Origin of the sequence: Aurantibacter sp., from assembly GCF_039941195.1 — a bacterium.
Taxonomy (GTDB): Bacteria; Bacteroidota; Bacteroidia; order Flavobacteriales; family Flavobacteriaceae; genus Aurantibacter_A.
Window position 1 is genome coordinate 1 of sequence record NZ_JBDVFA010000017.1, and the last position, 57671, is coordinate 57671.

A 57671-nucleotide genomic window follows, 5' to 3' on the forward strand; every position below is an offset into this window, starting at 1 on the left:
TTTCAAGCCGTAAATAAATTAAAATGGTCGATTCGAAAGAAATTTGACTTAAAAAAAATTAAAATCGGTCATGCAGGAACTTTGGATCCACTTGCTACCGGATTACTTTTAATATGCACTGGAAAATTCACAAAAAAATTAAATGAATTACAAGGTCAAGAAAAAGAATACACAGGTACAATTACCTTAGGTGCCTCTACCCCATCTTACGACCTGGAAACAGAAGTAGACAAAACTTTTTCGATTGAACACCTTACCAATGAATTGATTGAGGAGGCCGTTCAAAAATTTATTGGTGAAATAGAGCAAACACCACCGATTTTTTCTGCATTAAAAAAAGATGGAAAACGACTTTATGAGTATGCCAGAGAAGGAATAGCAATAGAAATTAAGAAGCGAAAAGTCACTGTTTCAGAATATGAGATTACAGAAATAAAGCTTCCGCATGTTAAATTTAGAATTGTTTGCAGCAAAGGCACTTATATTCGGTCTTTGGCACATGATTTGGGGGTAGTACTAAAGTGTGGTGGTCATTTATCTGAATTGCGAAGAACCAAAATAGGGGTCTATCACGTAAATAATGCTCAAGATCCAATCAATTTTGAGAAAGAATTACTCGGAGAAGATGCCGTATAACGAAAATATCAGGGAATTTTTCCGTTCATCGAATAATTTAAATAATTTTCTTAAAACGAGGTTATAGCTCTTATGAACCTGAACCGCAAACAATTATCATTACTAATAACTGTCTTTTCGATGGGTATAATAATATTGGGGCTATACAATCTAAACTTAGGCAAGGCGGATGCGGAAGAAGACGAGTACATCGTAGAAATGATGTTAGCCGAGGAAGATATTGAAGAATTACTGGAAGAAAAGAAGGCGCTTGAAGATTTAGCTAATGCAGATCCGATAAAAAGCCATTTAGCTTATAACGAAACTGCCAAACCTAGTTACGGTGATCCAGAACCTCTAAAAACATTAGAAGAGTTGATGGCCGAAAAAGAGGCTTCAACCGATGATCCTTTAGATGGGCCAAATATGGATTCTGAATATGCAGAACGCGTAAAAGAACTTGTTAGAAAAAGAGAAGAAAAGAAACAATTGCTAGGTGAAAAAGAGGCTGAGAAGAAAGAATTCACTAATAACTTAGCAAAAAGAAAAACTTCTGTTTCTTACTCCTTGGTAAATAGAAATAACTACAGATTACCTCCACCAATTTATACTTGTATTGAAGGTGGAAAAGTAGTAGTTAATATTACAGTTGATGCTTTAGGAAATGTTTCTCATGCAGATTTCAATGCGAAAAGCTCAGGAACATCCAATGGTTGTTTAGTTGATAATGCAATTACGTACGCATTAAAAGCCAAATTTAATACTGCCGAGAGAGCAACACAAAAAGGAACAATTACCTATATTTTTCAGGAAAAAGCACGATAGCTAGATTATTTTCAATAAATCGTTAAGTATACTTTGACCTTTATCTTTATTGTACCAAACTTGCAATTCCTCTTTAAATTCAGGTAGAATTCCACCATTTACTAATTTGTGATCTTCTACTAGTTTGGTTGCAGCTTTTGATCTTGGTCCCCATTCTCCATTAACTTCTTGAGTACTTTCATCAATACTAATTAATTTAGGGATAGACATTCCACCATTAGTTAAAAATCGATTCATTAAATCGACATTCTTATCGCGTAGAATAATTTTAAGCGTTATGTTCGAGTTCAACTCAGCTATCTTATTTATAACTGGTAAAGCAGGTGAGGCATCGCCACACCAACTTTCGGTTAAAACCAACCAAGTTGTTTTAGTATTTGTTTGCTTTATTTCAGCAATAGCTTCTTCATTAAACTTCAAGGTTTTATCCCATCGTTTCATACGTCTATTATTCAATTGCGTATAATTAGCCAAAGCCTCCGATTGTTCTGGTCCTGTAGACTTACCATCCTCAGCCAACTGCGCCACTAATGCTCTATAATCTTGATATGAAACTGCCTTTTGGAGGCCCTCTTTAATAAGTACTTCAGTACTTTTCTTGTCGATTTGGGTTTCAGCCATTTTATTAAATTTTAAGCAAAATTAAAATTCAGTTAATCATAAAAATATGATTTAAGTCATTATTGGTCGCTTGGACTACTCGAAGCTTACAATTTGGCAAAACGACGTTATTTTTACAATAAAATCCTTCAAAATTATATTTTCGATTTGGCTATCTTTATCAAAAATAGCTAACATGGATAAACATCGATGTGGTTGGTGTCTTGGCGATGATTTATATGAAGATTATCACGATAAAGAATGGGGTACACCTGTTAAAGACGACGATACACTTTTTGAATTTTTAATTCTAGAAACTTTTCAAGCTGGCTTAAGCTGGATAACCATTCTACGAAAAAGAGAAAATTTCAGGAAAGCATTTGACCAGTTTGATTATAAGAAAATAGCCCAGTATGATCAATCTAAAAAGGATTCACTTCTACAAGATGCTGGAATCATCAGAAACAAATTAAAAGTAAACGCGACAGTTACTAATGCCCAGTTATTTATAAAAATACAGGAAGAGTTTGGTAGTTTCAACACTTATATATGGTCGTTTGTAAATAATACTCCAATTAAAAATAAAGTTACCAACTACAAAGATGCACCGGGTAATACTCCCCTCTCCGATGCCATTAGTAAAGACCTTAAGAAAAGAGGTTTTAAATTTGTCGGCAGTACGGTAGTCTATGCTTTTATGCAGGCTATAGGAATGATAAATGATCACGAAACAAAATGTTTTAGATATGACGAAGTTTAAAAACATCTTTTTTTTAATTTTTGCAATTGCAATATGCACTAATAGTTTAGCACAAGACAGAATTGAAAGACAGCATCGTATAACAAAATCACAATTCCCTCTTGAAGCTATTGAAACCTTAACTAATAATAGTACAGGTATAAAGCGATTGAAGTATTATCAAGAAATTGATACAATTCAAAAAACATACACGGCCAAGTTTAAAAAATCACGTCTTTATTATGAAATGGATTTTGATAATAATGGTGTATTTGAGGCTCTATCCTTTTCAATAAAACAAGTAGACATACCGGAAGATAGTTTTCAAAAAATATCCAATTACTTGGAACAGAATTTCGAAAACATTAAGGTTCGAAAAATGCTGCAATTATATTCCAGTAATTCTGAGCAAAATATTGAAAAAACAATTAAAAATGCCTTTCAAAATTTAATGGTACCCGATATGAATTATAAATTATTAGTTCGTGGTAAATTGAATAAAAGAAAAACTGACATTGAAGTTTTGTTTGATGCAAGTGGTGACTTTATTAGTCAAAAAGAATTGCTACCTCCTAATTATGACCGTGTACTATATTAATTATGGATTACGATTATGTAAATGCCTTATCACAAGAATTTGAGGCGGTTGGCAATCCAGAAATTGCTGCAGTTCAAAAAGCATACTTACGTAATCAGTTCGATTTTTTTGGTATGAAAAGTCCAGTTCGTAGAGCAACACAAAAGCCTTTTTTAGTAAAACAATTTTTGCCCGCTAAAGAAAGTTTGGCAGAATTAGTGAAAACATTATGGATAAAGCCACAAAGAGAATTTCATTATTTCGCACAAGAATTAACACATAAATACACTAGACAATTAGAGCTAGCCGATATTGTTTTATTTGAATTTATGGTCATCAATAACTCTTGGTGGGACACTGTAGATTTTATTGCTACTAATCTTATTTCCAATTATTTCCGGAAATTTCCGGACCAACGAGATGCGATTACTAAAAAATGGATGGCTTCAGAAAATATTTGGTTACAAAGATGCTGCCTACTATTTCAATTAAAGTGGAAAGACAAATTGGATACCCAATATTTAGAAAAAACTATTCATTCCCTTTTAGGTTCCAATGAGTTTTTTATCAATAAAGCTATTGGTTGGATTCTTCGCCAATACAGTAGAACAAATCCAAATTGGGTTATCGATTTTGTTTCCAAAAACAATCTCCATTCGCTAAGTAAAAGGGAGGCCCTGAGGTTAATTGTTTAAAAATTTCGACTTAAAAAATTCATACAAATCGATATTTAAAAAGATTAATAACATACCATAAAAAATATCTTCAACAGGAATCGTAAATAAACGAATACCCAAATTCTCAGCATCATTATACCAAACTATAGGTGATTCTAAAAAACTACCCGTTAAAATACCGTTACTAACAAAGAAAAATGGCAAAACAATTAAATAGGATAAGTATTGATAGGATAAGTCTCTCTTTCTAATTACCTGAAAAATTAAATACACAGCCGTTATTAGGGAAGTTATACTTGTGTACCATTTATCTAAAGACATTATGCCAACGAGTAGTAAAATTAGAATAAAGAGTATAGAAATTATTTTTTGAAATGTGACCAAAGGATTATTCTGTACCAAATATTTCAAAGAAAAATAGGTAAAAACACAAGCATATGGTATACTAACAAAAAATAGGACCTCTTCAATTGGTAAGTTAAAAATATTTAGTCCGATTACATAATCTGGATTAAAGCCCCAAATTCCATTTAGTGTAAAATCAGCATCCCAAACCAAAAAGAAAAATCCAACAATAATATTTGCCAAAAAAAATGGCTTCCATTCCTTATAAAAAGCATGTTTAGGATAAAAACTTGCTATAAAAGGAATAGAAATACAACACAAATCTATTATTAAGTACGTGTAAGATTGCATTTTCAAAGAAACTGTTTAAAATATTTCATTGGCACATATAACATACCAAAGCATTCGCCATCTTCTTTACCCAAGTGTTTATGATGTACTTTATGCGCTTTTCGTAAGGCTTTTAAATACGGACTTTTTATATTATCGAACCAGCTAAACCTTCTGTGTATAATTACATCATGAACTAAAAAATAACTGAGGCCATATAGAAAAACTCCTAATCCTATAAAAAACAAATAATTAAAGCTTGGATAAGTGCCAAAATAAAAAAGTAGAATACTTGGTATAGCTCCAATGACAAAAAAAGTATCGTTTTTTTCAAAAACACCTTGATATTTTGGTTGGTGATGATCCTCATGTAGTACCCACAAAAATCCATGCATTACATATTTATGCGTGCACCAAGTCACCACTTCCATTAGTATGAATACAACTACAGTTAAAGATATGTAACTCAAAACAACCATTAAAACAGCCCTTTAAATAAATTTATACTTAAATAACATTTAATCTATAACGAACTACAGCCTTGGTCAATAATACCAACTTTAAAGAATTAGAAATACGAATACGACCATTCATAATCTTATTACAATCAGCTCTTTTTATCTTTTGTAACAAACGCAAGTAATACCTATACGCCAAATACACCCCTAATTTACCTTCTAGAGGAAGCAAGACTATACCTTTATAAGCTTCGGCAAAATCACTTTCTATATCTAAAAGAATTTCTGCTTTAGATTGTTCTGTTAACTCTCCATTTACCAAATTAGGAAAGTATGAGCGACCTAAATCTTCATTGTCTTGTCTAATATCACGTAAGAAATTAACCTTTTGAAAAGCAGAGCCCAAACGCATAGCATACCCTTTTAGTTCATTATATTTCTTCTCATCATTATTTACAAACACTCTCAGGCACATTAAGCCTACCACATCTGCAGAACCATAAATATAATTCTCATATTCTTCTTTAGAGGTATATTCTTTTTTGTCTAAGTCCATTCGCATTCGATCCATAAAATCTTGAACATAAACCTTTAAATCGTATTTATGTACAATTTCTTGAAAGGCATTTAAAATAGGATTCAGACTTATTTTACGTTCAACAGCTTTATAATAATCTTGCTCAAATTCATCAAACAGAGTTTTTTGTTGATAATCGTGGAAGGTATCTACAATTTCATCGGCATATCTTACAAAACCATATATAGCGTAAATGGCGGGTCTAATTTTAGGCGAGAATAGTTTAATCCCCATTGAAAATGAAGTACTATATGTCTTAGTCACTAACTTACTACAATCATAACTCGAAGTATCAAACAGTTTTTTCATAGTTCATTTTGCTTTATAATCAGATCACTCACAAGTTTACCGGAAATTAATGCTGGCGGAACTCCAGGCCCTGGAACGGTTAATTGGCCTGTGAAAAACAAATTTTCAACTTTCTTACTTTGCAATTTTGGCCTTAAAAATGCAGTTTGTGAAAGTGTATTTGCCATTCCATAGGCATTACCCTTATAGGAATTATAATCTTCAATAAAATCGTTAACACAGAAAGATTCACAGAACAAAATATTGTCAAAAATCTGTTGATTAGTTCGTTGTTGAAACCGCGCCATTATTAAATCGAGATACTGCGCTCTAAGTTGCTCATTATCATCTAATCCGGGTGCAATGGGCACCAAGAAAAATCCTGCCTCACAACCTTCAGGAGCCATGGTGACATCAGTTACCGATGGAAAATTAGCATAAAAAAGTGGATCGGATGGCCATTGAGGGTTATCATAAATTTCTTTTGCATGATTTTCAAAATCAGTATCAAAAAATAAATTGTGATGTTCTATATTTTTAAGTTTGGTATTGAAACCAATATAAAAAAGCAATGATGACGGAGCAAAAGTCTTTTTAGACCAATAGTCTTCTTTGTACTGTCTATATTGAGTATCTAATAATGTTTCGGAATGGTGATAGTCCGCACCACTTATTACGTAATCACTTTTAAAAATTGCACCATTACTTTCAATTCCGATAGCATGACTATCCGCTGCAATTATTTTATTTACTTCGTGGTCTGTAAATAATGTCACACCTAATTCAATCGCAAGACTTGTCATTGCTTTCACCACCTCATACATTCCACCCTGCGGATGCCAAGTACCAAGACCAAAATCAGCATAATTCATAAAACTGTAGAATGATGGAGTATTGTTTGGTTTGGCACCTAAGAAAAGTACAGGAAATTCTAAAGTTGAAACTAATTTCGGATTTTTAAACTTTTTTCTAACAACACCGCTTATAGTTTTAAAAAATTGATCAACTTTTAATATAGTGTCTTTGGTAACCAATTCAAAAGGGGAAATTCCCGGCTTTAGAACGACTTTATTAATAGCAATACTATAATTCTCTTGTGCCTCTGAAATAAATTGTCTTAGGTATTTTGAGCTTCCAGTCTCAATACGCTCGAATTCTAAACATATTTTATCAATTGAATCTCCAATTGTAATTACGTCATCAGCAAAAAATATTTGATAAGCTGGACTTAATTTATCTAAGGCGTAATAATCAGAAGTTTTCTTGTCGAAATGAGCGAAAAATTTGTCGAATATATCAGGCATCCAATACCAACTTGGACCCATATCAAAAGTGAAACCTTGTTTCTTTAATTGTCGCGCACGTCCACCTACCGAACTATTTTTTTCAAAAACAGCAACATCATACCCAGCTTTTGCCAAATAGCAACTCGCAGATAATGAGGAAAATCCCGAACCAATAACTATTACTTTTTTCATAATCATTTGAAATAAAAATAATTAGAAGTATGAAAAACACCTAAATTAAAAACATACTTAGAATTCGATATTAATAACACAATGTACTTTTGCTTTACTCTAATCACTAACACAATTAATATTGTCCAGTGTTTAACCGAATCAGTTAGACAAATATAAACGATATTTTAATTTTGTCTAATAATATATGTAATTTATTTAGACAAAATTGTACCTTTGATAAAAATAAAGACCTAAATTTTACAGGTTTAGATCATAATTCTTTTTTAAAATTATAATTATTTATGGCTACATATTCAATGGCAGAGGTTGTTACTTTGACAGGAATAAACGCCCATACTTTAAGAAAATGGGAAAGCAGGTATGATTTTCTAGTTCCGAATAGAACAGAAACAAACATCAGATATTATTCTGATTTACAACTTCGTAAATTACTAAATATTAGTATTTTAAATCGAAATGGTTATCGTATTTCGAAAATAAATAAAATGTCTGATGAAGAAGTTTTTGAACAAGTTTCCAAAATTTTAATTGATTCGAATCAGTCGGATGAAATAAATGCGCTTATACTTAGCATGATTCAATTGGATGAACTCGCATTTGATAATACTATTAATCGAATTATAAAAAATAACGGACTTCTAAATACGGTAATCGATGTAATTTATCCATTTTTAAATCAAATTGGTGTATTGTGGACAACACATAAAGCCATGCCAGCTCAAGAGCATTTTATTTCTAATCTAATTCGTCAAAAAATATTTTCGGCGATTGAAAATTTACCATTAGCTCCCAAAGAAGCTCCTAAGTTGATTCTTTTTTTATTGGAGGATGAAGATCATGAAATAGGTCTATTATTAGCAAATTATATTGCCAGAGAATTAGGTTGGCGCGTATATTATTTAGGTACAAAAGTACCTTTAGAGAATATAGAAAAGGTAATTGAAATTACTAAACCGCAACTGCTAGTTTCACTTTTTATTCTAATTAGACCGGAATGGGTGAAAACGAACCTTAATTTATTGATGAGTAAAACTGATGTACCTATAGCACTATCGGGTAACAAAGATAATTTTGCGGAAATCACTATTTCTAAACAGATAAACTACCTAAAAGACCCAAAGGAAATGATAGAATTCCTTGAAAAACGTTACAAAAATTCCAACTCTAAAACCAATAACTAAATTTAATTAAGTGGAGAATGGTCGTTCAAAATCTCCATGAAAGTTTTTCTAGTTATTTCTTCGGCTCCCAAGCTTTCTAAGTGTTTTGTGTAAACTTGACAATCAACCAATTTATAATTCTTTGCTTCCAAGACTTTAACTAAGCTAATAAAGGCATATTTAGATGCATTGCTTTTTAAGCTGAACATACTTTCGCCACAAAATACATGACCCAAATCAATACCATATAAACCACCTACAAGTTTATTTTCACTCCATACCTCGTATGAAATAGCATGTCCTAATTCATTTAATTTCATATATGCAGATTTCATATCATCTGTAATCCATGTTCCATCTTGGCCTACTCGTTTAACCTTTGCACATTGGTCAATCACTTTTTCAAAGCAAACATTTTTCGTCAAAGTAAAAGTATCACCAGCCATTATTTTACTCATGCTTTTAGAAATTTTTAATTTATTCGGAAAAAGCACCATTCTAGGATCAGGACTCCACCATAGAATTGGAGAATTAGTATCATACCAAGGAAAGATTCCATTATTATAGGCCAATAATAATCGTTCCGCAGATAAGTCACCTCCATAGGCTAACAAACCATCATTTGTAGCCGTTTCTATTGGGGGAAATACCAATTCGTTAGTTAATTCTGGTAAACGATTCATAAATACAATTTAACACATAACCAAAAACCCCGCTGAATGCGGGGCGTGACAACCTAGAATAGGTTCATTATTATTCTAAAGAATTATTTCACTAATATAATTTTCACATTAAAATGGAAGATCATCGTGTTCTTCTTCATTTAAATCATTTGCTGGTTCAAACGCCTCAATTGGTGCTGCTGGAGGTGGTGTAGATCCTTGTTCTGCTTGAAGGTTTTCGATTCTCCAACCTTGAATGGAGTTGAAATATTTAACTTCACCTTGTGGATTAGTCCATTCTCTACCTCTAAGGTTAATACTAATTTTAACTGCCTGACCAGGTTGGTAAGCATTAAGAAGGTCTGTTTTATCTTGAACAAACTCTACCATTATATGTTGTGGATATTGTTCTTCGGTAGTAATTACAATTTCTCTTTTGCGAAAACCATTATTTCCAAAAGTTTGTGTTTCGCCAACTAATTTTATTTTGCCTTGAATTTCCATGTCGTAATATTATTCTGAATTCGAATTAAAAAAGTTTTTAAAAATACCAGTTATGTGGAAATCGACCTAATATAAACACATTAAGTTATTAAGATTAACTAACTATTTGGCAAGCTAATAAGAAAAGCACCCTATTTTTCAACATTATTCTTCTTTGATATACCTTTTTCACTTCTGCTTGAAATAATTCTTTATATAAGTAATAAATATATCAACTAACATCATCTTATAACTAAGATAAAAAATAGACCCCTTTTTTTCGTCATTGAGATCTAATCTAAAACAAATAAATTAGCTCAAAATAATAGCTACAATCAGTCTCACAATAATTACTCAGAAACAAGCAGTATAATCCAATTTGTATAAAATGCCCTATCTTTAACTAGCATTAAAAAGCGTTGATGAATTTCACACCAGAAAAGAAAACCACAAACATTATACTACTTATAACGGCCTTCGTTATAGTTAGTTTAATACTTTGGAACACCAACAGCTTCTTCAAGAAATTTAAGGAAGAGGAACGTTTTAAGATGGAAATTTGGGCGGCAGCACAGTACGAATTACAATCGATGCCAGCCGATGCCGAAATAGGAAATCTTCCAATTTTTGTTTTCCAAAAGAATACCTCAACACCTATGATCCTAATCAACAAAGATGGATCAATAAAGGTTAATAATTTTCCAAAAGAACACGAACATGATTCAATTTATATTCAACGTAAAATTGTTGAATTTGAAGAACAGAATACACCTATTGCAATTGGTGATAATTTAGAACAATTGGCAACATTGTATTATGGAAATTCTGAAGTACTTAACAAGCTAAAGTATTATCCGATAGCCCTAATGCTTATTATTTTTTTGTTTGGAGCCATGATATTTTTCTTTTTTAAAACGAATAAGGCATCGGAACAAAACAAATTATGGGCAGGTATGGCCAAAGAAACTGCACACCAAATTGGTACACCTTTATCTTCGTTATTAGGTTGGAATGAACTACTTAAAGCTGAAAATATAAATCAAGATATTACTAAAGAAATTGAAAAAGATATTACAAGGTTAGAAACAATTACGGAACGTTTTTCTAAAATAGGATCTACACCCAAACTCGAAGAACACAATATTGTTGAAGAGACCAAGAGTGCTTATGAATATTTAAAGCTAAGGAGTTCTAAATTGATTAATTTTTCATTTAATACAAAAGTAGAAAATGTACCAGTAATGATGAATCCGTCACTTTATAATTGGACCATTGAAAACCTTGTAAAAAATGGTATTGATGCCATGCGTGGTAAAGGCAATATCGCTATTGAAATTTTACTAGATAATAATTATGTTAAAATACATATCGCCGATACCGGTTCTGGAATATCAAAAAGTGATTATCAAAACATCTTTAATCCTGGTTTTACAAGTAAAAAAAGAGGTTGGGGTTTAGGCTTATCTTTGGTAAAAAGAATAATTGAAGAATACCATAAAGGAAAAATTAAAGTACTTTCGTCTAATAAAGAGGGAACAATTATGCAGATTTCATTTAAAATAGCAAACGTATAGTTAGTTATGGCACAAGAAAAACTGGAAGTAATTCAAGAATCGGTAATTACCAATAATTGTCCGCAGTGCTTTAATCAGGATATGAAGCTAACGTTTTATCAAAAACACCGTTATAGCAAATTATTCCATAAGGTAACCAATGAAATAACACATCAGGTACAATGCAAAACATGTGATTCTTTTATTTATCCTATCGATTGGACTCCAGATATTGAACGCATTTTCGATTATAAACGGAAAATGGTAACACCAGAAAAAGCCTCAGTGAAATATACTGGACTTTTTTACGGACTAATTCTTTTTTTGATTGCTTTAGTAGCAGGTGCTGTATATATTTTCACCCAAGGTATTATTGAATTTTAGCCCGAATAGCCTCCGCAACTTCCTCAAATTCCTCCTTAGCTAACGAAACCTTATTCTGAAAAGTAGCATTAGCCATTGTATTTAGTGGAATTAAATGAACATGTACATGGGGCACCTCTAATCCAATTACCGTCATACCCACACGTTTACATGGAATTGTAGCTTCAATGGCTAATCCTACTTTTCTAGAAAAAGCCATTAAACCCATATAAGTCTGCTCATCCAAATCTAAAAGTCTATCGACTTCCTTTTTAGGCACACAAAGCGTATGCCCTTTTGCATTTGGATTGATATCTAAAAATGCAAAAAAATCGTCATCCTCTGCTATTTTATAACAAGGTATTTCTCCTTCAATAATTTTGGTAAAAATACTTGGCATCTGACTAAAATTATGATCTGGTAATTTCTAAAATATCAAACTTTAAAGTTCCATTTGGTACAGTAATTTCTGCTGTATCACCAACTTCTTTACCTAACAGACCTTTACCAATTGGAGAATTAACTGATATCTTACCTGTTTTTAAATCTGCTTCACTCTCAGCTACCAAGGTATATTTCATTTCCATACCATTGGTTTGATTTTTCAATTTTACGGTAGATAATACAAGCACTTTAGAAGTATCTAGTTGCGATTCGTCTATAAGTCTTGCATTAGCATAAACATCTTCTAGTTTTGATATTTTCAATTCTAAAAGTCCCTGTGCTTCTTTAGCAGCATCATATTCCGCATTTTCAGATAAATCACCTTTATCACGGGCTTCAGCTATTGCTTGAGATGCCTTCGGACGTTCAATATCTTTCAATTGACGTAGCTCTTCTTTTAAATTTTTAAGTCCCTCAGCAGTATAGTAAGATACGTTGCTCATAAGTTCTTCGTTTATATAGTGTATACTTCTTGATTTTAATTTATTTCTGTTTCAAGAAGCTGTAAAAAGCAAAACCCCCTATTTCCCCAAGGCCTTCCTTGGTTTTTTAGAGAGGATATATAGCGAATATACGTATTTTTTACTCAAATTTGTCCATGAATTCCTAAACGAACAACATCTTATGAATCGAATTATTTGTCTTTTATTACTATTTCTAGTGCTATCTTGTGATAGTGATAGGGCTATTCGAAATCCATATATACAAGAAATAGGATTCCGTTTTGATCTTAATTTAAGTCTTCCGTTATATAGTCCCTTAACTAATCCCGGTAGTCCAGTTTATATAGGTCTAGATGGAGTTGGAAACCGTGGTGTATTTGTAATTAATGCTGGTTTCGACCAATTTCGAGCATTTGAAGCGACATGCCCAAATCATCCACCAAACAGTTGTTCTACCATGGAAATAGATGGGCAAAATGCCATATGCCCTTGTGAAGATTACGAGTACAGTTTATTTACCGGACAACAGTTTAATGTGCCCGAAGATGACAATGTCTACTATAATTTACTTGAATACCGAGCTGTACAAAGTGGAAATTCGGTAATTATAAGTAATTAAATAGTTCCTAGTATAGAATCCATTACCCAACTTCCGTGCAACGCAGTTTTACCTGTAGAAGGATGCTCTATGTTCTGAAATAAATCTTTCGCTAGATTTTCGACATGAAATTGCTGTACATGTTTAGGATGTTCAATAAATTCTTTTTGAAGGCCATCTCCATTCTCCAAAATAATATCGTCTTCTCCAAAAACTGAAAAAGAGATTTTGCCTTTACTACCATATATCTCAACCAAATCTTCTCTACGGTCGCATCCAAAATTCCATGTTGCCTCACCTGTTATTCCATTTTCATGCAACCAAGTTCCGGTAATCGCATCTTTTGCGGTATATAAGCCTTGTTGATTTAATGAAATACCATTAGCCTGTGAAATATCCCCTAAGTAATAAATAAAGAGGTCTAAACCGTGCGAAGCAAGATCATCAAAATAACCTCCAGGAGCTACTTTAACATCTGTACGCCAATTATACGCCCCACTTAAATCTACCTCAGAAGGATCTTTTGTTAGCATCCATCGAATATGCCTAACATCGCCAATTTTCTTATCATCTAACCATTTTTTCACAGCTAAAAAACGTGGCAAAGACCGGCGATAATAAGCAACAAAAAGTGGTAATTTTTTTTCCTTAAAGGCCTCATAAACCTCGAGACTTTCGGCGTAACTAGGTGCCATTGGTTTTTCCACACAACATGGTTTTCCAATAGCAGCAACTTTTAATGCATATTCTCTATGTGAATCTGGTGGTGTAGCTATATAAACAGCATCAACCTCATCATCGGCAATAAGTTCATCAGCATTTGAATACCATTTAGAAATACCATGACGTTTTGCATAATCAGCCGCTTTAGCCGCATCTCTTCTCATCACGGCTACAATTTCAAAGCCATTAGTATTTTGATATGCTGGTCCACTTTTAACTTCAGTAACATCACCACAGCCAATAATCCCCCAACGAATAGTTTTAGAAGTACTTTTCATTTTTTATAATTTATATTTTTCTTAGCTCGAAGGCCTATTTTTTAAACTAGATAAAAATTCAATAAGATCACGGAGTTCTCGTTTCGACATTATTCTGCCCATAGCAGGCATACTTGATGTCATATTCTCACGCTTAGCTATTCTTGATATTGCTACTTCTAACGGTTCTGCATCAGAAGTTCTAAGTATTAATTCATCATGTGTTTCTTCTTCCAAAAGTCCTGTCACTTCCTGGCCATCTTTTAAAGTTAAAGTTACATTACCATATCCTGGGGATAGTCGTGCACTTGGATTAATCAATGCTTCTAAAATTTGCTCACGACTTAATATATCTGCAATACCATCTAATGGTGGTCCTACTTGACCACCTTGTCCTTCTAGAGAATGACAACGTACACATTGTCCTGAAAGGCTATTATTAAAGTACCTAAACCCAGCTCCCCAATTACCACCATAAAGTGTTTCTTGATAAGCATCAACACCATAGCCTGCTTCTTTTAATTTATCTAATTTGGCAATTAAAAGTTCTGAATTTGTAGCCTGTACTGCTTCCATTAAATCTAGAATTACATTAGGCGATATTTTCTTGCTAGCTGCCTGGTCAATCATAGTACTCAATACGGGTTCACTTTTAGCTATTGGCATGGCTGCTAAAACACCTAACATACTTTGTTGTTCTCTAGCAGATCCATTTTTAAAGATTGGTTTTACAATACCAGGTATGTCGTTAGCAGGCACATCAATTTTAGACAACATATCTACTGCTACTACACGTACTTCAGTACTTTTATCCTTCATACCTTGTGCCATTACATCTTTAATGTCATCAGCATTAAGACTCCCTAATGCTTGTAAAGCAGCAACTCGTACTTTAGTTGATTTGTTGCTTTTTAGAAATGCCTTCAATTCATTATTAAAAGAGCTTAAATTAATTGCCCCTAATATTTTTGCGGTGGATGCAAGAATCTCAGGATCTTTGCTTTTAAGAAATTCAGGAATAACTGCTCCAACTTTCTGCTGTACAATGGCAGCCTCTCTGGAAATATCTGCACGTCTACGACCGTCTACTCTATCTAAGACAGAAGGCTCGGTCCAATTTGAAATCGCAGCCAAGGCTTCCCCTCTAAGAATACTTGAAACATTTTCTCGTTGAGTAAAGGCAATTAAATTATCTAAATCGCTTTCACGTCCCACTCTTAATGCTGCATTTATCGCTCTTCGAAGCAAAGGTTCTGAAGTAAAATCAACATTAACTAAAGTTTCCGCCAAAGCTGGCATCGCTGCTTCAATAGACCAATCATCATTTATTGCTCTTGCTGCTTCTGCAACAATATATTCATCCGAATCATTCAAAAATTCAGCAACTTTAGGATTTTGCAATCTCCGTAAAACCAAAACAGCAGCAATTCTTAAACTTCTATTTTCATTTTCTAATAGTGCTGTAATTGAATCTATATTCCCTATTCTACTTAAAGCCAAAACACCTGCATGCCGTAAATAATTATCTTCATCAGCATTTACAGCTAACATATCTAAAATTGGCTGTACAGCATCTGAATATTTTATTCTACCTAAAGCCTGAGCCGCGAAGAAACGGACTCTAGCACTTTCATTTTGCAATAATGGAATTAATAATTCACCGGCTTTTTCATTTTTAACATCACCCAAAATTTTAGCGGCTTGCGCTACTATTTCTAAATCGGAATCTTTTAGTAGTGCTAAAAGTGGTTCTGTGGCATCTACATCTTTCCACCCCAATTGTCCTAGTCCCCATATTCCATGAACTCTTACTAATTGATTTTCTTTCTGGGAAATACTTTTTTGAAAAACACTAGCACCTTTATCACCACGGGCAACTAATTCGAATTGTGCTTTCTGCCGAATTCGCATATCACCATAATTTAATAGGTTTTTAAGTTCATCTACAGATTGCGAAGCATAATCTAGTGTCATTAATTCTTTAGTCTTCTCACGTTCCGATTTTAAGTCATTTTTAGTTTTAGCAACATCCATTTTCCAAACACGACCATAATCTTTTGTGTTCCAACCATTAATCCAATCTGCAACATAAAGAGCTCCATCTGGTCCAAAACGTATTCCTGTTGGTAAAATGCCACTTACAACATCTTGTTCAGATTTTAATTCAAAAGAAGCACCACTCGGTTTTAAATCAAATGCCCATATATGAGAACGACCCGGATTTCCAACAAATTCGGTCAAGAAAAACTTATTCTGCCATTCTTTTCCCAAAGCAGTTCCAGGATTATACACCATTCCGGTTGGGCCATTATGAAAATTCTGAATCGGAGGCAAAAAATATGCTGCTTGTCCTTCCCAACGAGGCATGTACATTTTTTCGTCCATCCAAACGTTATAACCATTGTTTTTAGGATCCGTATATTTTCCATATTGCCAGTTAGCTCTCCATCCGGCATCATGTCCTTCAACAATATATACTAAGCGCTCACTTTCACCACGATGGTCACCATCATTATCAGCAGTTATTATATTTCCATATTCATCAAAAACAAACTCATGCGTATTTCTTAGTCCAGCCGCAAAAACTTCAAAATCTGAACCATCAGGATTTGATCGAACAATTACCCCTTGGTTCGGATATTTATGATGCACACCTTCTTCTGTCGTGAGGTTCATCCCAATATCGCCAATTCCCCAATAAATTTTACCATCTGGACCTTCAATTGCCCCAGACATACCATGACCTCCAAACCCTATATGAATTGCAAAGCCATGCGCAATAGACACTTTTTCATCAAGTATTTGATCGTCATTTGTATCTGTTAAGCGCCACATATCTGGCCCAACCCCTACAAAAACATCATTTTCTCGCACTAATAATGCACCCGCAACATCAGTAATTTCTTCATTAAAATCTTCTAGTATTCTAGTGGAAACATCAGCAATTCCATTTCCATTAAGATCTTCAAGTTTCCATATTTCATCTTTTTCAACTGCTAGATCATGCCAGTCATGAATAGAATCGTTATTTAAATCTTTAAGCCATGAGTTTTCCTCACTCTTTTCGGGAGCAAAAGTTTCATGCAAAAAAGCGCGTCTATCCGATACAGTTTCAAAGCTTATTGATGGTGTCATCCAATCGCGATAACCGCGAATATCAAATTCTGAATTTTTCTGGCGATTGGTGCGCGTCAAATAAATAGCACCCTTATCATCTACAGACATTGCTACAGGATCAGGAGCTAATGAATCGGAAGCCCAAAGTGTTAGTTCTAATCCGTCTGCAACTACAGCTGGTGTAATTTCTCGAACTTTCTTTGCATTTTCAATTCCTAAAACTGAGTCTTCAATAATAGTTATGGGAATTTCTTTTGGTTTTTGTGGTTTAGTATCACATGAAAAAAGTGTCGACAAAAATGCCGTCGTTAAAACAAATACACGAAGAATAGGTAAGGTTTTCATTAAGTTGGTTTTTCAAAATTGCTGAGCTTAACAAAAATAACAGAATATTTGAATGATAAAGGGGCAATCTATAAATAAGATTGCCCCTTAACTATTCAATTGTGGTTTACTCTTAAAAAAGGATGCTCGCACCCAATAAAAAGTTTATACCTGCTTGGGGGTAATAACCGGCTCCTTCAATAGTTGTAATTGTATCAGGCACAGAATAATCATCATCGTAGGTATAGAAATATCCATTCGATTCATATTCAGCATTGAATATATTATTTATCAAACCAGATAACACAATACTTTTAGCGAACGAATTCATTGGAATTTCATAACTAACATTGATATCTGATTGTGAATAGGCGCTTAAAGTCGAGGATTCTGCATCGATATTACCCATATACTGCTTACCAACATATTTAGTTAAAAACGATAATTGTAATTCATTTGTTGGAGAATATGAAATCTGATTACCAACAATTACATTAGGTGAAAAAGAAATATTTGTATTTCCAAGATTTTGCAACACTCCATCACGCTCAAAATAAAAATCTTTGTTCTTATTGGTACTCAAGGCCAAATTCGGTTGCCATTTAAAATGATTTCCTAGAGCAATACGCGCGTCTATTTCTAAACCAATTCTATAACTATCACCCACATTAGCTCTTAATGGTGCTCCAACATCATTTAGCTCACCAGTAAGCACTAATTGATCAACGTACTTCATATAATAAACATTTGTACTAAGCTGCACATCTGATGTAACATAACGCCAACCAAGTTCAAAATCATCTAATTTTTCTGGTTTGGGACTTCCGCTTTCATAATCATTTCTATTTGGCTCTCTATTAGCAACGGCATAGGAGAAATATAAATTACTATTTGTATTTACATCAAAAGTTACCCCAGCCTTTGGATTGAAAAAATTAAAAGTATCATCTACTATACCAGTGTCTTCACCATTAGCCGTATACCCAACTGTTCTGTATTGCAAATCACCATACACATTCCATTTATTATCTAATTGATAATTAGCTTTGGCGAAAATATTAAAGTCAGTTTTCACAGAACTATCATCATAATAGCGGTCTAAATAGTTGCGATTATTAGAAAATCTAGCCCAAAGAATTTCGCCATAGTGGTCGCCTTCATACTTATTCCATCCACCACCTAAAACAAAATCTAGCTTCTCATTCTTGTAATTAGCTGAAAAAACAGTACCATAAAAATGATTATTAAGCCAACGTCTTCGAATTAAATCAGTTGTAGTAATTTCTTCAGCATCAACATTTATCGGTTGAATACCATAAGTAGAAAAATCGTCATCTTCCTTATATTGTTCAAAAAAGCCACGTCCACGAGTATAATGCAAAGCAATATTTGTATTCCAATTATCAGTTAACTTTCTATTATACAATAGCTGCGCATGGTTCTGTTTGTAGTCATCCACTTCGTTATTATGATATTGCGTATCTCCATTTGCATCGGTATAAATTCCGGCCGAGTTGAAAGTTCTATCAGTCAGTAAAGTTTCAGCATCAATACCATTCCAGGACTGATAAGTAATTTCATGTCCACCAAAAAGTAGAGCCTTAAAAAGATTTTTATCATCTTTAAAAGTACCTTGAAGGAAATAAGAATCTAATTTAGATGAAGCGCGATCAACGTAACCATCCGAAGTTATACGAGACAAACGTCCTGAAATTTCTATATGCTCATTTAATAAACCTGTACTGAATTTTAAACTATTTCGAAGCGTATTAAAACTACCTATTGATGATGAAATCTGTCCAAAAGCATCTGCGGAAGTGGCATCTGTTAAAATGTTTAAACTAGCACCAAAGGCTCCGGCTCCATTCGTTGATGTACCAACCCCTCGTTGTAATTGCAAATTTTCAGTTGATGATGCAAAATCGGGCATATTCACCCAAAATGTACCATGCGACTCTGAATCATTATATGGGATTCCATTAATAGTGACATTTACACGAGTAGCATCGCTACCTCTAACTCGAATACCGGTATAGCCAACCCCTGCACCTGCATCTGAGGTGGTAACTACGGAAGGTAAAAAGTTCATTAAAATAGGGATATCCTGCCCTAAATTTCTTGGAGCAATTTGCTCTTTTGTGAAATTTGTAAAGGTTACTGGAGATTCTGAAGTAGCTCTAATAGCAGAGACGAAGACTTCGTCTAGCGCAATTTTTTTTCCTTCTAAAGAATCAATGGGTTGTTCTTGGGCCTGTGAGGTCATTGTTAAGCCGATTAAGGCAAACGTAGTGACAATAGTTTTCATTCGTACTAATTATATAGTGACGAATAAAAGGGGCTATTATTCTAAATTAATAATGATTTTTGTTCAATTAAGAACGGCAATAAAATTCCAAACAGCGCGATGAACTACGCATTCCTTGGCAGCATTACCTGCCCAGGTTCATTGGGTATAATCTCAGCTTTTTACAGCACCCCTTTGAGATGCGGCAAATGTAAGTCGCAATATTTAGTTTTCATAAACAAATTGTATATTAATTTTAACATGCATATAAACTCTCGCACCCTTATATTCGTATATCTTTAAGACTTAGAGAAGTAAGCAACCTATGAGTAATGAAATAAATAATAAGGTTAATCCTAAAATTGTCTTTAGTTATCTCGTTCTAGGGGTTCTAGCAATAGTTGCCGGATATTTTATTTATTCAGAAATACAAGTTTTTCTTGCTGAAGATACGGTTAGTAAAAATGACCGAAAGCTATTAAAAACAGGAGTTTTAGTAACAAAACTATACGAAGCTGAAAACCAATCCAAGTTAGCCTTACAAACCAAATCTACCGAAAATTTTGATGCTTATGCGCAAAAAATTGATTCGATATATAGCGAGATAGACACTTTAAAATCATTTACCAAAAACGAGGAACAAAAGCTAAAGCTTGATAGTGTTATTACGCTATTGGAGCAAAAAGTGGCTAATAATAATGAGTTAATAATTCTGAGCACAAAGAACAATGGGAATAATTCCATTGAAACAGCTTTAAAAGAGATAGATAAGATTGAAGAATCTTATGGAAAATTTTCTGCAGAAAATTTATTTTCAAATTTTGAACAATTTTCTCCTAATCTTCAACAATCGTTACGAGAGTACGCCGCCTTATTGAGTAAAAATGCTCCTACAAATGCCGATGGCAGCGAGAACGCAGCCTATATAGATTCTATATTAAAGGAATCTAAACTTATACTCGAAAAAGCCTTAAAAAAAAGTGCTAAAACCCAACGTTCTTTAGCGCAAAAGGAAATACAGATAACAAAAAATGACCAAGAACTTACCCAACAATTACAAGGTATTATATCAGATTTAGAACAAGACATTATTAGAGATTCCTACGCAGAAAGTTTAGCTAAAAAAGCTGCACTTAGAAAAAGTATACGATGGGCTGGTATAGCTGCGATTTTAGCATTTATTATAGTAGGTATTTTTTCATTTTTAATCAATAGAGATTTTTGGAAGATCCAAACATATCAACGTCAATTAGAAAAAGAGAAAAAATATTCCGAATCACTTTTACGTAGTAGGGAACAATTAATTTCTACAGTAAGTCACGATTTACGTACTCCTTTAAATACAATTAGTGGTTATGCAGATTTAATGGATAATACTGACTTAACTACGAAGCAAAGCGAGTATATTAAAAATGTAAAATCTGCATCGGCCTATGTAGATAACTTAGTAAATGACTTATTGGATTTTTCTAAATTAGAAGCTGGAAAACTTAATATTGAAAAAGTTCCCTTTATAGCTGCTCATCTCATTCAAGAAACTGCAGAAAATCTTCAGGAATTATATAAGAACAAAAATTTAAAATTAAATCTAATTCTCGACAAAAATCTTCACCAAACATATCTCGGTGATCCTTTTAGAATTCGCCAGATTCTTACCAATTTAATTGGTAATGCATACAAATTTACCGAAGAAGGCTTTATTGAAATTAATGCTAGGTCAACTGCTAAAAAAGGCAAAACAAAGACAATACTAATTGAAGTAACTGATACTGGAATTGGTATTGCAAAAGAAAAACAACAATTAATTTTTAAGGAATTTTCGCAAGCAGAATCGAATACTGATAAAAAATATGGAGGGCATGGACTTGGCTTAACCATATCGAAAAAATTAGCTGAATTATTAAATGGCTCTCTAAGTCTTGAAAGTGCCGTGGCTAAAGGAAGTACATTTAAATTAGAGCTGCCATTAGAATTGACAAATGAGCTGGTAAAGTCTACTAAAGAAGCACCATACCTAGCTCCGAAGTTACGTATGTTAATAATTGATGATGACACTGCGTTACTTCACATGCTAAAGGAATTAGCTGAAAGCATGAAGATAACAGCCCATACTTTTACTAACTTTTTACAAATTGATAAAGATTCTCATTTAGCTTATGATATAGTGTTAACAGATATTCAAATGCCTCAGATTACCGGTTTTGAGGTGCTTCAGAAATTAAAATCTGGTGATTATAAACACTATAATAAACAACCTATTATCGCTATGACAGGTCGCAGAGATTTGGAAAAAGAAGCTTATACCTCAATTGGATTTGCCGAAGTAATTCAAAAACCCTTTTCAAAACAAGAACTTATTACGGTGCTCAAACTTATGGGAATTGAAACCCAGGCTACCGAAGATATAAAACCAATTGAAACTGCTACGGATACAGTTAATTCCATTAATGAACCGTATAGTTTGGAGTTTATATATTCCTTTTTAGGAGAAAATGAAGATGCCATTCAAGAAGTATTAGTTACTTTTTTGATGGATACAGAAACAAATATGAAGCTTTTGGAAGACACCATTAATAACTTGGATCAAAAACAAATAAACCATGTAGCACATCGCATGCTACCTATGTTTCGACAGTTAAAAGTAAATTCTGTAATTCCAATTCTAGAACGACTTGAGCTTTTAAAAGAGTCATCAACAAATAGTTATACGCTACAGAAGGATTTGAAGACGCTAAAGGAAAATGTTGGCATCCTTGCCAAAGCACTAAAACGACGCTTGTTTAAAGATCAAGCTTATAGTGGTTAATTTTATTATAAAGTGTTTTTCTAGTTACCTGTAAAAGCTTAGCAGCCTTCGATTTGTTGAAGTTTGTTTTTTTCAAAGCCTTTAAAATCCGTTCTTTTTCAAATTCAGCTTTTGAGAAATTTTCAACTACAGAATCTTTAGCAGAAGGATTTACAACTTCTTTAGGCAGTGCATTTAAAAGAATTTCATCTCCGGTAGTCAGTAAAACTGCTCTTTTAATTACATTTTTTAGTTCTCGTAAATTACCTGGCCATTGGTAATTTTGAAAAGCATCCCAAACTTCAGTTGAAAAACCATGAACATTCTTCTTTAAATTTTCATTTGCCTCTCCCAAAAAACGGTCAGCAAATAACATTAAATCTTCAAAACGCTCTTCCAAAGATGGTATTTGTATGGAAAATTCATTTAATCTATGGTAAAGATCTTCACGAAAAGTACCATTATCTACAGCATCGTTCAAATCTTCATTAGTAGCTGTAATTATTCTTACGTCTACGTCAACCTCTGTAGTACTACCAACTCTTTTTATTTTTCGCTCTTGTAAGGCTCGCAATAAGTGAACTTGATTATCATAAGAAAGATTACCCACTTCATCTAAGAAAAGAGTTCCCTTATTGGCAGCTTCAAAATTTCCAATTTTATCGGAAATAGCACCTGTAAAACTTCCTTTTATATGACCAAAGAATTCACTGGCTGCCAATTCTTTAGGAATGGCACCGCAATCCACAGCTACAAATTTATAATTACTACGTGCACTATTATCATGAATGGCTTTTGCCGTAACTTCTTTTCCAGTTCCACTTTCTCCAGTAATTAGCACAGACATATTCGTGGGAGCTACGAGCTTAATGTATTCTTCTAGCGTTTTAGAAGCTTCACTAACTCCTGAAACAACAGCACCTTTAGTATACGATACACTCAAGTTATCATCAAATGTTTTCGATTGCTTGTGAGTATTATTTACTGGCTGCGCTTCTACATTAGAAACGTTTAAGGCCGATTCCACAACTTTTACTATATCATCTGGTGTAAAGGGTTTAGAAATATAATCGTATGCCCCTTGTTTCATCGCCTTTACTGCAGTGCCAACTTCAGCATAACCAGTCATTAAAACGACTTGTGCTTTACTTTTCTTGGCTTTTATTTCAGTTAATAGCTGAATTCCATCATAATCTGGAAGTCTTAAATCGGTAAGAATGACATCAAAATCAGTTTCTTTAATTTTCAATTTAGCCTCAGGTGCAGTATAACTAGTATCCACATTATACCCTTTTCTTGTCAAAAACTTTTGAAGCATTTGGCAGAAGGCAGTATCGTCTTCAATTATCAAGATGTTTGGCATAAATCGTACTAAGTTTACTTATGTACGTAAATATAACCTAAGAAAGCTATTATGTACTTAAAATAATACTAAAAAGTATTAATACTCGATTAAAGGTATTTTAGGGAAAAGACTCAATATGAATGGATTAAACAAGACTAATAAGAAAGATTACATAAAAAGAAACTGTAATTAACCTCTTTAAATTTATTTGGAATAACCCACAAACATTGCCTGTGAATATATTATAAAATATAGAAAGGGGTTGCTGTTGCAACCCCTTTCTGACCAAACCAACTTGATACAAAACAAATAACTCAAGTTATTACATTTCAATCCAGTTTCCATTATCATCTGCATACAAAGTTCCAGCAGTACCATCTTCTAGAGATACTTCTAATTTGTATTGCTTAGACTCATTTATAAAAGCCTTATCTATGCTAGCAGTAGGGTAGTTTTTTGACACAGCCTCTGTTACAGCTTCTGGTAATTCTTCAGCAGCGATTTCAGAAAAACTATCTTGTGATGCAACTACATCTGAAGCATCGATAGCTTCTGTAGCCTCAACAGCAGTTTCTGCAGCTTGTTCAGTTACTGCTTCTTGTGCGAAAGCAGTTATAGTTCCCATGCTTAAAGCTAAAACAAATATTATTTTTTTCATGATTCTCTTATTTTATAGTTAAACTCATAACAGTTATAGAAAATATAATACCAAACTTAAATTTTTAAATCAATTAACTGATTATCAGTAAGTTATAAAAATATGAATAATTTTTTATTGTGTAAAAGTGTATACTTATGCCCCAAAACCGTATAAAATATACGCAGTAAGCGGTTTTTTAGATTTCTATTTACTAACTTTTTTAAAAACAATTTTATCTCATAAAAAAAGCCTCCGCATTGCGGAGGCTAATTTTGTCTTGTAACAAATTTAATGAAAGCTCTCGGCTTACATTTCTATCCAGTTACCTTCAGCGTCAGCATATAATTCTGAAGTTTCACCTTCAGCGGTAGCAACTTCTAATTTGTACTGTGCACTTTCGTTAGTGTAAGCTTTAGAAATAGTAGCACCTGGGTGAGCAGCTTCTAATGCAGTAGTTATAGCTTCTGGAACTTCTTCTAAAGCTACTTCATTAAAACCTTCTTGACCTTCAACAGCCTCTTCAGCAACAACCTCAGTTGCTTCTTCTGTTGCTTCTACTGCCTCTGTAGCTTCTTCAGCAACTACTTCTTCAGCTACTGCCTCAGTTGATATTGATTCAGTTGAAACTTCTTCAGCAACTACTTCTTGTGCAAATGCAGTTAGACTTCCTAGAGACATAACTGTTACTAATACTAATTTTTTCATTTTCTGTTTATTTATAATTATTATTTGTTTTGATAATCACTTTCATATATGGGAAAATGATGCCAACACATTTTTATACCAAAAAATTAATTCAACCAATTGATTATCAGTTAATTAAATAATTATAAAATAAATAGAGGATGTGTATACGTGTGTAAAAAACAAAAAAAGTGTGTAAACCTTACACACTTTTTTAATAATATTTAAATCGATTATATCAACTAACCTGATGAGCAGGCTTTAATAAATCGTTTACTGTTTTAACTGGATTAAAAGTTATCAAAGGTACCTCAACGAATATAGTATTCCAAAAAGCCATAGCCCCATTCCAAAGACCAGGTAATTCCAAAGCCTTTAAATCCTTACCATCTTTTGTCTTTTGAGCAATAAAACCTTGCTTAGTATCAACAAAGTTCAATAGGTTATATTTCTCTCCTTTATAATTACGAACACCACAAACCAAATCAACCGGATTAAAGTGTGTTGAATTCTTAAGAATATCAACTTGTTTTGAATCCGACATATTTATTTGAGCTGATTCTATTATTTGTAATGAAACATGATCTTTAGCATCAACTATCCAAAAGGGGCCACCACCAGGTTCACCTTCATTTTTAACCATACCACAAACGCGTATAGGTCTGTTCAGTTTATCTTTTAATACAAGAAGTTGCTCTGAAAGACTAAAATCTTCATAAGAATCTAAAAAATTAGCATTTAATTCATTTTCAATAAATTCCTTAATTTCAACTGTATCACTAGCACTAACAGCATCCTGATCAATAGCTTTTGCATACTTAAATGCCTTTTCCTGTACCTTAAGTAATTGTCCTGCTAATATTTTTTTACTTTCAGCAATATCTACAGCATATTTAGACACCGCTACATTATCAATATTTTTAATAAAAATAATGTCAGCATCTTGATCATTTAGATTTTCGATTAATGCTCCATGTCCTCCAGGTCTAAAAAGTAAGGATCCATCACTATTTCTAAATGGCTTATCATCTAAATCTACCGCAATCGTATCTGTTGCAGGTTTCTGGTTCGAATACGTTACATTAAATTTAGTTCCTGTTGCCTTGGTAATATTTTCATTTGAATTCTCATACTCTTTAGCAAACATTGCATCATGTTGCTCAGAGATAGTAAAATGTAAGTTGGCTAATCCATTGGCACTTGCATAAGCAACAGATTCATTCAAATGTTCTTCAAAAGGAGTTGCTGCATGGCTACCATATTTATGAAAAGGAAGTAAGCCTTTTGGAAAGAAACCATAATTTAATGCATTCTCACCCATCATTTCATTTACAAAAGCAAACACTTCTTCCCCTTTAGTGGTTGAAAGATTCCCGATTTTATTTTTCACTAAATCGTAAAAAGGAAAATCTGTTAATCCCGCTGCAAACTTTTCCATGGCACTATCACCAGTTCTACTTACATAGGCTTCAAAAGTTTCTTCAGATGCATTGTAATTATCCAAGAAATTAAATAAAGACTTAAACATTCTAGATGCAGCACCAGAGGCTGGCACAAATTTTAGAAGCGATTTATTTTCTCTATTCGATTCAAAACTTTGAATTAAAGATTTCTCCTCTTCTGAAGAGAATTTTAAAATTCCTTTACCTACAATGGCAGCACTTCGCAATTGCACAAACGGTATTCCGTCTCTAAATGTTTCGATTTGGTCTATCACCTTATCTTTAGATATTCCTTTTTTCTCTAATAATTGTTGATCAGTGTCTGTAAGTCTCATTTATGCTATAATAATTTATCAATCTCTTCTATTGCAGTTTTTAAACGGTTTTTTTTATCCCCCTTTAAAGTAATGAATTTTCGATTATACTTTTCCAATGTTTCTTTAAAAAAATTGAACATATATTCACGTTCATTAGGTTTATCCCGCAAATCATCGCCAACCCATGGCACATCAATATACGTTAATAGGTATAAATCGTATTTATTTTCTAGAGCGTGTTTTTCTAGAATTGGGTCACATTCCCCAATGTAGTAAGCTTCAGAATACACTTTGGTTTCCAATAAATCTGTATCACAAATTAAAACATCGGTGGCTTTTTTAGCAAGCTCATTCTCCATTTTCATTTGACCTTCTGCTATCGGCAACAAATCATGTGGTTCACAGGTCTTACGCTCATTGTTCCATTTATCTTGTAAATACTCTCGAGCGTATTCCGGCACCCATACTGTATGATAATGTCGCGCTAACTGTTCTGATAAGGTTGTTTTTCCAGTAGATTCCGGACCAAATAAAACTATCTTGATTACATCTGTAGCTTCTTGTCTAAACTTTTTTTCCATGCGATATAGCCGTAAATAGCGATAATGGTAAATAAAAAGAATTGTAGGGAAGTAAATATAAGACCTTTATACCAATATAACGGAACGGAAATTAAATCGCCAATAATCCAATAAATCCAATTTTCTATTTTCTTTTTGGCCATTAACCACATGCCAACAAAGAAAATAGCCGTTGTAATTGTATCTACATAAGATATCCAACTATCAAATTTATCAAACACCAAGTAAACACCACACACAAAAATAACAGTACCTATGAATAAAACTACGGACCATTTCCTTTCATTTCGGGTAGTTGTCGTTATAGGTATTACACTAGATCCCTCTCCTTTTCTCGTCCAAAAATACCAGCCATAAATACTCATTGTAAAATAATATGCGTTTATAAGCATATCACCCAATAAGCCAAAAACAAGAAGAATATAAACAAATATTCCTGTGCTAATGATACCCGTTGGGAAAACCAAAATGTTTTCTTGTTTGGAATACCAGACACTTAAAAAACCAAAAAATACACCAATCATTTCGAGCACTACCAAATGTGTGGCAACACCATCATATTGTGCAAATATCCAATCAAAAATGTGGTTCATATTCGCTTCTATCAGATTTCACTATTTTCATATATAGCAACCCTTTATCCATTAACTCAAACGAGGTCTTTATCTCTGTATTTAAAACATTCATAACTTCATCATAACTACCAAACACTTGCGTGCTTAATGGGTTCTCTAAAATTGTAAGTCCAGAATCTCGAAGTTTTTTAATGAAATTTATAATATGAATTTCAAAATCGTCTTGTAAAGGTGAAAAAGTAAGCTCTACTGATATATTCATTTGTATTTATTGTTGTTAAAATCATTCTTTTTGATGTCTCCTATCTCCCTAATTAGAAGACAATGCATATACTAAAGTAAAACCTTCAAATTCTAAAAATGAAATATCATAATTAGATGATTTGCCTAAATATAGAATCTCTCCAGTGGTTTGATCATCATCCATAGAAAAGTTTTTTACATTAATATGCCTTAAAAAACTAAGTCCCGGTTGAGCATAAATCTTATATAATGCCTCCTTAGCACCCCAAACAATTGTCAACTTACGTATTAGAGCATCAGCATTGGCAATAGTTTTATATTCCGCAATAGGTGTAAATTTGTGAGCAATACGTAATATTTTATCACGTTGCAGTTCAATGTCAATACCTACTTCGGTAGTGTTGCTAATTATAATTCCTGTAAAATTATTTGAATGCGTTATCGATATTTTCTTCCCATCTTTTAGGTGAGGTTTACCATATGCATCGTAGATAAGATCTTTATCTTCATAGCCTTCTATTGCCAACAAATGCCGAATACTCAGAAATCCTCTACGATGAATTTCAGATTTCATGCCTGCCATTCTATTTTTGCAATTTAGCGTCAATTCTACTGTTTTCGCTAAATCTGCTTCGGACTCTTCTACCTTCCAAATATGAAGTGAAGTAAAGGAGTTAATCGTTATAGTTTTGTAAATAGGCATAGTAATTTGTGTGTAATTCGTACCTTCGCGGCTGTAAACAGGCTAAAAATAGCCTTCGAACGAAAGTAAAAAGAAAAAAGAATATGAGCACCGAAACAGTTAGTTATGTACCTTTTAAGGTGAAAGATATTTCCTTAGCAGATTGGGGAAGAAAAGAAATTGATTTAGCTGAAGCTGAAATGCCAGGGTTAATGTCACTTCGTGAGGAATATAAAGACGAACAACCACTTAAAGGAGCGCGAATTGCAGGATGCCTGCATATGACTATTCAAACTGCTGTTTTAATAGAAACTTTAGTAGCTTTGGGTGCAGATGTAACATGGAGTTCTTGTAATATATTTTCTACGCAAGATCATGCTGCTGCTGCAATTGCTGCTGCTGGAGTACCTGTTTATGCTTGGAAAGGCATGAACGAAGAAGAATTTAATTGGTGTATTGAACAAACCTTATTTTTCGGTGAGGAACGTGAGCCTTTAAATATGATATTAGATGACGGTGGTGATCTTACTAATATGGTTTTAGATGATTATCCTGAGTTAGCAAAAGCTATTAAAGGACTTTCTGAAGAAACTACCACTGGTGTTCACCGTTTGTACGAACGTGTTAAAAATGGTACTCTTCCGATGCCGGCAATAAACGTTAATGATTCGGTTACAAAATCTAAATTTGATAATAAATATGGCTGTCGCGAAAGTGCAGTTGATGCTATTCGCAGAGCTACTGACACTATGCTTGCTGGTAAGCGTGTAGTTGTTTGTGGTTATGGTGATGTTGGTAAAGGTACCGCAGCCTCTTTTGCTGGCGCTGGAGCAATAGTTACCGTTACTGAAATTGACCCTATTTGTGCACTACAAGCCTGTATGGAAGGTTTTGAAGTTAAAAAATTGGAGACAGTAATTGGAAACGCAGATATAGTTATTACTACTACAGGGAATAAAGATATTATACGTGCTGAGCACTTTATGGCATTAAAAGACAAAGCAATTGTTTGTAATATTGGTCACTTTGATAATGAAATAGACATGGCTTGGTTAAATGGAAACCATGGTGATTCAAAAGATGAAATTAAGCCACAGGTAGATAAATATACTATTGATGGTAAAGATATTATAATATTAGCTGAAGGTCGTTTGGTTAATTTAGGTTGTGCAACAGGCCATCCTAGTTTTGTAATGAGCAACTCATTTACAAACCAAACTCTAGCTCAAATTGAATTGTGGAAGAACAGTGATAACTACAAGAACGAAGTTTATATGCTACCAAAGCATTTAGATGAGAAAGTTGCTGCGTTACACTTATCGCGACTAGGTGCTGAACTAACTGAACTTAAGCCAGATCAAGCATCGTATATAGGTGTTACAGTAGAAGGTCCATATAAGCCTGAATACTATAGATATTAAATAAACATTAAGTCGATATAAAAAACCCTTGTTTCAAAGCAAGGGTTTTTATTTTTACACAAATTAATAAGTAAGATAGAATGAAAATATTTGTTGATATGGACGAAGTGATTGCCGACACATACGGTGCTCACATTGACATTTATAACCAAGAATTTAATGGAAAGCTTACTACGGAGACCTGTATGGGCAATGAGGTGTGGAGAATGGTACCAGAAGCTCATCAAGAAAGTGTTCGAAAACATGCAACGAGAAGAGGTTTTTTTAGAAACCTCACACCAATAGAAAACAGCGTAGAAGTACTTTCAAAGTTGAATGATGTTCATGAGTTATATATAGCTTCTGCTGCCATGCAGTTTCCAAATTCTTTAGAGGAAAAAAGTGATTGGTTAAACGAACACTTTCCTTTTATCCCTTGGCAACATATTATTCTTTGCGGACACAAGCATATTTTAAAAGGAGATGTACTTATAGATGACCGAAGTTATAATCTAGAAAATTTCGATGGTCGTAGTCTACAATTTACATCACCACACAATGTTAACACCAATGGTTTTGAACGTGTTAACAATTGGCTGGAAGTTGCTGATAAGTTATTATGATTTTAGTACATTATTATAATGTAGCTTTTATCATTTCCTTAATTTTAACTGCTTTCTCAAAATGATCTAACTTATTCTCCAAAATCCACCATTGAGCTACTTCCATTAATTGCTCGGGGTTGTCATTTTTATTTGCAAAAAAAGCGTAAAAAGACAAGCCTACATTAGTTCCTTTAGCTGCTATTTTGGCATCACAAACTTGAATTATTTTATTTTTAATCGTTAAGTCTAACATACTAAATCAATTTATAGCAGGAAATAATTAAAGAAGTTTTCGATAATAAATTATTGCAAAAATTAAAAAACCCTCTCCATTATCAGAGAGGGTTTTAAACTTCAGTAGGTACTGAAGTGTATTTTTACTATAAGACAGAAGTCTTAAGCTTCAAAAGGCTCAATAGAAACATATGATTTTCCACCAGATTTCTTTTGAAACTGTACAATACCATCAACCTTAGCATGTAAAGTATGATCTTTACTTACATATACATTTTCACCTGGGTTATGCTTTGTACCTCTCTGGCGAACGATAATGTTACCGGCAATTGCAGCCTGACCACCAAAAATCTTAACACCTAATCGTTTCGATTCTGATTCTCTACCGTTTTTCGAACTACCTACACCTTTTTTGTGTGCCATGATATATAATTTTTGTTCAGTACTTTGAGAATTAAATCAAAGTCCCGATATGATTTATAATTAAGCTTTACCGCCGTCTAATTCGTCTTGCCATTTTTTCAACTCATCCCACTTACCATCAGCAGCTAATTGAGCTTGTGCTGGCCAAGTATCAGTTACGTGATTACCGCGAACCTCAGCAATGATTTCCGAAATTTTTTCTGGAGTTGCTTTTGCTAAATCAGCAAAAGTAGCAATACCAGCTTCGGTTAATGTTGATGCAATTTTAGGACCAATACCTTCTATTTTCTTCAAATCATCAGCTTTAGATGTCGCTTTTTTAGGAGCGGCTTCCTTTTTAGGTGCTGCAGGTTTAGCAACTGGCTTTGCAGCAGCTTTCGGTGCAGCCTCTTTTTTAGCAGGTGCAGCCTTTTTAGCTCCTTTAGCAACAATGCTTTCAATAACAATCTCAGTCAACGACTGGCGATGTCCATTTTTCTTTTTGTAACCCTTACGTCTTTTCTTATGAAAAACGATTACTTTATCACCTTTAAGGTGTTGCACGACTTTAGCCTCTACAGCTGCGCCGTCTATAGCCGGGGCGCCAATAGTTACATTCTTACCGTCATCTAAAAGAAGAACATTGTTAAAAGTTACCTTTTTACCTTCCTCAGTTTGCAAACGGTGAACATATACTTTTTGGTCTTTCGCAACTTTAAATTGCTGCCCTGCCATCTCTACAATTGCATACATAGCGTATATATTAGTTTATTTATTTAAACTTACTTTTTCAATAAGCGGATGCAAATATACTGCTAAATCGTTAATGTACAAGTGAAAGCGCTATATTTTACCTGTTTTTTTTAAGTAAACTCTATTAAGCAAAAAATCCTAAGCAGACTACCCCTACTGAATTTTAATTATCTCTGACGCTAATTATTTCTAATTTTCAGTCAATCAAAGCATTACAAAGCGCGATAAAATCTTGTTAAAGAGCTACTCCCAACTATTAAGTTTATTCAAAAAAATTATATTCGTGTAACTTTTCTTTCAAAAAAGGTACCAATTACTATTAAGAAACAAACACATGAACCATATGAAATTTAAAACACGTTTGGCCACGCTGTTATTTACGACAACCACGGCTATTTTAGCGCAAGAAGTTGCATTCGAAGAATACGATTTAGACAATGGCTTGCATGTAATTCTCCATCAGGACAATGCCGCCCCTGTTGTAACTACCTCTGTAATGTACCATGTAGGAGCAAAAGATGAAGATCCAAGTAGAACAGGATTTGCTCACTTTTTCGAACATTTACTTTTTGAAGGCACCAAAAATATTGAAAGAGGAGAATGGTTTAAAATAGTTTCCTCTAATGGCGGCCAAAATAATGCCAACACTACTCAAGATCGCACCTATTATTATGAGGTATTTCCATCCAACAAATTAGATTTAGGACTCTGGCTAGAGTCAGAACGACTTATGCATCCTGTTATAAATCAAATAGGAGTGGATACGCAAAAAGAGGTAGTTCAAGAAGAAAGACGTATGCGATATGATAATTCTCCTTATGGAAGGTGGCAAGAACAAATGGGAATACATCTTTTTAAAAAACACCCCTACAAATGGCAAACCATTGGCTCTTTAGAACATCTGGCGACTGCTAGTTTAGAGGATTTTCAAAATTTCAATAAAACATATTATATACCGAATAACGCGGTATTGGTAGTTGCTGGTGACATTAACATTACCGCAACAAAAAAAATGGTTAAAGATTATTTTGGGCCAATACCAAAAGGAGCAACTATTGAAAGAAAACACATAGAAGAAGATCCAATAACACAAACTATTAAAGCAAGTTATAATGATCCAAATATTCAAATTCCAGCTGTATTTGCGGGTTACAGAACACCGAAAAGTACGGATAGAGATGCGTATATTTTAGATATGATATCCACATATTTAAGCGATGGAAAGAGTTCAAAGTTGTATAAGAAATTAGTTGATTTAGAGAAGAAAGCTCTTCAAGTATTTGCATTTAATATTTCACAAGAAGATTACGGCACCTATATAATTGGCGCTCTACCATTAGGTGAAAACACATTACCAGACTTACTAACTGAAATTGATGAAGAAATTTTAAAAATTCAAAATGAATTGATTTCCGAAAAGGATTATCAAAAAATACAGAACAAATTTGAAAACCAATTTGTAAATGCTAATAGTAGTATTTCCGGTATTGCAAATTCCCTTGCTCGCAATTACATGCTTTATGATAATACTGCATTAATTAATACTGAAATAGAAATCTACAGATCTATTACCCGTGAGGAAATACAAGCGGTTGCTAAAAAATATCTCAATAAAAACCAACGTGTAGAATTAGAATATTTACCTGGAGAACAAACAGGAAAATAATCTGACTTATTAAAAATCTCACGAAAACACATTTACAATGAAAAAATACATCTTAATATTAATAGTTCTATTTACAAGCGCCACCCATGCCCAAATTGATCGCAGCAAACAACCAGCATCAGGACCTGCACCTGAAATTAATTTACAAGAACCTCATCAATTCGATTTACTTAACGGCTTAAAGGTTATGGTGGTTGAAAACCACAAATTACCGAGAGTATCAATCCAGTTGAGAATTGACAACCCTCCCATATTAGAGGGAAATAAAGCTGGAGTATCAACTATGACTGCTAGTCTTTTAGGTAAAGGCTCAAAATCGATTGCTAAAGATCTGTTTGAGGAAGAAGTAGATTATATGGGCGCTCGAATAAGTTTCGGTTCACAAAGTGCATATGCTAGTTCTTTGAGTCAATATTTCCCAAGAATTCTAGAGTTAATGGCAGATGCAGCAATTCATCCAAATTTTACGCAAGAAGAATTTGACAAAGAAAAAGACAAATTACTTACTGCTTTAAAAAGTGAAGAAAAGGATGCCAATGCCATCGCTAATAGAATACAAAACGCCCTAGCTTTTGGCACAGACCATCCGTACGGCGAATTTGCCTCAGAAAAATCTGTTACTGAAATTGAATTAGTTGATGTACAAAGATTTTATAGAAATTATTTTGTACCCGCCAATGCATACTTAGTTATTATAGGTGATGTAAATATTGAAGAAACAAAAGAATTAGTAGAAACCCATTTTACACCATGGACCAAAGCAGTTCCTCCTTCATTTTCATATTCGAAACCAAATGACCCATATTACACACAAATTAATTTTGTTGATGTACCTAACGCAGTTCAGTCAGAAGTGTCCGTACAAAACTTGGTCAACTTAAAAATGGCAGACGACGATTATTTAGCAGTATTATTAGCAAACCAAGTTTTAGGTGGTGGAGCACAGGGCAGACTTTTTCAAAATCTAAGAGAAGATAAAGCTTACACATACGGTTCTTATTCCCGTATTGGTAACGATAAGTATGCGCAAAGCACTTTTAGCGCATCAGCTAGTGTTCGTAACGCTGTAACCGACAGCACAGTAACACAAATATTATCTGAGATAGATAAGATAATAAAGCAACCTGTTACTGAACAAGAATTAACGAATGCTAAAGCTATTTATATAGGCGGATTTGTTATGGCATTAGAACGACCAGAAACCATGGCGCGTTACGCAATTAATTTAGCTACTGAAAATTTACCAAAAGACTTTTATCAAAATTACTTAGAAAATATTAATGCTATAACTGTTGAAGACGTTCAAAAAGCAGCACAAAAATACTTTTCGTCAGATAAGGCTCGTATTGTAGTGAGCGGAAAAGGTAGCGATGTATTAGAGAATCTGGAAAAAGTAACTTTTAATGGAAAAGTAGTCCCAATAAAATATTTCGATAAATATGCCGATCCAACAGAAAAGCCAAATTATAATTCGGATTTACCAGAGGGAATTACGGTTCAATCGGTTATTAATAAGTATTTCGAGGCTATTGGCGGTAAGGAAAAAATAGACAAAATTGAATCGCTACTTTTAGTTTATGAAGGTGAAGCAATGGGCAGTAAAATTAAAACCGAAGAAAGAAGAACATCTGATAAGTATGCTCAAACCACATTTATGAATAATAGTCCCATGATGGGAATAGTTGCAAAGGGCGATGAGCTTTATATGAAACAAGGCACTAATAAAATGCCTATGCCTGCTGAAATGGCAACTGATTTAAAAGGCGCTATGGGCATTTTTCCTGAACAAGGGATACTCACTACAGGCAAAGCAACATTAACAGGCACAGAGGATATAAACGGTAAGAGTGCATATAAAGTTGAAGTACCAGGGAATAGTATTCATGCTACTTATTATTATGATGTTGAATCGGGTCTTAAAATAAAAGAAGCTTCAGTTATTAATGTTGGTGGTCAGACTCAAAATCAAGAAACTTCAATGAAAGACTATACGGAGTTTGAAGGTATTCTTTTCCCTTCGACAAAAAGCACGATGATGGGACCGCAAGAAGTCGAAAGCAAATTACTGGAGGCTGTAATTAACAAAAATGTTTCAGATACAGATTTTGAATAAAATACCGTTCAGAAATTTAATAATACCAAAAACAGACCTGCAAAATTGCAGGTCTGTTTTTTTATAACTACTTTAAGTATTACCCTATCTTTCGAATTGTAGCCTCACCGATAACAATTCCGCGGTCAACATTTGGACTGCCTTGATATGTAATATGAGTTTCTCCATAACAGGTTACCTTTAGTTTATTTGAAACATTAACTCTAATATCACTTTCTCCATAAGCCGTTATTTTAGTTAATTCATTTTCAATTGCAATAGTATTAACCTTGCTTTCGCCATAAGTTATAAAGCGTTGATTTGCTACCGAACCCTTTTCAATTTCGAAATAGCTTTCACCATAAATAGTCACTTTCATTTTATCCAATGCAACATCAGACATATACACTTGAGATTCCCCGTAAATTCTTAAAGTAAATTCTTTTTGATTAATCTTACTTTTAACATTAATCAACTCCTCACCCCTAACCGATAAGGTATTTAATATTTTATAAGTAATAGTCGCACGAACTTTAGTTCCATTATAAATTGATTTACCAGAATTATAATTCTCACCGTTTGTCTTTTCGCTTTTAGTAACCATTTTAGCACCATCCAAATAAATACGAAGGGTACCTCCTTCTACTTCAATATTAATTTTATCATCTGACACTCCCGCCTCATCAATACGAACAGATTCTTTTTCACCTTCAATTATATTTACAGCAATATGGGGACTAATAATAATTTTATCGAAATGTTTAACATCATAGTTTTTAATATTTTGTTGTGCAACAATCGGACTCACAACAATCAAAAAGAGACTTATAAATTGAAATATATTTTTCATCATCTTATTCTATTATAGTATTCATTTATTTTAAACAAAGATTATTCTTTTTAACATTTGTTACAGTTTCTATTTTATTTTATATGATTTACAGATATAGAATAACCCATTTAAAAGACTAAACCACACTAATACTTCAAACAAAAATTGAAATAAAATAGTCTTAATAAAGAGTCTTAATCATTTTCTCCAAATTACTTGAATGCGCTATCTTTGAATTATATAAGCTACAACATCATGAAGAAAATTATAATATATCCCCTTTTAATCATTGCATTAGTAACATTTTCATGCAAGGAGGAAAAAAGTTCTGATACCAATCAGATAAGTGAAGTAATGGCGATACACGACGAAGTTATGCCTAAAATGGGTACTATAGGTAAAATGGTAGGTGAATTGACAGCGCTTGAGAATGACAGTACTAATATTAATAAGGGTTATGAAAAAGCCAGGATAGACCTTCAAGATGCACATAAATCTATGATGGATTGGATGAAGGGTTTTGGAGATCGCTTTGATTCTGATGAAATACTTAATGGCAAGGCGCTTACCGAAGAAAAGCAAAAATGGTTAAATGAAGAAGAAGAGAAAGTGAACGCTGTTAAGGAAAAAATTAACATGAGTATTGCAAATGCTGAAAAACTATTAGCTAACGAATAATTTAGCTATTCCACAAGCTTTTAAGTAGGTTATCGAAAATAAGCATGGATTATAGAGTTTTTGATAGACTACGCCATGATTAATATATTTTCACCAAAAAATTGAATTCCCAAAAATTTCAGGTGCTATGAAAAGATGTGTATTAGTCTTTATTTTATTCATGAGTATGATTACTGCAATGGCGCAAGAAACTTCCGAAATGGCAGAAGTTATTGAAATGCATGATGTTGTAATGGCAAAAATGCCCAAATTGGTTAAACTTATTAATGAACTACAGACTGCATCACAAAAAAGTGATGATAACAAAGCATATAAAAACGCTATTTCAGAATTAAAAACTGAGAATAAAACCATGCAGAAATGGATGGAGAATTTTGGAAAACTTTTTGATGTTGATGAAATGATGAAAGGCAAAAAGTTAACGGCTCAGAAACAAGAATGGTTGAATGATGCAATGGCAACCATTAAAACTCTTGATAAAGATGTAGATAGCAGCTTTACAAAGGTTGAAGCACTTTTAAATAAATAGGCTCTCTACTTCCAACGCAAAGTCTCCATAATGGTTTTGATATCGTTTTCTAGATAAGCTGCAGCCGGATAAATACTATCGAAATTTGGCTTTACATAAAAATAAAGCGAGCCTGTTACAAAATTCGTTGTACTATCAGTAACAAAGAATTGCGCCTGCGAGGCAGCGTCACCACTTACTTCATAGTACATTCCAAAAATTCTATCATCCGCATTATAAAATTCAGAAGGTTTTATACCATCTGCCTGAGTTGCATGCTCATAAGAAAGTTTTTGAGCGTCTATCATTAACTTTTGAAGATTATTCTTAATAATTTTATGGGTAATAAAAATGGAGCCTTTTAATAAAGGATAATTTAAAACTAAATCTCCTTCATTAAGATTCTCTGTATTTTCCACAACTTCCGCTAAACTATTCTTGCTAAAACTAAAATACTTAGTATCCACTTTTTCATACTCACCCTCAGGATATTCCAATCGCAATTGCGCTTTCGGCTTAGGCAATAACACCTCATCTTTACAGGCAACAAAAGCCAAAACAACTAGTAAAATAAGAGTTATTCGATTAATCATGCTGTGGTAAGGTTATTTTAATTTGTTTCAATCTTTTTTTATCCAAACTTTCAACTCTAAATTGATAGTTTTTAAATTCCAGTTTCTCGCCTCGTTTTGGGAAACTCCCAGCAATTTCTAAAACAAAACCTGCAACAGTTTCCGATTCACCTTTTTGATCTTCAAAATCTTCCTGATCTTCAATCTTAGCTACTTTATAGAAATCTTTTAATGTAGTTTTTCCTTCAAAAACAAAATTGTATTCATCTAATTTCGAGTAAATTAAATCTTCATCATCAAATTCATCTGTTATATCACCAACAATTTCCTCAATAATATCTTCTAAAGTTACTATACCCGATGTACCCCCATATTCATCAACCACAACGGCTAAATGATTTTTCTTTTCCTGAAATTCGAGCAGTAAATCATCTAACTTTTTATTCTCAGGAACAAAGTAAGGCTCACGAATAAGTGACATCCAATTAAAAGATTTTTTATCAATATGTGGTAGTAAATCTTTAACGTAGAGAACACCTAGAACATTGTCCATATTATCAGTAAAAACTGGTATTCTAGAATAGCCCTTTTTAATAATTTCTTGAACCACCTCTGGAAATTTCATTTTCCCTTCTAGCGCGAAAATATCGATGCGTGGTCTCATCACTTGTTTCGTATCCGTATTTCCAAAAGAAACTATTCCTTCTAAAATTTTCTGTTCTTCTTTGGTAGTGTCACCTTCCGAAGTAAGTTCTAACGCTTGAGATAAATGATCAACACTTAAACTAGATTTTTCTTTACCCAATTTATTATACATAAATATAGTTGCAGACCGCATTGGCAAGCTAAGGGGTGAAAAAATAAAATCTAAGGTATTTAAAGGTTGCGCCATTAAATGTGAAAAACTAATTCGATTTCGATTTGCGTATACCTTGGGCAGGATTTCTCCAAACATTAAAATAAGAAAAGTTGCTACAACAACTTCAAGCAAAAAACGTACTGATATAACACCAAAAAGCATGTAGTTAACATCAACAAAAATGATATCGCCAATTGCACTAAAAAGCAGAACAATACCAATATTTATAGCATTGTTAGCTATTAAGATTGTCGCCAGCAGTTTCTTTGGTCTTTTTAATAGCTTCGTTACAATATCACCACGAATAGTCTTATTCTCATCTATTTCGTTAATGTCAGTAGTAGATAATCCAAAAAAAGCTACTTCAGCACCAGATATTAGTGCAGAGCAAACTAGCAATATAACAAGAACTGTTATTTTGAGGGCGAGTTCACCATCATAAACAATAAAAGCTAATAACGAACCAACGGGATCAGGGTCCAATAGTTTTAATTTAACGTGTTTTTAAAAAGGCAAATCATCTTCAGGCTGCGCTTGACTTACAGCTGACACTTCAGGCTTAGCCGGTGTATTTTGGGCTACAGGTTGACGCTGTTGTGCATTATTTTCACTCTCACGCTTAGTAGAAAGGAATTTAAAATCTTGCACATGCACCTCAGTCGCATAGCGCGTATTACCATCTTCGCCTTGCCATTGACGTGTTTTTAGTCTGCCTTCTACATATATTTTGTCACCTTTGCTTAAATACTTTTCACATATTTCTGCAGCTTTATTACGTACTACAACATTATGCCAATCTGTATTAGTAACTTTTTCGCCAGTTTGTTTGTTAGTATAACTCTCATTGGTTGCGACTGGAAACCTACCAATACTGTTTCCTCCTTCGAAATAATGCATTTTCACCTCATCACCTAAATGCCCAATAAGCATTACTTTATTTAATGTTCCGCTCATAATAATTTTATACTCAATTGTGTATGGACAAAAATACTAAGAAACTACTTAAGTTTTAATTCCTTTTATAAAATCAGCTAATAATACTGGCACCGGATAATCATCAATAGTAGCAATTGGAATTGTATTATTTAATAATTCTCTGGTTTTTATAATCCAAAATCTAGTGTATAGATGTTGATGTGAAAGTTTATGGATGATTTCTTTATCATTATATAGGTAAATATCGGTGATAAGAGCTGATTCTGTAAGCTTTTTAAGCTGAACTATAATCTCCGACTTTTCAATTTTCGCTTTAGATTCTATTAAAGGAAATTCCCATAAATTTTGCCATATACCTTTACCTGTTCGCTGTTGAAAACATACTTCATCATTATCATTTATAATAACCAAGTAATTAAAAAAGCGTTTTCTAACTTTTGTTTTATTAATCTTAACAGGTAAAGTAGCAACTAAGTTCTTTTGTAAAGCAACACAGCTGTGTTTTAAAGGACAAGTAGTACAATTAGGATTTTTTGGTGCACATTGTAATGCTCCAAATTCCATAATCCCTTGATTATAGTCTCTAATACGCTCCGAGTTCATAACTTCAGTCGCCAAATTTTTAAAATATTTGATACCTTCCGTACTATTAATAGCTTTTTCAACTCCAAAATAACGAGCTAAAACACGATATACATTACCATCAACAACAGCCTTGGGCTCGTTAAAACAAATAGAAGCGATGGCACTTGCAGTGTAATCACCAACTCCTTTTAACTTCAACAATTCCTTATAGGTATTAGGAAAATCACCGTTAAATTCAAAAGCAACCTTTTTTGCAGTAGCATGTAAATTACGAGCTCTAGAATAATAACCCAACCCTTGCCATAATTTTAAAACCTCTTCTTCTTCAGCCTTCGCTAAATCGATAACTGTAGGATATTTCCCTGAAAATTTCAAAAAATATGGTGTTCCTTGAGCAACTCGGGTCTGTTGAAGCATTATTTCAGACAGCCAAATTAAATATGGATCTCGCGTCTCTCGCCAAGGTAAATGGCGCATATTCAAGCGATACCATTGCAGTATTTTATGTGAAAAAGACATGTATTAAACAATAGTAGACCAAAGTAACAGTTTATATACTTAAAATTAGCCCTTTAGAGTAAAAGATGAATTAAATTTATATATTTGCAAGCCAAAAAAACTTAGTAAAACTAATTGAAATAATGACGAAAGCTGAAATTGTAACGAAGATCTCGGAAAAATTAGGGATAGAGAAAGGTGATGTACAGGCAACTGTAGAATCATTTATGGAAGAAGTGAAATCATCTCTTGAGAGTGGTGACAATGTGTACCTTCGAGGATTTGGAAGTTTCATTGTAAAGACCAGAGCAGAAAAAACTGGTAGAAACATTTCTAAGAATACAACTATTAAGATTCCCGCACATAACATTCCTGCATTTAAACCTGCGAAGGTTTTTGTTGAAGGAGTTAAGAGCAATGTGCTTGTCAAATAAAAAATAACGAATAAAAAAACAGGTTTATGCCGAGTGGTAAAAAAAGAAAGAGACATAAGGTAGCTACGCACAAGCGCAAGAAGCGCAGAAGAGCTAACCGACACAAGAAAAAGCAGTAATCAAACACTGCTTTTTCATTTTAATACGTTCATTGACATAGAAATTCCATTTCAAGAGAATTTCGGCAGGCAATTGTGTCTGTTTCAACCATTGTTTAATTAATCTGCATATTGCGGATATAAATATAAATTCAGGTGAATAGAGAATTAATCGTAAGATCTGGTTCAGGCGCCGTGGATTTTGCCTTATTAAAGGATGGAAAACTAACAGAATTGCATAAAGAACAAGACAACAATGACTTTTCTGTCGGCGATGTTTTTTTAGCTAAAATACGCAAGCCCGTTACTGGGCTTAATGCAGCTTTTGTAAATGTAGGATATGAAAAGGATGCTTTTCTACACTATCATGATCTTGGGCCGCAGTTATCTACAATGCTAAAATTCATAAAGCAAGTTAGTTCAGGTAAGCTAAAAGAGTATTCCCTGAAAGATTTTCCATTCGAAAAAGATATTGATAAGCATGGCACTATAAATGATGTCATAAAAGCCAATCAATCGCTATTGGTACAAATAGTTAAAGAACCTATTTCTACAAAAGGCCCAAGAATTAGCTCAGAGCTTTCTTTAGCAGGTCGTTTTTTAGTAATGGTTCCATTTTCAGATAGAGTTTCAGTCTCTCAAAAGATTGAAAGTAAAGAAGAAAAAGAGCGTTTAAAAAGACTCGTTCGGAGTATTAAACCCAAAGGGTTTGGTGTAATAATACGTACAGTAGCCCAAGGCAAAAAAGTAGCGGAACTAGACAAAGATTTAGAAAACTTGCTGAATAAATGGTCAGCAATGTGTAAAAAATTACAAGGAGCGAGACCTCCTGCGAAAGTATTGGTAGAACTCAATAGAGCCTCATCTATACTTCGAGATGTCTTCAATGATACCTTTACTGGAATTCAAGTTGATGATGAAACTCTTTTTGGACAAATTCAGGATTACGTCGCTGAAATTGCTCCAGGGAAAGAATCAATTGTAAAGTTATACAACTCATCCATTCCGATATTTGAAAAATACGGAATAGACCGACAGATTAAAACTTCATTTGGTCGTACAGCCTCAATGAGCAAAGGTGCGTATTTGATTATTGAACATACAGAAGCCATGCACGTTATAGATGTAAATAGTGGCAACCGTTCAAACAAATCCAAAAACCAAGAAGAAACTGCGTTAGAGGTCAACATGCTTTCTGCATCTGAAATCGCCAGACAATTACGTCTTCGAGATATGGGAGGAATAATAGTCGTAGATTTCATTGATATGGTGAAAGCCGGTAACAGAAAAAAGTTGTTTGAACATCTTAGAGATGAGATGAAAGATGATCGTGCCAAACACAAGATTTTACCTCCAAGTAAATTCGGTTTGATACAAATAACACGACAACGTGTAAGGCCAGAAATGAATATTAAAACTACAGAGGAAGACCCAAATAGAGTAGGTCAAGAAATAGAAGCCCCAATAGTTTTAGTAGATAAAATTAATGCTGACCTTGAAAAGTTGTTAAAAGGCCCTAAGAAAGATAGTAGTATTACATTAAATCTACATCCTTTCATCGCCGCATACATCACTAAAGGATTTCCATCATTGCGTTCTAAATGGTTTATGGAACACAAAAAATGGATTAAAATTCAACCACGTGATGCCTATACTTATCTTGAATATAGATTTAAAGATAAAAATGGTAAAACCATATATTAAAATAAAGCGATCTCAGCAATGAGGTCGCTTTTTTTGTTTGCAAAAAGTTCTTACTAATACAAACATCTTCTTATTTGATTACTTTTGAAAGATGCAATTTCAAAAATCAAAAGCTTTTACAGTCAACGAAGCAATTAAGAAAATAGAGCATTATTGCGCCTACCAAGATCGGTGCCATAAAGAGGTGGTATTAAAGTTGAAAGAAATGCGCATGATTCCAGATGTTATTGATCAAATAGTTACACATCTCATTCAAGAAAATTATTTGAATGAAGAGCGCTTTTCCCGCAGTTTTGCCAGAGGAAAATTTAGAATAAAAAAATGGGGTAAAAACCGAATTACTTCAGAACTAAAATTACGTAATATTTCAAAATTCAATATAAAGGCAGCATTAACTGAAATAGATGATGATGAATATCTAATAACTTTCAATGAATTAGCAGAAAAACGCCTCGCAGAAATTAAAGAAAAACATCCGCAAAAAAGAAAGAAAAAACTTGTTGACTATCTATTATATAGAGGATGGGAAAGCAATTTAATTTACGAGAAGGCTAATGAACTAATTAAAAATTAAAAGAAGCTCCTAAGTTAATTGCGAACTGATTGTGAAATTCTTCTGATGGCGAAAGGTCATCATTATATTTCGCTATTGGCGTATATAACTCGGCAAAAACACCGAAACCATCTGTAAAAAAGTATCGCCCACCTAAATGCCCACCAAAATTCTTCAAACTTAAATTTAAACCAGGGTAGACATCTGCATTCTCCGCAAGTTTAAAAACATCACCAATGTTGGCATTTGCTCTAATTTTAATATCAAATTTATCAACAAAAGGCACGTTTATCAACTCATTTACTCCAAGCATATAGGCGCTAGATGCACCAACAGAAAAATTTTGCCCTATGCCGTAATCTAATGTACTCATTATGCCTGTACCGTTAGATTGCGCATTAATTCCTATTTGAAATTTTAAATCCCCTGCTCCATCATAAGCCTGAGAGAATCCTATTGTACTACTAAGAATAGTTGCAACAAAAAGTATTATTTTTTTCATTGTGATAAGCGTTAGTGTTTACTACAAAGGTATTTAATTCAAAAGAAAATTAAGCTGAGATTGTTCGATTTGTGCGTACAATGGCCCGTTTATTTTTAGCATCTATCCATTTTTGACCTTTTATTTTTCGCATTAAGACATCAGCATGTCGCATTAAAAAAATATTATATGCAGCCTCTAAAAAATTAATTGGATTATGTGCTAATGTTCTCAAACTCATAGAAAATCCCGGACTCAAATATTTCATATAATGCCAATAACCTTCAGGCATATAGAGAACCTCTCCATGTTTTAATTTTGTCTTAAAACCTTTTGCCTTTTTTAAGGCTGGCCATTTATCATAATCTGGATTAGAGAAATCTATTCCTTCGTGAGTGATAATCGAGAATGGAACTCTATATAAATATTTATTTTCCGATTGCGGAAATAACACACATTGTTTTTCTCCTTCGAAATGAAAATGAAAAATATTAGCAAAATCAATATCGTGATGCATAAAAGTGTGCGAATTCTCACCTCCAAAAAAGAGCATGGGAACTTTTTTTAAAATTCGAATTCCAAAATCAGGAATTGAAAAATCATTTTGTAAGGCCGGCACCTCTTTTAAAATATTCCAAAGAAAGATTCTGTATTTTGTAGGTTTACTTTTTAAGAGTTCAATGTATTCCGACATTTTCATCTCGGCATGCGGTTCGTTAAATCCATCGTCGTGGTGTACAGGGCGATCATCGTATAGCGGAACAACTTTATCACCAGCCATTTCCTTCATATACTCTAAATTCCATTTAGAATGAGCAGCCCATCCACCATTGAAATTCTCAATAACCACCGGTATTTGTGGTTTGAAAAAGTCGGTTATGAATTCTTCTTTAGTTATAGTCGCTACGCGCTGTATTTCTTGTAATATCAATGGTATAAAATATTATCAAATTTAACGTACCTAGAGAAAATTTGTCAAATTTGTTTAAACCAATATAAAAAAACAAATGTAGTATTATTCAGTCATTTTTGCTGCAGTTTTAGCAGCTTCATTGCGATCAATTGAATGACTAGGTCTTGTCCATTTTGGCTTTTCACCAAGTGGTTTTAATTCAGAATCTATGGCCTCAACAGTTTTTGGTTGAGATATTTTGGTAAATGGTTTCTGTGGATTTAAACCCAAGAGCTTAAACATTTCCATATCTTCATTTACATCAGGATTTGGGGTGGTCAGTAATTTATCTCCCGCAAAAATTGAATTCGCCCCAGCAAAGAAACACATAGCTTGTCCCTCTCTACTCATTTCCGTTCTTCCTGCAGACAAGCGAACTTGCGTGTCTGGCAAAACTATTCTTGTAGTCGCTACCATTCGAATCATATCCCAAATAGATATAGGTTCCATATCAGCCATTGGCGTTCCTTCAACAGCAACTAAGGCATTAATAGGAACTGATTCTGGTTGTGGGTTTAAAGATGATAAAGCAACTAACATTCCTGCTCTATCTTCTAATTCTTCACCCATACCAATGATACCACCACTACATACAGTAACATTACTTTTACGAACATTATCTATCGTTTCTAAGCGATCTTCAAAGGCTCTAGTTGAAATAACATCTTTATAATAATCTTCTGAGGTATCTAAATTATGGTTGTAAGCATATAATCCTGCTTCTGCTAAACGATTAGCTTGATTTTCGGTAAGCATACCAAGGGTGCAGCAAACTTCCATATCAAGCTTATTAATGGTTCTTACCATTTCAAGAACTTGGTCAAATTCTGGTCCATCTTTAACGTTACGCCATGCAGCCCCCATACAAACACGTGAGCTTCCTGAAGCTTTCGCACGAAGAGCCTGCGCTTTTACATGCGAAACTGTCATTAAATCATTGCCTTCTATTTCGGTATGATAGCGTGCTGCTTGCGGACAATAACCACAATCTTCTGGACAACCACCTGTTTTAATAGATAATAGTGTAGAAACTTGTACAGTATTTGGATCGTGATTTTCTCTATGAATAGTAGCTGCTTCATACAGCAATTCCATTAAAGGTTTATTATAAATATCAAGTATTTCTTTCTTCGACCAATCGTTTCTTGTCTTACTCATATGTTGGATAATTCGGAGTCAAAAATAGGTTAATTGCGATTGAATTCCCAATTAACATGAATTAAGAAATTAGAACAAGAAGAAACCTTAGCATTTTAAATTATACTGCATAAAAATTACCTACCCCAACAACTCATATTGAATAGGTTTAAAAGAATAATTATTTGATTGTTCAGCAGAACATGAGGTCAATCCGATTAGCAAGTCCATATGTGCTTTAAAAACTATATAATCACCAGGATTTGCTGTGGGCGGAAGTACACTAATTTTTCCAGTATTGTCAACATCTACCTTCATAAACACATTAAAAGCTGTTGGTATAGCATCTTCACGAATACCATACTTCTCTAGGCTCAAATAAAGGTTTTCACGACAACTTGGATGTTTTTCAGTAATATTATAAATTTTTTTAAAAGTATTTTGACAACATGGTGCTAATAAGAAATCATGCCTACCACAAGTATCTTCTATAATTTCAAGCATTTGCGAACTTCTATTACTATAAATTATATTACCTGTAGTTAAGTAAATATTTTCTTCGTAATCTAACGTTTTGCCATTACTAATAAACTCATTTAAATCATGCAGACTATAAGCTACTAAGTCAGCAACTTGTTCGCCTTCTGGGCAAATAATTTTTAAAAATGTATTCTTTTTTACTTTAAAACTTTGGCCCGATTGAGGAGCAATTTCATGTATCATATTAAATGTTTAAAGGGACATTCCCAAGAATTTTCTACCAAACGCCCAGAATACTGTTTTGCCTCAAGGCCTTCTCCGTGGTCTGCTAACATTGGATTAATTGAGCCTTGAAATAATATTTCGTTTGCTCGTACTGCGTTTTTTGTAATTTCATACCTTCCCTTACTTCGCAAATGTTCAAATTGACTATGTAGATTAAACGCTATTGCCGGTACATGAAACCTTCTGGCTTTTCTACTACTTTTAGGGTGCATACCTACTAGAAAAAATGACTCACCCCCCAAACTATAACTAAACTCCGTGCTTTCCGGATTATTACTAACCTTTGAATCCCATTCAAAATAATTTTTATCGATGTTATGTAACTTCGACAACAATTTCCATAAACCATTTTCAAACTGAATTTCATCATTGAATTCATTTTGAGGGAAAATAGCGATATAGGTAAGGTACATACTTTTTCTTTTACTCAAAGTTTCAATATATTTATTTACTCCCCAATATAAGTTCTCAATAGTTTTATCAGAAAACATTTCATCAAATACTCCGATGCAAATATTCCTACTATTAACTGAAGTAGTAGCCCCAATACAGGGATAATTTTCTTGTAAAATAAAGTCTTTGAAGTTTTGGACTTCAATTAAATCATTATCAAAACATTTATTCTTATCATAATTCTTTAAGTCAATAAATGATTTTTCCGAGTCAGCTATAGCGAACCGATTTTCCATGCTGTAACAAATTAAATTAATAATTACTCAGCGAATTGGAGGGAATATGCTGAAACTTATCCTATTAATGTTTCAACAAATAATAGGTTAACAATAAATTATAATGAGGGAAAAAATTTAAGCTAAAAGAAGCCCTAAACCGAAGAAGGGCAACAGAGAGCAATATAATAAAAACGAACTATTACACATCAAATAATGTGTAATTGGTAATATTTGATCGATAAAATGATTAAATGTGTAAATTTTAAGAAATTCTACCTTGGAAGACTAATTATTTTAAATACAAAAAGAAGACAGGTTATAATTAAATTATCATAGTTTCGGAATACTCAACAATACACTTACAGCGTTCCCTCCAAATCCAACAGCATTCACCATGACTTTTTTAATTTTTGAAGGACTATTTACAACAGGTATATAGGGTACTTTTATAACTTCTTGATGTTTTAACATTAAGATGGCCAATTCAACACTTAACATTCCCGATGTTCCAAAAGTGTGACCGACTTTCCACTTATTAGTAGTCAAAAAAGGAATTTTGTTACAAAATACTTTCTCAATAGCTCTATATTCCGCTAAATCACCTTTAACAGTACCAGGGGTATGTGTAACTATTACATCAATTTCTTCGGCACTGATTTCCCCCAATGCCATCTGCATTGAACTTTGAAAACATTTGGCATCCGAAGAAATAGAGATATTATGTTCCAAAATCTCTGTAGCATAACCAATTCCATCTATTTTTGCTAAGGCATTTCCAGTAGCACCTTTTTCCAAACAAACCACTGCCGCTCCTTCACCAAGCACCATACTGTTGAATTTCTTACCAAAATCCAATGCTTTGCACGGAATTGAATCAGTTTCACGTGAATATATTTTTAAGGCTTTCATCTGGGCAATTGTAAAAGGAGTCAAAGGAGCTTCGCTTCCACCAACCAGAAATTTATTCGCCATTTCGCTCCTTAACCATGCTACACCATTCAATAAAGAATGTAGCGCTGTAGAACATGTAATAGAATGGGAGATTTCAGGTCCTTTTGAATGCAAATCATGAGCTACCCAAGAGGATATATTCCCTAAAGTTGTAGTGGGCGATGACAATGTAGAAGTACTATTCTTATCTAGAAACTCTTGATGAAATTTTTCAAAAAGTGCTGTGGCACCTCTAGACGAACCTATATTGATTCCAAAATTATCTTCCTTGGTCCAACCTGCCTGAGCAACAGCATTTCTTGCAGTAAAAATCGAAAATAAAACCGTATCATCAAGATTTCTATACTTAAGATCAGAATTTCGAAGTAATTCAATCTCTTGCTTTGATTTTTCACTTAAGGGGGCCATCCATTCAAAAAATCCATTTATTTCTCTCTGTTTCAAACAATGTTCATTGGTCTGATAAGAAGACCAGGATTCTTCTGAAGAATTTCCAAGAGCGGATAAGCCAGCTAAAGCTGTAATATAAATTGATTCGTTCAAATTAAAGTATTTCTAAAGAAGCCTCAATTACAGCATAGACTTTCTTCAATTGTTCATTAGTAATTACATATGGCGGAAGAAAATAAATAGTATTTCCTAATGGCCTTAGATTTACACCTTCGCTCATATAAAAATCATACAATTTATCACGAAAAGAACCATACCTATTGGTTTCAACTGCCAAATCAATTGCTAAAATAACACCTAAGGAACGTACTTCTTTTATATTTGGAAGTTTTTCAAATCTAGCAACCATCTTACGATGAGAATCAGCAATATATTTTCGGCGCTCTAGTATTGAACTTGAATTTAATAATTCTATACCTGCCAATGCAGAGGCACAACCCAATGGATGAGCGCTAAAAGTATGTGCATGAAAAAAACCTTTTAAAACATCCTTACTTAGAAAAGCATCGAATATTTTCTGAGAACAACTGGTTATACTTAATGGAAACATACCAGCTGTTAAGGCCTTACTTAAGCATATAATGTCAGGATTATTTTCCAAATAATCAGAAGCAAAATTTCTTCCTGTTTTACCAAACCCAGTCATTACCTCATCTGCAATTGTAACGACATTATTATCATTACATTTTTCAATTAGCATATCAAGTCCCTTAGCTGAATGAAATTTCATTCCCGCTGCTCCTTGCACTAAAGGTTCAAAAACAAATGCAGCACATTTGTTCTGTTCCAAAATCGATTCAAGAAGTATAAGCACATCATCTATCGTATCATCTTGAGGAACAGGAATACGTTCAACTTTAAGCAAAAAATCTTCAAACGGCCCATTGTATGATGAGAGACCAGATGCACTCATAGCTCCAAAAGTATCACCGTGAAATCCATCTTCAAAAGCTATAAGAGTGTCTCTTTTATCACCTAAGTTATAATGATATTGTAAAGCCATTTTAATACCAGCTTCAATTGCCGTTGAACCATTATCATTAAAAAATATTTTTTGTTGGTTATTTGGCAATATCTTTATAAGCTCTTCAGACAAATTAACTGCTGGTTCATGTGTAAAACCACTGAACATAACAAAATCTAACGTTTTCATTTGTTCTGAAATAGCCTCAGTAATAAATTCATTACAATGGCCATACATTGCAGTATACCAAGATGCGATTCCATCTATATACGAATTTCCTGCTTCGTCCCAAATTAATGCACCTTTAGCCTTCACAATACCTAATCGTGGAGCAGCAGTTTGATGCTGAGTTAGTGGGTGCCACAAATGTAATTGATCTCTTTCCGAAAGGTTTTTCAAGTATTCTTAAGTATTAAAATTGAGTTTTAAAACCTCACAAAGATGAGGATTATTGATGATAATCGAATCTTGAATTCAATTTAAACAATAAACTATTTGTTTAGAAAAACTACAATACCTCTAGCGCTGGTCTAAATTGTTCAGCATACTTTTTTATTATAGCTTTATCTATAGTAGGTTCTTCTTCAATCCTACCTAAAACTGTAACACCTGTTTTGTTAGTAATTATACTTTCTGTAGTAGGTTGCTCATTACCACTAAACAAAACGGAAACCTCATAACCTCTTTCTAACAACCAATTTATGGTCATTAAAGAATGATTAATACTTCCTAAGTAGTGTCTTGACACAACCACAATCTTATAGTTTGGCATAATTATATCAAGAATTGTTTCTTCTTCATTTAAAGGCACTAACAAACCACCAGCACCCTCAATCACCAATGGATTTTCTGTTTGAGGCTCAATAATAGCAGAATGTTCAATGCGAATTCCATCAATTTCAGCTGCAGCATGTGGACTCATAGCTGTAGTTAATTCATAGCTGCTTTTATGAATAAATGATTTGTCATTTGAAATTAAGCTTTGCACTTTATCACTGTCCGTAGCATCTAAATCACCTGCTTGTACAGGTTTCCAATAATCTGCTTTTAAAGATTCTACAATAATTGCTGATGCTAAAGTTTTACCAACATCCGTTGATATTCCTGTAATAAAAATTCGTTTCATTGTCAAGGTTTAGTTATAATATTACACTGAGTACAGCGATATTTTCTTTTTTCAAAAAATGGAAATAATTTATTCAAAATTCCCTTTCTAGTGTAATAAACTTCTGATTTTTGTGCTTTACAATTTGGACAAACAATTGGTTTTCCATTATCATCAATGGCATAATTTCTTATCTCATCATAAATCTCAATTGCTCTAGCTTTATCAATAAACGCAACTTGAACTTTAACCCCTCCTATTGCATCACTAATCAAAGGATCTGAATTAAGCGTATACTCATCTTTAAGAAATACTGAAATACCTTCAGATTCCAACTTCCCTTTTATTATTTGAACATCTGCAGGGTAAGAAAAAGCACCTAGAGTGTAAAATCCGTCTCCCATAAGTTAAGCTCGAGTTATCTAAATTTACTTAAAATACTCAAGCATTCTGTTATTTCTTCCTTAGAATTATAACTATGAACACAAAAACGCAAACGTTCTTTACCCATTGCAACAGTTGGGGACAAAATTGGTTTAACATTAAATCCTTTTTCTTGTAAATTTTGAGCAAGAATTTTTACATTTTCATTACCGGAAATCAATGCACAATGAATTGTAGAATTACTTTGAGTAAATAAACCAGACAAATTCATCTTTTTAATTTCACTTTTAAAAAAGGATATTTTCTCGTGTAAATGATTTCTACGTATATCACCGTTAACAGAATTTAAAAATTCTAAAACAGCAATAATATTAGCAATTGCATAAGGTGGCAAGGCAGTTGTATAAATAAAGCTACGAGCAAAATTCACCAGGTATTCAACTAGGTTATTAGAACCTATAACAGCTGCGCCATGACAACCAAATGCCTTTCCGAAAGTAACAATACGTGCAAACACTTGATTTTCTATTCCAAATTTGGAAACAAGCCCATCTCCTTTTTCGCCAAAAACTCCAACAGAATGAGCTTCATCAATGACCAATCGCAACTCATTTTTCTTGCAAAATTCAGTAAAAGTCTTAAGGTCTGGAGAATCGCCATCCATAGAAAACACCGCTTCTGTTACTACATAAATTTCAGGCTTAACTTGCTCATTAAGATTTGTTTTATCTGAAATTTTCAGATACTTTAATTTTAAATCTTCAAGGTTATTGTGTTTAAATTTGAAACTTTTTGCATTACCCAAATTAACACCATCTCTAATGCTTGCATGTATGAACTCATCATAAAAAACAATATCACCACGTTGTGGAACACAAGAGAAAAAACCGATGTTCGCATCATAACCAGAATTAAAAACTAAAGCGGATTCTGAACCGAAAAATTCAACTAAACTCAATTCCAACTTTTCATAAAGCGAATGATTCCCTGTAAGCAACCGCGAACCTGTAGCCCCATTCTTTGAAAAATTAACATCAAGTAAAAATTGCTGCGAGCTTTGCTCAAAATCTGATTCTCTTGCTAAACCCAAATAATCATTTGAAGCAAAATCAATCAAGTTTTTTTCTACCGGAAGCTTACGGAATGATTTCTCGTCTACTCGTCTTTCAAGTTTTAATTGTAATTTTTTAGGTAAATCAAGCATAAGTCAAATTTACCAACTTTATTAAAAATTATAGAAAGTGAGAAAAACAAAAAAACCATCTACTGTAGTGCAGATGGTTTTTTAATATTATTATAATTTATAACAGCTTAATCAGCTAAAACAATCACTTTATTATCGCTCATTTCAACTGTCCCACTAGAGATAGCAAGTACAATTTCACCTTTTGAGCCTTTAGTAAATTTAGCCTCATGTTCTTCTTCAAGGGTTACATTACCCTGAAACGACACGTCACCTTCTTGCAATAGTGAAACTATTGCAGCGTGATTATTCAGCATTTGAAACTCACCTTCTACTCCTGGAACAGTTACTGACGTAACTTCTCCTGAGAATAAAGTAGCTTCTGGTGAAACAATTTCTAAATACATTCTATATGGTATTAATTGGTAATATTAATTAAGCTTCAGCAAGCATTTTCTCACCTGCTTCTACTGCTTCTTCAATAGTTCCTTTAAGGTTAAATGCTGACTCAGGAAGATGATCTAACTCTCCATCCATAATCATGTTAAATCCTTTAATAGTTTCTTTAATATCAACTAATACACCTGGTATACCAGTAAACTGTTCTGCAACGTGGAAAGGCTGAGATAAGAAACGTTGAACACGTCTTGCTCTACCTACTGCCAATTTATCTTCTTCAGACAATTCTTCCATACCAAGAATCGCAATAATATCTTGCAATTCCTTGTAACGTTGTAATAACTCTTTTACGCGTTGCGCACAATCGTAATGCTCATCACCTAAAATTTCAGCTGTTAGAATACGAGAAGTTGAATCCAAAGGATCCACTGCAGGGTATATCCCTAGTTCTGCAATCTTACGAGAAAGTACTGTTGTTGCATCCAGGTGAGCAAAGGTTGTTGCTGGTGCTGGATCCGTTAAATCATCCGCAGGAACATATACTGCCTGAACAGAAGTAATAGAACCTCTTTTTGTTGATGTAATTCTTTCTTGCATCGCACCCATCTCAGTTGCTAAAGTAGGTTGATATCCTACCGCTGATGGCATACGACCTAATAATGCAGAAACTTCAGAACCTGCCTGTGTAAAACGGAAAATGTTATCCACAAAGAAAAGTACATCTTTACCTTGTCCTTCACCTGCTCCATCACGGAAATATTCTGCAATAGTTAAACCTGATAATGCCACACGAGCACGTGCACCAGGTGGTTCATTCATTTGACCAAAAACGAAAGTTGCCTTTGAATCTTTCATCGCAGACTTATCTACTTTAGAAAGATCCCAACCACCTTCTTCCATTGAGTGCAAGAAATCATCTCCGTATTTAATAATACCAGATTCAAGCATCTCACGAAGTAAATCGTTTCCTTCTCTTGTTCTTTCTCCAACTCCTGCAAATACTGAAAGGCCACCGTGACCTTTAGCAATGTTGTTAATTAATTCTTGAATAAGTACTGTTTTTCCAACACCTGCACCACCGAAAAGTCCAATTTTACCACCTTTTGCATAAGGCTCAATTAAATCGATAACTTTAATACCGGTAAATAAAACTTCTGTTGTAGTAGTTAAATCTTCGAATTTCGGAGCTTCTCTGTGTATTGGCAGACCAGCTGAACCAGCTTTAGGCAAATCACCTAAACCGTCAATAGCATCCCCAATTACATTAAAAAGTCTACCATATACGTCATCGCCAACTGGCATTTGAATAGCGCTACCAGTAGCAATTACTTCTGTACCACGGCTTAAACCATCGGTAGAGTCCATTGAAATTGAACGAACAGTATTTTCACCAACGTGAGACTGTACTTCAAGGACCAATTTTGAACCATCGGCATTATTAATTTCCAATGAATCATAGATTTTTGGCAGCTCATCACCTGAACCAAATTCAACATCGATTACCGGGCCGATGATTTGTGCAACTTTACCTGTAACTTTAGCCATTGTCTACTTATTTTTTATTTAGGATTAAAGGCTTCTGATGCAAGAACTTCTATAAACAAAAGAAGCATCCTTTTTTCAGGCTGCAAATATAAGATTTCAATCTCATATAAGAAACTCCATCTTAATTTTTTTACGCATTAAAAAAGCCTTCGTCTGAAGGCTTTATAATATGTATGATTTAAATTTTATTTTATTGTAAACTAGCTGAATAGTTAGTTGGATAGTCAATAACATTCAATAAAGATTCTGAGCTTTCAAAATTTGACCCATAAGTTGCATCAATTGCCATTAAGAATTGATTAGCTAATACTGCATAACCTTTAGCAGTTGGATGAACGCCATCCAAACTAAATGCTCCTCCGGTTACTAAATCTGATGTTAAAATAAAATCCCCATCAGCATATCCACTACTAGCAATTTCTTGCATTAATGCATTAGCATCAACGAATGCTAAACCAGCTCCATCTGCAGCAGCTTTAATTGTTGCATTAAATTCATCAGTCGCAGTTTTAAGTTCAGCTTGTTCTTCAGGAGTCAAAACCCATTTATCTCCTAGTGGCAAGGTTACTCCATTTGCAGAAAACTGACCTGCTAAATTTGCAGGCAATCCTTGCCCCATTAATGTTGTTATATTATCGCTATCAATTGTGGCAATAAAAGAACTACTTGGCAAAACCAATAAATCAGCAGCAGTTGCTTGTCGTGCCTGCCCGTAAGTTTGACCTAATAAACCAGCAACTAAAGGTGAAGCTTGCTCAGGCAATCCTAATGAAACCACAAACGCCTTAAATTCAGCACTACCCCCTAAAGCACCAGCAATTTGAACAGTTAAATCATCTAGATTTTCATCCAAAATCACTACACCACTAGCTTCGGTTTCGGAGAATTCAATAATTCTATCTGTTTCTCCTAATGCTGTAAAAACTTGATTTATAGCTCCAAAAACTGAATTAAGTGTAGGAATCTGAGGTGCAAATTCTGGGTTAGCTGGATCTAATGGATTAAAAGGTACTGTTGTAAAATGCGGTATAGTTGACACATAAGGTATATTGGCTACAACTCCTTGAGCACCACCTGAAGTTAATCCACCAACTAACGCTCCTATTGCGCCATCAAATTGAACCTTGGGTGTAATCGGGTTAGTTCCATCACCACCTGTAGTCGCATATCCTAAAACATCATTATTACCCGCCCATAAAGTAAAAAAGGTTGGATTCTGTGCCATTGCCATTTCTAAAACGGATGCATTTGGGGTAGCTCCAGTCATTCGAATAAAATAAGGACTAGCATCTGGTAAATTACCTGGATTTCCATACCCCTGAAATACCATATGAATGGCTTTTGCTCCTGGAACTCCCATATTATTAAATGGTCCGGTCGGGTTATTTACAAAAATGTCAGTAGTAGGCGATGCCCCAGGATTTAATTCTATTAAACGCTGTGGTCCAGTTCCGTTAAAAACAAAACGAGTTTCTTGAATTTGACCGCCACCAGCTAATAATCCGCCAAAATTATCATTCATTAATGGTTGTGTAAAGTCCCCACCACCAACAAGTGCAAATTTATTGGCTAACATATTAGTCAAAGAATTTTCCTGAGCGGCTTTAAATAAAGCACCATCAGTATAGCCGGCGGTAAGTGAATTACCCACAGCCACATAAGTTGAAAAGTTTGCACTTCCAGCAGTTAAGGCAGGAGCCTGCACCTCAACATCTTCTGATTGTTCGCCTTCGAAGTCAATTATTACGTCTTCAGGTTCGTTACAGGCATTAAAACCAATAAGAAGACCGAGTAAACCTATATATTTTAATTTCATTGTCTTATTTTTTATGTTTTCGAATCTCATGGGTAACACATTTTAATTATTAATTATCCATGAGGCATAATACATAGAACCTATAAACCCTGTTCCGAAAGCGGTAAAATATTCTTTACCTCCTAAATTAGTACCACCAATTTTAAATGTTGATTTTATCTTTGGCACATTAAAGTTAATTTGCGCATCTACTGTATGAAATTCTGGTACTACACCATTTCCAAAAGTAGCCTCCCAATAGT

The 57671-nt window shown here is 33.7% G+C and carries 61 protein-coding genes (1 of these 61 running past the window's edge); 19 read left to right on the top strand and 42 right to left on the bottom strand.

Annotated features, from left to right (window positions below; translation table 11 throughout):
* Together truB and ABJF52_RS02870 are read left to right on the top strand one after the other, a co-directional pair.
* Window positions 1-636, top strand: a 636-nt coding sequence (gene truB / locus ABJF52_RS02865) for a tRNA pseudouridine(55) synthase TruB (protein ID WP_348146015.1), incomplete at its 5' end; no start/stop codon positions are given.
* 120 nt (window positions 637-756) lie between these two features.
* Window positions 757-1440 carry a hypothetical protein gene (locus ABJF52_RS02870; RefSeq protein ID WP_348146018.1) on the top strand — a complete coding sequence of 228 codons (684 nt, stop codon included), beginning with the start codon at window positions 757-759 and terminating at the stop codon, window positions 1438-1440.
* Here the strand turns inward: ABJF52_RS02870 and ABJF52_RS02875 are convergent, their stop codons facing one another.
* Window positions 1441-2061: a thioredoxin family protein gene (locus ABJF52_RS02875; RefSeq protein ID WP_348146021.1), complete on the bottom strand. Its 621-nt coding sequence runs from the start codon at window positions 2059-2061 to the stop codon at window positions 1441-1443.
* Window positions 2062-2236: 175 nt separating this feature from the next.
* Between ABJF52_RS02875 and ABJF52_RS02880 the strand changes: the two genes are divergently transcribed.
* The 3 genes from ABJF52_RS02880 to ABJF52_RS02890 are packed head-to-tail and all read left to right on the top strand — an operon-like array spanning window position 2237 to window position 4051.
* Window positions 2237-2800 carry a DNA-3-methyladenine glycosylase I gene (locus ABJF52_RS02880; RefSeq protein WP_348146024.1) on the top strand — a complete coding sequence of 188 codons (564 nt, stop codon included), beginning with the start codon at window positions 2237-2239 and terminating at the stop codon, window positions 2798-2800.
* Window positions 2787-3377, top strand: coding sequence for a hypothetical protein (locus ABJF52_RS02885; RefSeq protein WP_348146027.1), 591 nt, complete (start codon window positions 2787-2789; stop codon window positions 3375-3377). Before ABJF52_RS02880 ends, ABJF52_RS02885 begins: the two co-directional genes overlap by 14 nt.
* A 2-nt stretch (window positions 3378-3379) precedes the next feature.
* Window positions 3380-4051 (top strand): DNA alkylation repair protein, encoded by a 672-nt coding sequence (locus ABJF52_RS02890; protein WP_348146030.1) that lies wholly within the window; start codon window positions 3380-3382, stop codon window positions 4049-4051.
* On the opposite strand, the gene ABJF52_RS02895 is transcribed toward ABJF52_RS02890, so the two are convergent.
* Genes ABJF52_RS02895 through crtI form a run of 4 tightly spaced genes read right to left on the bottom strand, consistent with a single transcriptional unit; the run spans window position 4040 to window position 7509 of the window.
* Window positions 4040-4729 carry a lycopene cyclase domain-containing protein gene (locus ABJF52_RS02895; protein WP_348146033.1) on the bottom strand — a complete coding sequence of 230 codons (690 nt, stop codon included), beginning with the start codon at window positions 4727-4729 and terminating at the stop codon, window positions 4040-4042. The genes ABJF52_RS02890 and ABJF52_RS02895 overlap by 12 nt on opposite strands.
* 2 nt (window positions 4730-4731) lie before the next feature.
* Window positions 4732-5187 carry a carotene hydroxylase gene (locus ABJF52_RS02900; RefSeq protein ID WP_348146036.1) on the bottom strand — a complete coding sequence of 152 codons (456 nt, stop codon included), beginning with the start codon at window positions 5185-5187 and terminating at the stop codon, window positions 4732-4734.
* Between the two features lie 28 nt (window positions 5188-5215).
* On the bottom strand, window positions 5216-6052 hold the full coding sequence (locus tag ABJF52_RS02905) for a phytoene/squalene synthase family protein (protein WP_348146039.1): 837 nt from the start codon (window positions 6050-6052) through the stop codon (window positions 5216-5218).
* Entirely contained in the window at window positions 6049-7509 is a 1461-nt protein-coding gene (gene crtI / locus ABJF52_RS02910) for a phytoene desaturase family protein (RefSeq protein ID WP_348146042.1), read from the bottom strand. Before crtI ends, ABJF52_RS02905 begins: the two co-directional genes overlap by 4 nt.
* A 284-nt stretch (window positions 7510-7793) precedes the next feature.
* On the opposite strand from crtI, the gene ABJF52_RS02915 reads away from it, so the two are divergent.
* Entirely contained in the window at window positions 7794-8693 is a 900-nt protein-coding gene (locus ABJF52_RS02915) for a MerR family transcriptional regulator (protein ID WP_348146045.1), read from the top strand.
* A 2-nt stretch (window positions 8694-8695) separates the two neighbouring features.
* On the opposite strand, the gene aat is transcribed toward ABJF52_RS02915, so the two are convergent.
* Entirely contained in the window at window positions 8696-9355 is a 660-nt protein-coding gene (aat, locus tag ABJF52_RS02920) for a leucyl/phenylalanyl-tRNA--protein transferase (protein WP_348146048.1), read from the bottom strand.
* Between the two features lie 108 nt (window positions 9356-9463).
* The gene (locus ABJF52_RS02925; protein ID WP_348146051.1) at window positions 9464-9838 is read right to left on the bottom strand and encodes a DUF3127 domain-containing protein; all 375 of its coding nucleotides are present in this window, start codon (window positions 9836-9838) and stop codon (window positions 9464-9466) included.
* A 401-nt stretch (window positions 9839-10239) separates the two neighbouring features.
* Between ABJF52_RS02925 and ABJF52_RS02930 the strand changes: the two genes are divergently transcribed.
* Window positions 10240-11391, top strand: a complete 1152-nt coding sequence (locus ABJF52_RS02930; RefSeq protein WP_348146054.1) for a HAMP domain-containing sensor histidine kinase — start codon at window positions 10240-10242, stop codon at window positions 11389-11391.
* A 6-nt stretch (window positions 11392-11397) separates the two neighbouring features.
* The gene (locus ABJF52_RS02935) at window positions 11398-11754 is read left to right on the top strand and encodes a hypothetical protein (RefSeq protein WP_348146056.1); all 357 of its coding nucleotides are present in this window, start codon (window positions 11398-11400) and stop codon (window positions 11752-11754) included.
* Here the strand turns inward: ABJF52_RS02935 and ABJF52_RS02940 are convergent.
* Window positions 11741-12133, bottom strand: a complete 393-nt coding sequence (locus tag ABJF52_RS02940; protein WP_348146059.1) for an HIT family protein — start codon at window positions 12131-12133, stop codon at window positions 11741-11743. The genes ABJF52_RS02935 and ABJF52_RS02940 overlap by 14 nt on opposite strands.
* Window positions 12134-12143: 10 nt before the next feature.
* A complete protein-coding gene (gene greA, locus ABJF52_RS02945) occupies window positions 12144-12620 on the bottom strand; it encodes a transcription elongation factor GreA (RefSeq protein ID WP_348146062.1) in 477 nt (158 codons plus the stop codon).
* Between the two features lie 181 nt (window positions 12621-12801).
* Here greA and ABJF52_RS02950 point away from each other — a divergent pair, with 181 nt between their 5' ends.
* Window positions 12802-13239: a hypothetical protein gene (locus ABJF52_RS02950; protein WP_348146065.1), complete on the top strand. Its 438-nt coding sequence runs from the start codon at window positions 12802-12804 to the stop codon at window positions 13237-13239.
* Here ABJF52_RS02950 and ABJF52_RS02955 read toward each other — a convergent pair.
* The 3 genes from ABJF52_RS02955 to ABJF52_RS02965 form a co-directional block, all read right to left on the bottom strand.
* Window positions 13236-14219 carry a Gfo/Idh/MocA family oxidoreductase gene (locus ABJF52_RS02955; protein ID WP_348146068.1) on the bottom strand — a complete coding sequence of 328 codons (984 nt, stop codon included), beginning with the start codon at window positions 14217-14219 and terminating at the stop codon, window positions 13236-13238. The genes ABJF52_RS02950 and ABJF52_RS02955 overlap by 4 nt on opposite strands.
* 21 nt (window positions 14220-14240) lie before the next feature.
* Window positions 14241-17660 (bottom strand): HEAT repeat domain-containing protein, encoded by a 3420-nt coding sequence (locus ABJF52_RS02960; protein ID WP_348146071.1) that lies wholly within the window; start codon window positions 17658-17660, stop codon window positions 14241-14243.
* A gap of 112 nt (window positions 17661-17772) precedes the next feature.
* The gene (locus ABJF52_RS02965; protein WP_348146074.1) at window positions 17773-19944 is read right to left on the bottom strand and encodes a TonB-dependent receptor; all 2172 of its coding nucleotides are present in this window, start codon (window positions 19942-19944) and stop codon (window positions 17773-17775) included.
* Window positions 19945-20248: 304 nt separating this feature from the next.
* Here ABJF52_RS02965 and ABJF52_RS02970 point away from each other — a divergent pair, with 304 nt between their 5' ends.
* Window positions 20249-22729: an ATP-binding protein gene (locus tag ABJF52_RS02970; protein WP_348146077.1), complete on the top strand. Its 2481-nt coding sequence runs from the start codon at window positions 20249-20251 to the stop codon at window positions 22727-22729.
* On the opposite strand, the gene ABJF52_RS02975 is transcribed toward ABJF52_RS02970, so the two are convergent.
* The 8 genes from ABJF52_RS02975 to ABJF52_RS03010 all read right to left on the bottom strand — a co-directional run bounded on the left by ABJF52_RS02975 (window position 22704) and on the right by ABJF52_RS03010 (window position 29238).
* Window positions 22704-24071 (bottom strand): sigma-54 dependent transcriptional regulator, encoded by a 1368-nt coding sequence (locus ABJF52_RS02975; RefSeq protein ID WP_348146080.1) that lies wholly within the window; start codon window positions 24069-24071, stop codon window positions 22704-22706. The genes ABJF52_RS02970 and ABJF52_RS02975 overlap by 26 nt on opposite strands.
* 304 nt (window positions 24072-24375) lie before the next feature.
* Entirely contained in the window at window positions 24376-24711 is a 336-nt protein-coding gene (locus ABJF52_RS02980) for a hypothetical protein (RefSeq protein ID WP_348146083.1), read from the bottom strand.
* A 288-nt stretch (window positions 24712-24999) separates the two neighbouring features.
* The gene (locus ABJF52_RS02985; protein WP_348146086.1) at window positions 25000-25398 is read right to left on the bottom strand and encodes a hypothetical protein; all 399 of its coding nucleotides are present in this window, start codon (window positions 25396-25398) and stop codon (window positions 25000-25002) included.
* 217 nt (window positions 25399-25615) lie between these two features.
* Window positions 25616-27154, bottom strand: a complete 1539-nt coding sequence (locus ABJF52_RS02990; RefSeq protein ID WP_348146088.1) for a DUF4301 family protein — start codon at window positions 27152-27154, stop codon at window positions 25616-25618.
* 5 nt (window positions 27155-27159) lie between these two features.
* Entirely contained in the window at window positions 27160-27717 is a 558-nt protein-coding gene (locus tag ABJF52_RS02995; protein WP_348146091.1) for an ATP-binding protein, read from the bottom strand.
* A complete protein-coding gene (gene pnuC, locus ABJF52_RS03000; protein WP_348146094.1) occupies window positions 27681-28310 on the bottom strand; it encodes a nicotinamide riboside transporter PnuC in 630 nt (209 codons plus the stop codon). Before pnuC ends, ABJF52_RS02995 begins: the two co-directional genes overlap by 37 nt.
* Window positions 28294-28554 (bottom strand): hypothetical protein, encoded by a 261-nt coding sequence (locus tag ABJF52_RS03005; RefSeq protein WP_348146097.1) that lies wholly within the window; start codon window positions 28552-28554, stop codon window positions 28294-28296. Before ABJF52_RS03005 ends, pnuC begins: the two co-directional genes overlap by 17 nt.
* Before the next feature lie 48 nt (window positions 28555-28602).
* A complete protein-coding gene (locus ABJF52_RS03010; RefSeq protein WP_348146100.1) occupies window positions 28603-29238 on the bottom strand; it encodes a 4'-phosphopantetheinyl transferase superfamily protein in 636 nt (211 codons plus the stop codon).
* An 83-nt stretch (window positions 29239-29321) separates the two neighbouring features.
* Between ABJF52_RS03010 and ahcY the strand changes: the two genes are divergently transcribed.
* Together ahcY and ABJF52_RS03020 are read left to right on the top strand one after the other, a co-directional pair.
* On the top strand, window positions 29322-30638 hold the full coding sequence (gene ahcY, locus ABJF52_RS03015) for an adenosylhomocysteinase (RefSeq protein WP_348146103.1): 1317 nt from the start codon (window positions 29322-29324) through the stop codon (window positions 30636-30638).
* 80 nt (window positions 30639-30718) lie between these two features.
* Window positions 30719-31240, top strand: a complete 522-nt coding sequence (locus ABJF52_RS03020; protein WP_348146106.1) for a 5'(3')-deoxyribonucleotidase — start codon at window positions 30719-30721, stop codon at window positions 31238-31240.
* A gap of 13 nt (window positions 31241-31253) precedes the next feature.
* Here the strand turns inward: ABJF52_RS03020 and ABJF52_RS03025 are convergent, their stop codons facing one another.
* From ABJF52_RS03025 to rplU, 3 genes are all read right to left on the bottom strand, one after another.
* On the bottom strand, window positions 31254-31475 hold the full coding sequence (locus ABJF52_RS03025) for a DUF6500 family protein (protein WP_348146109.1): 222 nt from the start codon (window positions 31473-31475) through the stop codon (window positions 31254-31256).
* Between the two features lie 143 nt (window positions 31476-31618).
* Window positions 31619-31879: a 50S ribosomal protein L27 gene (gene rpmA, locus ABJF52_RS03030; protein ID WP_348146112.1), complete on the bottom strand. Its 261-nt coding sequence runs from the start codon at window positions 31877-31879 to the stop codon at window positions 31619-31621.
* 60 nt (window positions 31880-31939) lie between these two features.
* Complete coding sequence (rplU, locus tag ABJF52_RS03035) at window positions 31940-32611, bottom strand: 50S ribosomal protein L21 (RefSeq protein WP_348146115.1); 672 nt, start codon at window positions 32609-32611, stop codon at window positions 31940-31942.
* Between the two features lie 343 nt (window positions 32612-32954).
* Here rplU and ABJF52_RS03040 point away from each other — a divergent pair, with 343 nt between their 5' ends.
* Both ABJF52_RS03040 and ABJF52_RS03045 read left to right on the top strand, forming a co-directional pair.
* Window positions 32955-34277, top strand: coding sequence for a pitrilysin family protein (locus ABJF52_RS03040; protein ID WP_348146118.1), 1323 nt, complete (start codon window positions 32955-32957; stop codon window positions 34275-34277).
* A gap of 37 nt (window positions 34278-34314) precedes the next feature.
* Window positions 34315-36390 (top strand): pitrilysin family protein, encoded by a 2076-nt coding sequence (locus ABJF52_RS03045; RefSeq protein WP_348146121.1) that lies wholly within the window; start codon window positions 34315-34317, stop codon window positions 36388-36390.
* A gap of 79 nt (window positions 36391-36469) precedes the next feature.
* Here the strand turns inward: ABJF52_RS03045 and ABJF52_RS03050 are convergent, their stop codons facing one another.
* Complete coding sequence (locus ABJF52_RS03050; RefSeq protein WP_348146124.1) at window positions 36470-37222, bottom strand: head GIN domain-containing protein; 753 nt, start codon at window positions 37220-37222, stop codon at window positions 36470-36472.
* Window positions 37223-37456: 234 nt separating this feature from the next.
* Between ABJF52_RS03050 and ABJF52_RS03055 the strand changes: the two genes are divergently transcribed.
* Both ABJF52_RS03055 and ABJF52_RS03060 read left to right on the top strand, forming a co-directional pair.
* Window positions 37457-37879: a hypothetical protein gene (locus ABJF52_RS03055; RefSeq protein ID WP_348146127.1), complete on the top strand. Its 423-nt coding sequence runs from the start codon at window positions 37457-37459 to the stop codon at window positions 37877-37879.
* 127 nt (window positions 37880-38006) lie between these two features.
* Entirely contained in the window at window positions 38007-38408 is a 402-nt protein-coding gene (locus ABJF52_RS03060; protein WP_348146130.1) for a hypothetical protein, read from the top strand.
* Between the two features lie 5 nt (window positions 38409-38413).
* Here ABJF52_RS03060 and gldD read toward each other — a convergent pair whose 3' ends face one another.
* Genes gldD through mutY form a run of 4 tightly spaced genes read right to left on the bottom strand, consistent with a single transcriptional unit; the run spans window position 38414 to window position 41858 of the window.
* Window positions 38414-38980, bottom strand: a complete 567-nt coding sequence (gene gldD / locus ABJF52_RS03065; RefSeq protein WP_348146133.1) for a gliding motility lipoprotein GldD — start codon at window positions 38978-38980, stop codon at window positions 38414-38416.
* A complete protein-coding gene (locus ABJF52_RS03070) occupies window positions 38973-40301 on the bottom strand; it encodes a gliding motility-associated protein GldE (protein WP_348146135.1) in 1329 nt (442 codons plus the stop codon). The genes gldD and ABJF52_RS03070 overlap by 8 nt, the downstream gene beginning before the upstream one ends.
* Before the next feature lie 21 nt (window positions 40302-40322).
* Complete coding sequence (ssb, locus tag ABJF52_RS03075) at window positions 40323-40772, bottom strand: single-stranded DNA-binding protein (protein WP_348146137.1); 450 nt, start codon at window positions 40770-40772, stop codon at window positions 40323-40325.
* A gap of 48 nt (window positions 40773-40820) precedes the next feature.
* Window positions 40821-41858 carry an A/G-specific adenine glycosylase gene (gene mutY / locus ABJF52_RS03080; RefSeq protein ID WP_348146140.1) on the bottom strand — a complete coding sequence of 346 codons (1038 nt, stop codon included), beginning with the start codon at window positions 41856-41858 and terminating at the stop codon, window positions 40821-40823.
* A gap of 122 nt (window positions 41859-41980) precedes the next feature.
* On the opposite strand from mutY, the gene ABJF52_RS03085 reads away from it, so the two are divergent.
* The 3 genes from ABJF52_RS03085 to ABJF52_RS03095 all read left to right on the top strand — a co-directional run bounded on the left by ABJF52_RS03085 (window position 41981) and on the right by ABJF52_RS03095 (window position 44647).
* Window positions 41981-42271: an HU family DNA-binding protein gene (locus tag ABJF52_RS03085; protein ID WP_153757041.1), complete on the top strand. Its 291-nt coding sequence runs from the start codon at window positions 41981-41983 to the stop codon at window positions 42269-42271.
* 254 nt (window positions 42272-42525) lie between these two features.
* A complete protein-coding gene (locus tag ABJF52_RS03090; protein WP_348146143.1) occupies window positions 42526-44073 on the top strand; it encodes a ribonuclease E/G in 1548 nt (515 codons plus the stop codon).
* A gap of 91 nt (window positions 44074-44164) precedes the next feature.
* Window positions 44165-44647, top strand: a complete 483-nt coding sequence (locus tag ABJF52_RS03095; RefSeq protein WP_348146146.1) for a regulatory protein RecX — start codon at window positions 44165-44167, stop codon at window positions 44645-44647.
* On the opposite strand, the gene ABJF52_RS03100 is transcribed toward ABJF52_RS03095, so the two are convergent.
* The 14 genes from ABJF52_RS03100 to ABJF52_RS03165 all read right to left on the bottom strand — a co-directional run.
* On the bottom strand, window positions 44637-45128 hold the full coding sequence (locus tag ABJF52_RS03100; RefSeq protein ID WP_348146149.1) for a DUF6646 family protein: 492 nt from the start codon (window positions 45126-45128) through the stop codon (window positions 44637-44639). The genes ABJF52_RS03095 and ABJF52_RS03100 overlap by 11 nt on opposite strands.
* A gap of 49 nt (window positions 45129-45177) precedes the next feature.
* Window positions 45178-46044: a cupin-like domain-containing protein gene (locus ABJF52_RS03105; protein WP_348146214.1), complete on the bottom strand. Its 867-nt coding sequence runs from the start codon at window positions 46042-46044 to the stop codon at window positions 45178-45180.
* Between the two features lie 78 nt (window positions 46045-46122).
* Window positions 46123-47217, bottom strand: coding sequence for a biotin synthase BioB (gene bioB / locus ABJF52_RS03110; RefSeq protein ID WP_348146151.1), 1095 nt, complete (start codon window positions 47215-47217; stop codon window positions 46123-46125).
* A 120-nt stretch (window positions 47218-47337) separates the two neighbouring features.
* Window positions 47338-47919 carry an urea carboxylase-associated family protein gene (locus ABJF52_RS03115; RefSeq protein WP_348146154.1) on the bottom strand — a complete coding sequence of 194 codons (582 nt, stop codon included), beginning with the start codon at window positions 47917-47919 and terminating at the stop codon, window positions 47338-47340.
* A complete protein-coding gene (gntA, locus tag ABJF52_RS03120) occupies window positions 47916-48650 on the bottom strand; it encodes a guanitoxin biosynthesis heme-dependent pre-guanitoxin N-hydroxylase GntA (RefSeq protein WP_348146157.1) in 735 nt (244 codons plus the stop codon). Before gntA ends, ABJF52_RS03115 begins: the two co-directional genes overlap by 4 nt.
* Before the next feature lie 312 nt (window positions 48651-48962).
* Window positions 48963-50126, bottom strand: coding sequence for a beta-ketoacyl synthase N-terminal-like domain-containing protein (locus ABJF52_RS03125; protein WP_348146159.1), 1164 nt, complete (start codon window positions 50124-50126; stop codon window positions 48963-48965).
* 1 nt (window position 50127) lies between these two features.
* Complete coding sequence (gene bioA / locus ABJF52_RS03130) at window positions 50128-51396, bottom strand: adenosylmethionine--8-amino-7-oxononanoate transaminase (protein WP_348146162.1); 1269 nt, start codon at window positions 51394-51396, stop codon at window positions 50128-50130.
* Between the two features lie 109 nt (window positions 51397-51505).
* On the bottom strand, window positions 51506-52123 hold the full coding sequence (gene bioD, locus ABJF52_RS03135; protein WP_348146165.1) for a dethiobiotin synthase: 618 nt from the start codon (window positions 52121-52123) through the stop codon (window positions 51506-51508).
* A gap of 2 nt (window positions 52124-52125) precedes the next feature.
* A complete protein-coding gene (locus tag ABJF52_RS03140) occupies window positions 52126-52506 on the bottom strand; it encodes a DUF2007 domain-containing protein (protein WP_348146168.1) in 381 nt (126 codons plus the stop codon).
* A gap of 14 nt (window positions 52507-52520) precedes the next feature.
* Window positions 52521-53690: a pyridoxal phosphate-dependent aminotransferase family protein gene (locus ABJF52_RS03145; protein WP_348146171.1), complete on the bottom strand. Its 1170-nt coding sequence runs from the start codon at window positions 53688-53690 to the stop codon at window positions 52521-52523.
* A gap of 107 nt (window positions 53691-53797) precedes the next feature.
* Window positions 53798-54076, bottom strand: a complete 279-nt coding sequence (locus ABJF52_RS03150; RefSeq protein WP_348146174.1) for a F0F1 ATP synthase subunit epsilon — start codon at window positions 54074-54076, stop codon at window positions 53798-53800.
* A 28-nt stretch (window positions 54077-54104) separates the two neighbouring features.
* A complete protein-coding gene (gene atpD / locus ABJF52_RS03155; RefSeq protein ID WP_348146177.1) occupies window positions 54105-55613 on the bottom strand; it encodes a F0F1 ATP synthase subunit beta in 1509 nt (502 codons plus the stop codon).
* A gap of 190 nt (window positions 55614-55803) precedes the next feature.
* Window positions 55804-57429 (bottom strand): SGNH/GDSL hydrolase family protein, encoded by a 1626-nt coding sequence (locus ABJF52_RS03160; protein ID WP_348146179.1) that lies wholly within the window; start codon window positions 57427-57429, stop codon window positions 55804-55806.
* Between the two features lie 42 nt (window positions 57430-57471).
* Window positions 57472-57671 carry the 3' end of a TonB-dependent receptor gene (locus ABJF52_RS03165; protein ID WP_348146181.1) on the bottom strand. 2551 nt of this gene lie beyond the right edge of the window, so 200 of the gene's 2751 nt are visible here — the last part of the coding sequence; its start codon lies off the right edge, out of view; its stop codon occupies window positions 57472-57474.

Excerpts from the sequence above, each read along its gene's own strand:
- ABJF52_RS02870 (WP_348146018.1), top strand. The coding sequence starts at position 757 with ATGGGTATAATAATATTGGGGCTATACAATCTAAACTTAGGCAAGGCG.
- ABJF52_RS02875 (WP_348146021.1), bottom strand. The coding sequence starts at position 2,061 with ATGGCTGAAACCCAAATCGACAAGAAAAGTACTGAAGTACTTATTAAA.
- ABJF52_RS02880 (WP_348146024.1), top strand. The coding sequence starts at position 2,237 with ATGGATAAACATCGATGTGGTTGGTGTCTTGGCGATGATTTATATGAA.
- ABJF52_RS02885 (WP_348146027.1), top strand. The coding sequence starts at position 2,787 with ATGACGAAGTTTAAAAACATCTTTTTTTTAATTTTTGCAATTGCAATA.
- ABJF52_RS02890 (WP_348146030.1), top strand. The coding sequence starts at position 3,380 with ATGGATTACGATTATGTAAATGCCTTATCACAAGAATTTGAGGCGGTT.
- ABJF52_RS02895 (WP_348146033.1), bottom strand. The coding sequence starts at position 4,729 with ATGCAATCTTACACGTACTTAATAATAGATTTGTGTTGTATTTCTATT.
- ABJF52_RS02900 (WP_348146036.1), bottom strand. The coding sequence starts at position 5,187 with ATGGTTGTTTTGAGTTACATATCTTTAACTGTAGTTGTATTCATACTA.
- ABJF52_RS02905 (WP_348146039.1), bottom strand. The coding sequence starts at position 6,052 with ATGAAAAAACTGTTTGATACTTCGAGTTATGATTGTAGTAAGTTAGTG.
- crtI (WP_348146042.1), bottom strand. The coding sequence starts at position 7,509 with ATGAAAAAAGTAATAGTTATTGGTTCGGGATTTTCCTCATTATCTGCG.
- ABJF52_RS02915 (WP_348146045.1), top strand. The coding sequence starts at position 7,794 with ATGGCTACATATTCAATGGCAGAGGTTGTTACTTTGACAGGAATAAAC.
- aat (WP_348146048.1), bottom strand. The coding sequence starts at position 9,355 with ATGAATCGTTTACCAGAATTAACTAACGAATTGGTATTTCCCCCAATA.
- ABJF52_RS02925 (WP_348146051.1), bottom strand. The coding sequence starts at position 9,838 with ATGGAAATTCAAGGCAAAATAAAATTAGTTGGCGAAACACAAACTTTT.
- ABJF52_RS02930 (WP_348146054.1), top strand. The coding sequence starts at position 10,240 with ATGAATTTCACACCAGAAAAGAAAACCACAAACATTATACTACTTATA.
- ABJF52_RS02935 (WP_348146056.1), top strand. The coding sequence starts at position 11,398 with ATGGCACAAGAAAAACTGGAAGTAATTCAAGAATCGGTAATTACCAAT.
- ABJF52_RS02940 (WP_348146059.1), bottom strand. The coding sequence starts at position 12,133 with ATGCCAAGTATTTTTACCAAAATTATTGAAGGAGAAATACCTTGTTAT.
- greA (WP_348146062.1), bottom strand. The coding sequence starts at position 12,620 with ATGAGCAACGTATCTTACTATACTGCTGAGGGACTTAAAAATTTAAAA.
- ABJF52_RS02950 (WP_348146065.1), top strand. The coding sequence starts at position 12,802 with ATGAATCGAATTATTTGTCTTTTATTACTATTTCTAGTGCTATCTTGT.
- ABJF52_RS02955 (WP_348146068.1), bottom strand. The coding sequence starts at position 14,219 with ATGAAAAGTACTTCTAAAACTATTCGTTGGGGGATTATTGGCTGTGGT.
- ABJF52_RS02960 (WP_348146071.1), bottom strand. The coding sequence starts at position 17,660 with ATGAAAACCTTACCTATTCTTCGTGTATTTGTTTTAACGACGGCATTT.
- ABJF52_RS02965 (WP_348146074.1), bottom strand. The coding sequence starts at position 19,944 with ATGAAAACTATTGTCACTACGTTTGCCTTAATCGGCTTAACAATGACC.
- ABJF52_RS02970 (WP_348146077.1), top strand. The coding sequence starts at position 20,249 with ATGAGTAATGAAATAAATAATAAGGTTAATCCTAAAATTGTCTTTAGT.
- ABJF52_RS02975 (WP_348146080.1), bottom strand. The coding sequence starts at position 24,071 with ATGCCAAACATCTTGATAATTGAAGACGATACTGCCTTCTGCCAAATG.
- ABJF52_RS02980 (WP_348146083.1), bottom strand. The coding sequence starts at position 24,711 with ATGAAAAAAATAATATTTGTTTTAGCTTTAAGCATGGGAACTATAACT.
- ABJF52_RS02985 (WP_348146086.1), bottom strand. The coding sequence starts at position 25,398 with ATGAAAAAATTAGTATTAGTAACAGTTATGTCTCTAGGAAGTCTAACT.
- ABJF52_RS02990 (WP_348146088.1), bottom strand. The coding sequence starts at position 27,154 with ATGAGACTTACAGACACTGATCAACAATTATTAGAGAAAAAAGGAATA.
- ABJF52_RS02995 (WP_348146091.1), bottom strand. The coding sequence starts at position 27,717 with ATGGAAAAAAAGTTTAGACAAGAAGCTACAGATGTAATCAAGATAGTT.
- pnuC (WP_348146094.1), bottom strand. The coding sequence starts at position 28,310 with ATGAACCACATTTTTGATTGGATATTTGCACAATATGATGGTGTTGCC.
- ABJF52_RS03005 (WP_348146097.1), bottom strand. The coding sequence starts at position 28,554 with ATGAATATATCAGTAGAGCTTACTTTTTCACCTTTACAAGACGATTTT.
- ABJF52_RS03010 (WP_348146100.1), bottom strand. The coding sequence starts at position 29,238 with ATGCCTATTTACAAAACTATAACGATTAACTCCTTTACTTCACTTCAT.
- ahcY (WP_348146103.1), top strand. The coding sequence starts at position 29,322 with ATGAGCACCGAAACAGTTAGTTATGTACCTTTTAAGGTGAAAGATATT.
- ABJF52_RS03020 (WP_348146106.1), top strand. The coding sequence starts at position 30,719 with ATGAAAATATTTGTTGATATGGACGAAGTGATTGCCGACACATACGGT.
- ABJF52_RS03025 (WP_348146109.1), bottom strand. The coding sequence starts at position 31,475 with ATGTTAGACTTAACGATTAAAAATAAAATAATTCAAGTTTGTGATGCC.
- rpmA (WP_348146112.1), bottom strand. The coding sequence starts at position 31,879 with ATGGCACACAAAAAAGGTGTAGGTAGTTCGAAAAACGGTAGAGAATCA.
- rplU (WP_348146115.1), bottom strand. The coding sequence starts at position 32,611 with ATGTATGCAATTGTAGAGATGGCAGGGCAGCAATTTAAAGTTGCGAAA.
- ABJF52_RS03040 (WP_348146118.1), top strand. The coding sequence starts at position 32,955 with ATGAAATTTAAAACACGTTTGGCCACGCTGTTATTTACGACAACCACG.
- ABJF52_RS03045 (WP_348146121.1), top strand. The coding sequence starts at position 34,315 with ATGAAAAAATACATCTTAATATTAATAGTTCTATTTACAAGCGCCACC.
- ABJF52_RS03050 (WP_348146124.1), bottom strand. The coding sequence starts at position 37,222 with ATGATGAAAAATATATTTCAATTTATAAGTCTCTTTTTGATTGTTGTG.
- ABJF52_RS03055 (WP_348146127.1), top strand. The coding sequence starts at position 37,457 with ATGAAGAAAATTATAATATATCCCCTTTTAATCATTGCATTAGTAACA.
- ABJF52_RS03060 (WP_348146130.1), top strand. The coding sequence starts at position 38,007 with ATGAAAAGATGTGTATTAGTCTTTATTTTATTCATGAGTATGATTACT.
- gldD (WP_348146133.1), bottom strand. The coding sequence starts at position 38,980 with ATGATTAATCGAATAACTCTTATTTTACTAGTTGTTTTGGCTTTTGTT.
- ssb (WP_348146137.1), bottom strand. The coding sequence starts at position 40,772 with ATGAGCGGAACATTAAATAAAGTAATGCTTATTGGGCATTTAGGTGAT.
- mutY (WP_348146140.1), bottom strand. The coding sequence starts at position 41,858 with ATGTCTTTTTCACATAAAATACTGCAATGGTATCGCTTGAATATGCGC.
- ABJF52_RS03085 (WP_153757041.1), top strand. The coding sequence starts at position 41,981 with ATGACGAAAGCTGAAATTGTAACGAAGATCTCGGAAAAATTAGGGATA.
- ABJF52_RS03095 (WP_348146146.1), top strand. The coding sequence starts at position 44,165 with ATGCAATTTCAAAAATCAAAAGCTTTTACAGTCAACGAAGCAATTAAG.
- ABJF52_RS03100 (WP_348146149.1), bottom strand. The coding sequence starts at position 45,128 with ATGAAAAAAATAATACTTTTTGTTGCAACTATTCTTAGTAGTACAATA.
- bioB (WP_348146151.1), bottom strand. The coding sequence starts at position 47,217 with ATGAGTAAGACAAGAAACGATTGGTCGAAGAAAGAAATACTTGATATT.
- ABJF52_RS03115 (WP_348146154.1), bottom strand. The coding sequence starts at position 47,919 with ATGATACATGAAATTGCTCCTCAATCGGGCCAAAGTTTTAAAGTAAAA.
- gntA (WP_348146157.1), bottom strand. The coding sequence starts at position 48,650 with ATGGAAAATCGGTTCGCTATAGCTGACTCGGAAAAATCATTTATTGAC.
- bioD (WP_348146165.1), bottom strand. The coding sequence starts at position 52,123 with ATGAAACGAATTTTTATTACAGGAATATCAACGGATGTTGGTAAAACT.
- ABJF52_RS03140 (WP_348146168.1), bottom strand. The coding sequence starts at position 52,506 with ATGGGAGACGGATTTTACACTCTAGGTGCTTTTTCTTACCCTGCAGAT.
- ABJF52_RS03145 (WP_348146171.1), bottom strand. The coding sequence starts at position 53,690 with ATGCTTGATTTACCTAAAAAATTACAATTAAAACTTGAAAGACGAGTA.
- ABJF52_RS03150 (WP_348146174.1), bottom strand. The coding sequence starts at position 54,076 with ATGTATTTAGAAATTGTTTCACCAGAAGCTACTTTATTCTCAGGAGAA.
- atpD (WP_348146177.1), bottom strand. The coding sequence starts at position 55,613 with ATGGCTAAAGTTACAGGTAAAGTTGCACAAATCATCGGCCCGGTAATC.
- ABJF52_RS03160 (WP_348146179.1), bottom strand. The coding sequence starts at position 57,429 with ATGAAATTAAAATATATAGGTTTACTCGGTCTTCTTATTGGTTTTAAT.